The 56,704-nt window shown below is 71.9% G+C and carries 50 protein-coding genes and 1 pseudogene (2 of these 51 running past the window's edge); 11 read left to right on the forward strand and 40 right to left on the reverse strand.

Translation table 11 applies throughout. The annotated features are described in order from the left end of the window. The 3 genes in view from NOCJ54_RS0107805 to NOCJ54_RS24475 are tightly spaced (each overlapping or abutting the next) and all read left to right on the forward strand, a layout consistent with a single transcriptional unit that may run on beyond the window. Positions 1-943, forward strand: the 3' portion of a protein-coding gene (locus tag NOCJ54_RS0107805; RefSeq protein ID WP_028655059.1) for a glutamine synthetase family protein. The gene continues 350 nt to the left of window position 1, outside the view; only the last 943 of its 1,293 coding nucleotides appear in the window; its start codon lies beyond the left edge, outside the window; it ends in the stop codon at positions 941-943. Then, complete coding sequence (locus NOCJ54_RS0107810) at positions 933-2,090, forward strand: amidohydrolase family protein (protein ID WP_028655060.1); 1,158 nt, start codon at positions 933-935, stop codon at positions 2,088-2,090. The genes NOCJ54_RS0107805 and NOCJ54_RS0107810 overlap by 11 nt, the downstream gene beginning before the upstream one ends. Beyond that, positions 2,083-3,240: a M20 metallopeptidase family protein gene (locus NOCJ54_RS24475; RefSeq protein ID WP_036517229.1), complete on the forward strand. Its 1,158-nt coding sequence runs from the start codon at positions 2,083-2,085 to the stop codon at positions 3,238-3,240. The genes NOCJ54_RS0107810 and NOCJ54_RS24475 overlap by 8 nt, the downstream gene beginning before the upstream one ends. 144 nt (positions 3,241-3,384) lie before the next feature. On the opposite strand, the gene NOCJ54_RS0107820 is transcribed toward NOCJ54_RS24475, so the two are convergent. From NOCJ54_RS0107820 to NOCJ54_RS0107860, 9 genes are all read right to left on the reverse strand, one after another. After that, complete coding sequence (locus NOCJ54_RS0107820; RefSeq protein WP_028655061.1) at positions 3,385-4,878, reverse strand: CoA-acylating methylmalonate-semialdehyde dehydrogenase; 1,494 nt, start codon at positions 4,876-4,878, stop codon at positions 3,385-3,387. Between the two features lie 5 nt (positions 4,879-4,883). Further along, the gene (locus NOCJ54_RS0107825) at positions 4,884-6,212 is read right to left on the reverse strand and encodes an aspartate aminotransferase family protein (protein WP_028655062.1); all 1,329 of its coding nucleotides are present in this window, start codon (positions 6,210-6,212) and stop codon (positions 4,884-4,886) included. A gap of 105 nt (positions 6,213-6,317) precedes the next feature. Then, entirely contained in the window at positions 6,318-7,463 is a 1,146-nt protein-coding gene (locus NOCJ54_RS0107830; protein ID WP_028655063.1) for an ABC transporter substrate-binding protein, read from the reverse strand. Positions 7,464-7,542: 79 nt separating this feature from the next. Next, positions 7,543-8,325: an ABC transporter permease gene (locus NOCJ54_RS24480; protein WP_036517231.1), complete on the reverse strand. Its 783-nt coding sequence runs from the start codon at positions 8,323-8,325 to the stop codon at positions 7,543-7,545. Beyond that, positions 8,322-9,182, reverse strand: coding sequence for an ABC transporter ATP-binding protein (locus NOCJ54_RS0107840; RefSeq protein WP_028655064.1), 861 nt, complete (start codon positions 9,180-9,182; stop codon positions 8,322-8,324). The genes NOCJ54_RS24480 and NOCJ54_RS0107840 overlap by 4 nt, the downstream gene beginning before the upstream one ends. Continuing rightward, the gene (locus NOCJ54_RS0107845; RefSeq protein WP_232221710.1) at positions 9,179-10,147 is read right to left on the reverse strand and encodes an ABC transporter permease; all 969 of its coding nucleotides are present in this window, start codon (positions 10,145-10,147) and stop codon (positions 9,179-9,181) included. Before NOCJ54_RS0107845 ends, NOCJ54_RS0107840 begins: the two co-directional genes overlap by 4 nt. A gap of 7 nt (positions 10,148-10,154) precedes the next feature. Further along, positions 10,155-11,183: a TIGR03842 family LLM class F420-dependent oxidoreductase gene (locus tag NOCJ54_RS0107850; RefSeq protein ID WP_028655066.1), complete on the reverse strand. Its 1,029-nt coding sequence runs from the start codon at positions 11,181-11,183 to the stop codon at positions 10,155-10,157. A 30-nt stretch (positions 11,184-11,213) separates the two neighbouring features. Further along, positions 11,214-12,647 (reverse strand): dihydropyrimidinase, encoded by a 1,434-nt coding sequence (gene hydA / locus NOCJ54_RS0107855; RefSeq protein ID WP_028655067.1) that lies wholly within the window; start codon positions 12,645-12,647, stop codon positions 11,214-11,216. Between the two features lie 42 nt (positions 12,648-12,689). Then, positions 12,690-13,529, reverse strand: coding sequence for a nitrilase-related carbon-nitrogen hydrolase (locus NOCJ54_RS0107860; RefSeq protein ID WP_232221711.1), 840 nt, complete (start codon positions 13,527-13,529; stop codon positions 12,690-12,692). 142 nt (positions 13,530-13,671) lie between these two features. Here NOCJ54_RS0107860 and NOCJ54_RS0107865 point away from each other — a divergent pair, with 142 nt between their 5' ends. Then, positions 13,672-15,033, forward strand: coding sequence for an aminotransferase-like domain-containing protein (locus NOCJ54_RS0107865; RefSeq protein ID WP_028655069.1), 1,362 nt, complete (start codon positions 13,672-13,674; stop codon positions 15,031-15,033). A 93-nt stretch (positions 15,034-15,126) separates the two neighbouring features. Here NOCJ54_RS0107865 and NOCJ54_RS0107870 read toward each other — a convergent pair whose 3' ends face one another. After that, positions 15,127-17,337, reverse strand: coding sequence for a 3-hydroxyacyl-CoA dehydrogenase NAD-binding domain-containing protein (locus NOCJ54_RS0107870; protein WP_028655070.1), 2,211 nt, complete (start codon positions 17,335-17,337; stop codon positions 15,127-15,129). Between the two features lie 46 nt (positions 17,338-17,383). Further along, positions 17,384-18,595: an acetyl-CoA C-acetyltransferase gene (locus NOCJ54_RS0107875; protein WP_028655071.1), complete on the reverse strand. Its 1,212-nt coding sequence runs from the start codon at positions 18,593-18,595 to the stop codon at positions 17,384-17,386. Between the two features lie 104 nt (positions 18,596-18,699). Here NOCJ54_RS0107875 and NOCJ54_RS24485 point away from each other — a divergent pair, with 104 nt between their 5' ends. After that, positions 18,700-19,455, forward strand: coding sequence for a MerR family transcriptional regulator (locus tag NOCJ54_RS24485; protein ID WP_051485597.1), 756 nt, complete (start codon positions 18,700-18,702; stop codon positions 19,453-19,455). An 86-nt stretch (positions 19,456-19,541) separates the two neighbouring features. Here the strand turns inward: NOCJ54_RS24485 and NOCJ54_RS0107885 are convergent, their stop codons facing one another. The 13 genes from NOCJ54_RS0107885 to NOCJ54_RS24495 all read right to left on the reverse strand — a co-directional run bounded on the left by NOCJ54_RS0107885 (position 19,542) and on the right by NOCJ54_RS24495 (position 32,194). Then, positions 19,542-19,760 carry a hypothetical protein gene (locus tag NOCJ54_RS0107885; RefSeq protein WP_028655072.1) on the reverse strand — a complete coding sequence of 73 codons (219 nt, stop codon included), beginning with the start codon at positions 19,758-19,760 and terminating at the stop codon, positions 19,542-19,544. Positions 19,761-19,804: 44 nt separating this feature from the next. Further along, positions 19,805-20,215 (reverse strand): hypothetical protein, encoded by a 411-nt coding sequence (locus NOCJ54_RS0107890; RefSeq protein WP_028655073.1) that lies wholly within the window; start codon positions 20,213-20,215, stop codon positions 19,805-19,807. Between the two features lie 18 nt (positions 20,216-20,233). Then, complete coding sequence (locus NOCJ54_RS0107895; RefSeq protein WP_028655074.1) at positions 20,234-20,755, reverse strand: hypothetical protein; 522 nt, start codon at positions 20,753-20,755, stop codon at positions 20,234-20,236. 10 nt (positions 20,756-20,765) lie between these two features. Beyond that, positions 20,766-21,461 carry a WXG100-like domain-containing protein gene (locus NOCJ54_RS0107900; RefSeq protein WP_442937312.1) on the reverse strand — a complete coding sequence of 232 codons (696 nt, stop codon included), beginning with the start codon at positions 21,459-21,461 and terminating at the stop codon, positions 20,766-20,768. Positions 21,462-21,590: 129 nt separating this feature from the next. Further along, entirely contained in the window at positions 21,591-23,054 is a 1,464-nt protein-coding gene (locus NOCJ54_RS0107905; protein ID WP_028655076.1) for a DEAD/DEAH box helicase, read from the reverse strand. A 218-nt stretch (positions 23,055-23,272) separates the two neighbouring features. Beyond that, entirely contained in the window at positions 23,273-24,442 is a 1,170-nt protein-coding gene (locus NOCJ54_RS0107910; protein WP_028655077.1) for a CaiB/BaiF CoA transferase family protein, read from the reverse strand. Positions 24,443-24,843: 401 nt separating this feature from the next. Beyond that, entirely contained in the window at positions 24,844-26,079 is a 1,236-nt protein-coding gene (locus NOCJ54_RS0107915; protein ID WP_084254983.1) for a M15 family metallopeptidase, read from the reverse strand. Between the two features lie 101 nt (positions 26,080-26,180). Then, positions 26,181-26,795 (reverse strand): TetR/AcrR family transcriptional regulator, encoded by a 615-nt coding sequence (locus NOCJ54_RS0107920; RefSeq protein WP_232221712.1) that lies wholly within the window; start codon positions 26,793-26,795, stop codon positions 26,181-26,183. An 8-nt stretch (positions 26,796-26,803) separates the two neighbouring features. Then, on the reverse strand, positions 26,804-26,998 hold the full coding sequence (locus NOCJ54_RS0107925; RefSeq protein ID WP_028655080.1) for a ferredoxin: 195 nt from the start codon (positions 26,996-26,998) through the stop codon (positions 26,804-26,806). 3 nt (positions 26,999-27,001) lie between these two features. Further along, a complete protein-coding gene (locus tag NOCJ54_RS30505) occupies positions 27,002-28,504 on the reverse strand; it encodes a fatty acid desaturase (protein ID WP_028655081.1) in 1,503 nt (500 codons plus the stop codon). A 104-nt stretch (positions 28,505-28,608) separates the two neighbouring features. After that, positions 28,609-29,961 (reverse strand): cytochrome P450, encoded by a 1,353-nt coding sequence (locus NOCJ54_RS24490; protein ID WP_051485599.1) that lies wholly within the window; start codon positions 29,959-29,961, stop codon positions 28,609-28,611. Positions 29,962-30,123: 162 nt separating this feature from the next. Beyond that, positions 30,124-31,659, reverse strand: a complete 1,536-nt coding sequence (locus NOCJ54_RS0107940; RefSeq protein WP_036517235.1) for a flotillin family protein — start codon at positions 31,657-31,659, stop codon at positions 30,124-30,126. A gap of 22 nt (positions 31,660-31,681) precedes the next feature. Next, complete coding sequence (locus tag NOCJ54_RS24495) at positions 31,682-32,194, reverse strand: hypothetical protein (RefSeq protein WP_157514825.1); 513 nt, start codon at positions 32,192-32,194, stop codon at positions 31,682-31,684. Positions 32,195-32,440: 246 nt separating this feature from the next. Between NOCJ54_RS24495 and NOCJ54_RS28125 the strand changes: the two genes are divergently transcribed. Together NOCJ54_RS28125 and NOCJ54_RS24505 are read left to right on the forward strand one after the other, a co-directional pair. Next, on the forward strand, positions 32,441-32,983 hold the full coding sequence (locus NOCJ54_RS28125; RefSeq protein WP_157514826.1) for a TetR/AcrR family transcriptional regulator: 543 nt from the start codon (positions 32,441-32,443) through the stop codon (positions 32,981-32,983). Between the two features lie 71 nt (positions 32,984-33,054). Beyond that, on the forward strand, positions 33,055-35,415 hold the full coding sequence (locus tag NOCJ54_RS24505) for an MMPL family transporter (protein ID WP_036517238.1): 2,361 nt from the start codon (positions 33,055-33,057) through the stop codon (positions 35,413-35,415). A 31-nt stretch (positions 35,416-35,446) separates the two neighbouring features. Here the strand turns inward: NOCJ54_RS24505 and NOCJ54_RS0107960 are convergent, their stop codons facing one another. From NOCJ54_RS0107960 to NOCJ54_RS0107985, 6 genes are read right to left on the reverse strand one after another with little or no spacing between them, the layout of a single operon-like run. After that, entirely contained in the window at positions 35,447-35,935 is a 489-nt protein-coding gene (locus tag NOCJ54_RS0107960) for a glutathione peroxidase (RefSeq protein WP_028655083.1), read from the reverse strand. 12 nt (positions 35,936-35,947) lie between these two features. Next, positions 35,948-36,358, reverse strand: coding sequence for a hypothetical protein (locus tag NOCJ54_RS0107965; protein WP_036517240.1), 411 nt, complete (start codon positions 36,356-36,358; stop codon positions 35,948-35,950). Positions 36,359-36,398: 40 nt separating this feature from the next. Next, a complete protein-coding gene (locus NOCJ54_RS29390) occupies positions 36,399-36,869 on the reverse strand; it encodes a hypothetical protein (protein ID WP_157514827.1) in 471 nt (156 codons plus the stop codon). After that, the gene (locus NOCJ54_RS24510) at positions 36,866-37,492 is read right to left on the reverse strand and encodes a nitroreductase family protein (protein WP_051485602.1); all 627 of its coding nucleotides are present in this window, start codon (positions 37,490-37,492) and stop codon (positions 36,866-36,868) included. Before NOCJ54_RS24510 ends, NOCJ54_RS29390 begins: the two co-directional genes overlap by 4 nt. Positions 37,493-37,514: 22 nt before the next feature. Next, positions 37,515-38,165, reverse strand: a complete 651-nt coding sequence (locus tag NOCJ54_RS0107980) for a LuxR C-terminal-related transcriptional regulator (protein WP_198020146.1) — start codon at positions 38,163-38,165, stop codon at positions 37,515-37,517. Then, a complete protein-coding gene (locus NOCJ54_RS0107985) occupies positions 38,147-39,280 on the reverse strand; it encodes a sensor histidine kinase (protein WP_198020147.1) in 1,134 nt (377 codons plus the stop codon). The genes NOCJ54_RS0107980 and NOCJ54_RS0107985 overlap by 19 nt, the downstream gene beginning before the upstream one ends. A 139-nt stretch (positions 39,281-39,419) precedes the next feature. Between NOCJ54_RS0107985 and NOCJ54_RS24515 the strand changes: the two genes are divergently transcribed. Beyond that, the gene (locus NOCJ54_RS24515; RefSeq protein ID WP_051485603.1) at positions 39,420-41,612 is read left to right on the forward strand and encodes an MMPL family transporter; all 2,193 of its coding nucleotides are present in this window, start codon (positions 39,420-39,422) and stop codon (positions 41,610-41,612) included. Between the two features lie 278 nt (positions 41,613-41,890). Here the strand turns inward: NOCJ54_RS24515 and NOCJ54_RS30250 are convergent. The 5 genes and pseudogenes from NOCJ54_RS30250 to NOCJ54_RS0108015 all read right to left on the reverse strand — a co-directional run. Further along, a pseudogene (locus NOCJ54_RS30250) lies at positions 41,891-42,559 on the reverse strand (class I SAM-dependent methyltransferase); the annotation flags it as partial. After that, the gene (locus tag NOCJ54_RS29820) at positions 42,544-42,774 is read right to left on the reverse strand and encodes a hypothetical protein (RefSeq protein WP_198020148.1); all 231 of its coding nucleotides are present in this window, start codon (positions 42,772-42,774) and stop codon (positions 42,544-42,546) included. The gene NOCJ54_RS29820 and the pseudogene NOCJ54_RS30250, both read right to left, overlap by 16 nt. Before the next feature lie 139 nt (positions 42,775-42,913). Next, the gene (locus tag NOCJ54_RS24520) at positions 42,914-44,551 is read right to left on the reverse strand and encodes a LuxR family transcriptional regulator (RefSeq protein ID WP_051485604.1); all 1,638 of its coding nucleotides are present in this window, start codon (positions 44,549-44,551) and stop codon (positions 42,914-42,916) included. Positions 44,552-44,599: 48 nt separating this feature from the next. Continuing rightward, positions 44,600-45,358, reverse strand: a complete 759-nt coding sequence (locus NOCJ54_RS0108010) for a DeoR/GlpR family DNA-binding transcription regulator (protein ID WP_028655090.1) — start codon at positions 45,356-45,358, stop codon at positions 44,600-44,602. Positions 45,359-45,404: 46 nt separating this feature from the next. Further along, entirely contained in the window at positions 45,405-47,390 is a 1,986-nt protein-coding gene (locus NOCJ54_RS0108015) for a PTS mannitol transporter subunit IICBA (RefSeq protein WP_028655091.1), read from the reverse strand. A gap of 199 nt (positions 47,391-47,589) precedes the next feature. On the opposite strand from NOCJ54_RS0108015, the gene NOCJ54_RS0108020 reads away from it, so the two are divergent. Beyond that, entirely contained in the window at positions 47,590-48,648 is a 1,059-nt protein-coding gene (locus NOCJ54_RS0108020) for a zinc-dependent dehydrogenase (RefSeq protein WP_028655092.1), read from the forward strand. A 15-nt stretch (positions 48,649-48,663) separates the two neighbouring features. On the opposite strand, the gene NOCJ54_RS0108025 is transcribed toward NOCJ54_RS0108020, so the two are convergent. From NOCJ54_RS0108025 to NOCJ54_RS24530, 4 genes are all read right to left on the reverse strand, one after another. Next, positions 48,664-49,419: a hypothetical protein gene (locus NOCJ54_RS0108025; protein ID WP_028655093.1), complete on the reverse strand. Its 756-nt coding sequence runs from the start codon at positions 49,417-49,419 to the stop codon at positions 48,664-48,666. A gap of 134 nt (positions 49,420-49,553) precedes the next feature. Then, complete coding sequence (locus NOCJ54_RS0108030; RefSeq protein ID WP_028655094.1) at positions 49,554-51,827, reverse strand: catalase; 2,274 nt, start codon at positions 51,825-51,827, stop codon at positions 49,554-49,556. Between the two features lie 98 nt (positions 51,828-51,925). Continuing rightward, positions 51,926-53,707: a molybdopterin-dependent oxidoreductase gene (locus NOCJ54_RS24525; RefSeq protein ID WP_198020149.1), complete on the reverse strand. Its 1,782-nt coding sequence runs from the start codon at positions 53,705-53,707 to the stop codon at positions 51,926-51,928. A 199-nt stretch (positions 53,708-53,906) separates the two neighbouring features. Then, positions 53,907-54,119 carry a hypothetical protein gene (locus NOCJ54_RS24530; RefSeq protein WP_036517244.1) on the reverse strand — a complete coding sequence of 71 codons (213 nt, stop codon included), beginning with the start codon at positions 54,117-54,119 and terminating at the stop codon, positions 53,907-53,909. A gap of 332 nt (positions 54,120-54,451) precedes the next feature. Here NOCJ54_RS24530 and NOCJ54_RS0108050 point away from each other — a divergent pair, with 332 nt between their 5' ends. After that, positions 54,452-55,600 carry a zinc-dependent alcohol dehydrogenase gene (locus NOCJ54_RS0108050; RefSeq protein ID WP_028655095.1) on the forward strand — a complete coding sequence of 383 codons (1,149 nt, stop codon included), beginning with the start codon at positions 54,452-54,454 and terminating at the stop codon, positions 55,598-55,600. A gap of 279 nt (positions 55,601-55,879) precedes the next feature. Next, a complete protein-coding gene (locus NOCJ54_RS30255; protein WP_232221713.1) occupies positions 55,880-56,200 on the forward strand; it encodes a hypothetical protein in 321 nt (106 codons plus the stop codon). On the opposite strand, the gene NOCJ54_RS0108060 is transcribed toward NOCJ54_RS30255, so the two are convergent. Next, positions 56,187-56,704, reverse strand: partial view of a DUF2243 domain-containing protein gene (locus tag NOCJ54_RS0108060; protein ID WP_028655096.1) — the 3' portion only. The gene runs 10 nt beyond the window's last position; 518 of the gene's 528 nt are visible here — the last part of the coding sequence; its start codon lies off the right edge, out of view; its stop codon occupies positions 56,187-56,189. The genes NOCJ54_RS30255 and NOCJ54_RS0108060 overlap by 14 nt on opposite strands.

The raw sequence follows: 56,704 nt of genomic DNA on the forward strand, positions 1-56,704 counted from the left end.
CGGCCTGGAGGTGACCGCGTCCTTCGAGCACGAGTTCATGGTCCGCGACCTGCCCGCGACCGCGCCGTTCTCCTTCGAGCGGCACCGCAGCGTCGAGCCGTTCGGCTCCGAGCTGGTGGCCCTGCTGGAGTCCGCGGGCCTGCAGCCCGAGAACTGGCTGCCCGAGTACGGCGAGGACCAGTTCGAGATCACCCTGGAGCCCGCCCCCGGACTGGTCGCTGCCGACCGCGCGGTCCTGCTCAAGGAGCTGGTGCGCGACCACGCCCGCCGCCACGGCCACCGGGTGACCTTCGCCCCCCTCGCGCACCCCGACGGCAGCGGCAACGGCGTCCACGTGCACCTCTCGCTGCAGACCGCCGACGGCTCCCCCGCGCTCCACGACCCCTCGGCACCGGCCGGCCTCAGCGAGGTCGGACGACGTTTCTCCGCCGGGATCCTGGCGCACGCCCGAGCCCTGCTGGCGTTCACCGCCCCGAGCCCGGTGTCCTACCTCCGGCTCACGCCGCACCGCTGGAGCGCCGGCGGCGTCTTCCTCGCCGAGCGCAACCGCGAGGCGTTGCTGCGCATCTGCCCGACGAGCACGGTCGGCGGCGGCGACCCGTCGCGCCAGTACAACCTGGAGTTCCGCGCCTCCGACGCGACGGCGAACCCGTGGCTGACCCTCGGGCTCCTCGCCCGTGCCGGTCTCGCGGGCATCACCGGCGACCTGCCGGAGCCGGTGATCTGGCCGGAGACCGTGACCGAGGAGGAGCTCGCCGGCGTGCCGCTCCTTCCCACGGACCTCTCCGCCGCGCTGGACGACCTGCTCGCCGACGAGGTCGTCACCGGCTGGCTCGACCCGGCCCTGCTCGACACCCACGTGTCGGTCAAGCGGGCCGAGCTCGAGGCCGTCGCCGCGCTGGACCCGGTCGAGCGGTGCGCGAGGTTCGCCGATGTCTACTGACGTGTCCCCCGCCCTCGCCGAGGCGGTCGGCGCCCTGCGGTTGGTGGACCACCACGTCCACTCCTCGCTGGCGGCTCCGGTCGGGCTCGAGGAGCTCGGTGGCCTGCTGAGCGAGTCCGACCGACCCCCGGCGCCCGGCACCTCGCCGTTCGACAGCCAGGTGGCCTACGCCGTCCGCGCCCACTGTGCCCCGCTGCTGGACCTCGACCCCCACGTCCCCATGGAGGACTACGTCGCCGCCCGTGCGGCACTGCCGGTCGAGGAGGTCGACCGCCGGCTGCTCGGCGCCGCGGGCGTGGACCGCTGGCTGATCGACACCGGCTTCCGCGGTGACGCCCTGCTCGACCTGCCCACCTTCGGGTCCCGGGTGCCCGGCGCGTCGGTGGAGGAGGTGGTGCGGTTGGAATCCGTCCTGGAGGGCATCGCCCGCGACGGCGACGCCGCGAGCCTGGAGCTGCGCTTCGTCGAGGCCCTCGCCACGGCGAGCGCCGGCGCGATCGGGCTCAAGTCGGTCATCGCCTACCGCCACGGCTTCGACTTCGACCCGGCCCGCCCGACCACCGACGAGGTCCGTGAGGCCGCCTCGCACTGGCTGGCCGAAGTCGAGCGCAGCGACGCCGAGCCCCGGGTGGACCACCCGGTCCTGCTCCGGATGGCGCTGTGGCACGGCATCGACACCGGCCTGCCGCTCCAGCTGCACGTGGGCTTCGGCGACCCCGACCTCGACCTGCACCGGTGCGACCCGTTGCTGCTCACCGAGTGGCTGCGCCTGGTCGAGCCCACCGGGACGCCGGTGATGCTGCTCCACTGCTACCCGTTCCAGCGGCAGGCGGGCTTCCTGGCCCACGCCTTCCCGCACGTCTACCTCGACGTCGGGCTCGCCGTGAACTACGTCGGCGCCGCCGCGCCGACCGTGATCGCGGAGTCCCTCGAGCTGGCGCCGTTCACCAAGGTGCTGTACTCCTCCGACGCCTGGGGTCCCAGCGAGCTCCACCTGCTCGGGGCGCAGCTGTGGCGCCGGGGCATGACCACCGTCCTCTCCCGCTGGGTCGAGGACGGCGAGTGGTCCGTCGCGGACGCCGTGCGCGTCGCCACCCTGGTCGGCCGCGAGAACGCCGAGCGTGCCTACGGAGGTCGGCGTGGCTGACATCTGGGACGTGCTCGAGAGCCACCTCGCCGAGGCCGCCGAGCTGCGTCGTACCCTGCACCGGCAGCCGGAGCTGTCCGGCAACGAGGCGCTCACGCGTGACCTCGTGCTCGCAGCCCTCCCGGCGACCAGCACGCCGACCAAGGTCGCCGAGACCGGCGCCGTGCTCCGGATCGGCGGAGCGGGTCGCTGCGTCGGGATGCGCGGGGAGATGGACGCGCTGCCGGTCAGCGAGTCGACCGGCGTCGACTGGGCCTCGCAGAACCCCGGCGTCATGCACGCCTGCGGCCACGACGTGCACCTGGCTGCGCTCGTCGCCGTCGCGCGCACGATCCACGAGGTCGGCTCCGACGTACCGCTGCTCGTGGTGCTGCAGCCGCGGGAGGAGACCTACCCGTCGGGCGCCCGGGACATCGCCGAGGACGGCATCCTCGATCGCGAGCAGTGCGCCGTCATGATCGGCGCGCACATCCAGCCGGCGCTGCCCGCGGGTGTCGTCGCCTGCGTCGCCGGGGGCGTCAACGCCTCGTCCGACGAGTTTGAGATCGAGGTCCGTGGCGAGGCCGGACACGCGGCCTACCCGCACCTCGCCGACGACCCGCTGCTGGCACTGGCCGAGACGGTCGTCGCGCTGCAGTCGGTGGTGAGCCGTTCGATCGACCCGATGCGCTCCGCCGTGGTCGGTGTCTCGTCCTTCCAGGCGGGCCAGGCGGCCAACGTGGTGCCCGACGTGGCCCGGGCGACCGGCACGATCCGCGCCCTCGCCTCGGAGACCCGGGACCTGATCCACAAGCGGATCGTGTCGGTGGCCGAGAACATCGCCCGGGCGCACGACTGCGAGGCGTTCGTGAGGATCACCGTCGGCGAGCCCGTCCTCGAGAACGACCCGACGCTGGTCGAGGTCGTCACGGCCGAGCTCACGGCCCAGGACACCCCGGTCTCCACGGACCTCCGCTCGCTCGGTGCCGACGACTTCTCCTACTTCTCCGAGCGGGTGCCGGCCACCATGATGTTCGTGGGGACGGAGTCGGACGAGTCGCTGCACACCGCGAGCCTGCTGCCCACCGACGCGGACCTGCGTGCCGTCGCCCGGGCGATGTTGGCCGGCTACCTCGGCGGCGCAGCGATGATCCGGGCGGGCTCCGCCTGACCGTCCGCCCGGGGCGGTTCCGCTGGCCCGGTGGCTGCGGTTCCCCATCCAGATCGGTCGTCCTGACGGCGATTCGCGACCGATCTGGATGGGGCGCGGCCGACCCATGACCGGGATGGATGGGGAACCGCTCCCCGCGCCGGCTCAGCTGTTCTGCGGGAAGCCCAGGTTGATGCCACCGTGGGAGGGGTCGAGCCAGCGGGACGTGACGGCCTTCTCGCGGGTGAAGAAGTCGACCCCCTGCGGTCCGTAGGCCTTGGCGTCACCGAAGAGCGAGGCCTTCCAGCCGCCGAAGGAGTGGTAGGCGACCGGCACCGGGATGGGCACGTTGATGCCCACCATGCCGACCTCGACCTCCCGCTGGAAGCGGCGCGCCGCACCGCCGTCGTTGGTGAAGATCGCGGTGCCGTTGCCGTAGGGGCCGGCGTTGATGAGCTCGACACCGTCGGCGTACGACGCCACGCGGACCACCGACAGCACGGGACCGAAGATCTCGTCGGTGTAGACCGTCGAGCTCGTCGGGACCTTGTCGATGAGCGTCGGCCCGAGCCAGAAGCCGTCGGCCGCACCGTCGGGCTGGACGTCGCGCCCGTCGACGACGACGGTCGCACCGTCCTGGGTGGCGACGTCGATGTAGCCGGCGACCTTGTCGCGGTGCTCGCGGGTGATCAGCGGCCCCATGTCGCAGGACCGGCGGCCGTCGCCGGTGACCAGCTTGCCCATCCGGTCGCGGATCTTCTCGATGAGCTCGTCGGCGACGGGCTCGACGGCGACCACCACGGAGATGGCCATGCAGCGCTCACCAGCGGAGCCGAAGCCCGCGTTGACGGCGGAGTCGGCGACCAGGTCGAGGTCGGCGTCGGGCAGCACCAGCATGTGGTTCTTGGCACCGCCGAGGGCCTGCACCCGCTTGCCGTGGGCGGTGCCCGTCTCGTAGACGTAGCGCGCGATCGGGGTCGAGCCGACGAAGGAGACGGACGCGACGTCGGGGTTGACGAGCAGCGCGTCGACGGCCTCCTTGTCGCCGTGCACGACGTTGAAGACGCCGTCGGGCAGGCCGGACTCCTTGAGCAGCGCGGCCATCCAGTTGGCGACGCTCGGGTCCTTCTCGCTCGGCTTGAGGACCACGGTGTTGCCGGTGGCGAGCGCGATCGGGAAGAACCACATGGGCACCATCGCCGGGAAGTTGAACGGGCTGATGATGCCGACGACGCCGAGCGGCTCCTTGACGGAGTAGACGTCGACGTCGGTCGAGACGTTCTGCGAGAACGCACCCTTCGCCAGGTGCGGCATGGCGCAGGCGAACTCCACGACCTCGAGGCCGCGCGCGACCTCGCCGGCGGCGTCGGAGAGCACCTTGCCGTGCTCGGAGGTGAGGATCGCGGCGAGCTCGTCCTTGCGGGCGTTGAGCCGCTCGCGGAAGCCGAAGAGCACCTGCTGGCGCCGCGCGATCGAGGTCCGGCCCCAGCTCGCGAACGCCTCCTTCGCGACGGCGACGGCGCGGTCGACGTCCGCGGCGCTGCCGTAGCGCACCTCGCGGGCGACCTCGCCCAGGGCGGGGTCGTAGACGGGACCGGTCCGGTCCGACGATCCGGCGTCGGGACGGCCGGCGATCCAGTGGTCGAGTACTTCGGTCATGGGGGTCAGAGCTCCTCGTCGAGCAGGGTCAGGACTTCGTCGTACGTCGCCAGCGCCTCGGCCGCCTCGTCGGCGGTCACGACGCAGGGCGGGACGACATGGATGCGGTTGTCCGCGGTGAAGGGGATGAGGCCGCGCGCCACCAGCTCCGACTTGGCGCGGCCCATGGTGGCGGCGGGGACGGGGGCCCGGGTGGCGGCGTCGGCGACGAGCTCGACGGCCCAGAAGACGCCGAGGCCGCGCACCTCCCCCACCACCGGGTGCTTGTCGGCGAGCTCGGCGAGGCCCGGTCCGAGGACCTCGGCCCCGATCCGTTTGGCGTTGTGGACGATCCCTTCCTCCTCCATCGCGTCGATGGAGGCGACGATCGACGCCGCCGCGAGCGGGTGGCCGCTGTAGGTGAGGCCGCCGGGGAAGACCCGCTCGTCGAAGGTCGCGGCGATCGCGTCGCTGATGATGACGCCGCCGACCGGGACGTAGCCGGAGTTCACGCCCTTCGCGAACACGATCAGGTCCGGCACGACGTCGTGCGCGTCGAGCGCGAACCACTCGCCGGTGCGCCCGAAGCCGGCCATCACCTCGTCGAGGATGAGCACGATGCCGTGCTGGTCGGCCAGCTCGCGGACGCCGGCGAGGTAGCCCGGCGGCGGGACCAGGACGCCGGCGGTGCCGGGCACGGTCTCGAGCAGGATCGCGGCCACCGTGTCGGGGCCCTCGCACTCGATGATCCGGCGCAGGTGGTGCAGCGCGCGCTCGCACTCCTCCTCCGGCGTGGTGGCCCAGAACTCCGAGCGGTAGAGGTACGGCCCGAACACGTGGACGTGGCCGCGGGCGTACTCGTTGGGCAGGCGGCGCCAGTCGCCGGTGGAGACGATCGCCGCGCCGGTGTTGCCGTGGTAGGAGCGGTAGGTCGAGACCACCTTGTCGCGGCCGGTGTGCAGCCGCGCCATCCGGATGGCGTTCTCGTTGGCGTCCGCGCCGCCGTTGGTGAAGAAGACCTTGTCGAGGCCCTCGGGGGCGCGGGCGGCGATCCGGCGGGCGGCCTCACCACGGGTGAGGTTCGCGGTCGCCGGGCCGATGGTGGCGAGCGTCGCCGCCTGCTCCTGGATCGCGGCCACCACCTTCGGGTGCTGGTGGCCGATGTTGACGTTGACCAGCTGGCTGGAGAAGTCGAGCCAGCTCCGGCCGGAGTGGTCCCACACCCGGGTGCCCTGGCCGCCGGCGACGACGATCGGCGCCAGCGAGGCCTGGGCGCTCCAGGAGTGGAAGACGTGGCTGCGGTCGAGCTGCACGGCCCGATCGTCGAGTTCGCTGCTGTTCTGGACCGTCACCATCGTCGGCTCCTTCTCCTCGGTGCTGCGGTGCTGCAGCCATGCTGCAGGTCGTCCTGGTGGGGGTGGGTCCCGGGACGCCCCTGCGGGCGTCCCGGGACCTGGTGGCTAGTTGCCGCCCTCGGCGAGCTCCACCTCGATCGGCTGGAACGACTCACCGGTCGTGTCGACCTCGTCGCCGAGCTCCTCGATGGCCTGCTCGATCCAGGTGTTGTCGTACGCCGTGGCCGGCGGCTCCTGGGTGATGAGCTGCTGGCCCTGCTCGTTGACGGCGGCGAGCGCCCCGTCGACGGTGCGCTTCCACGCCCCCTCGTCGATCACGCCGATGCCGTTCTCGGCCGGCCAGATCAGCTTGTTCGTCTCGTTGGTCATCCACAGCTCGTGGCTCGGGCCCCAGCTGGAGCCTGCGTCGACCGTGATCTGCGCGGCCTCCTCGGCGTTGTCCCGGGCGTAGGCCCAGCCCTTGATGACGGCCTTGAGGAACTTGACCGTGCGCTCCTGGAACTCCTCGTCGTCGAGGCACTCGGTCTGCGCCCAGATCGCGTCCTGCAGCATGGCGCCCTCGGTGTCCTCGTAGGAGATGACGTTGAAGTCCTCGGGCGTGTAGAGCTTGCCGGTGTCGGGGTTCCTGGTCTCGAGCAGCTGGGCGTACTCGTTGTAGGTCATCGCCTGCGCCGCGTCGATGTCGCCCTGCAGGAAGGCGTTCATGTTGAAGTCCTGGGTGACGATCGAGACCGACGTGGAGTCGAGGTCCTCGGCGGCCATGGCCGCGAAGATCTCCCACTCGTTGCCGAAGCCCCAGGAGCCGATCTTCTTGCCCTCGAAGTCGGCCACCGACTCGATGCCCGAGTCGGCCCACGAGACCTGCAGGGTGCCGGAGCGCTGGAAGATCTGGGCGATGTTGGTCAGCTCGGCGCCCTGCTCGATGGAGCCGAGGACCTTCGGCACCCAGGCGATCGCGTAGTCGACGTCGCCGGAGGCGAGCGCGTCCTGCGGGACGATGTCGCCGCCCGACGGGATGATCTCGACCTCGAGCCCCTCCTCCTCGAAGAAGCCCTGGTCGACCGCGGCGTAGTAGCCGGCGAACTGGGCCTGCGGCAGCCACTGCAGCTGCAGCTTCACGTCCGAGCCGACGTTGCAGCCGCTCGCTCCGGTGCTGCCTCCGTCATCGTCGTCGCCGCAGGCGGCGAGCAGGCTGGAGCTGGCGAGCACGACCGCAGCGGCAGCCAGCCCGCGGCGCAAGGTGTTCTTCATGGCAGTTCCTTTCGGGCGGGGGGTGGAGCCGTCGTACGCCGCGCGACGCTGCCGGCGAGGACGGGCCGATCGGGGCGGCTCACGTCGCCGCTCCGGTCGGTAGGCGGTGCTGGACCAGGCGTTCGACCAGCACGGTCACGACGTACGCGACCAACCCGAGAACGATGGCGGCGCCGACGTAGGCCCACGCGCGGGCGTAGGCACTCGTCGCGGCGCTGGTGGAGATGAAGCTGCCGAGGCCGCCGCGCGGTCCGCCGAAGTACTCCGCGACGAGCGCGGAGATCACGGCGAGCGAGCTGGCGACGCGGATGCCGGTCAGCACGAACGGGGTCGCGGACGGCAACGTGAGGACGCGGAAGCGCTGCCAGCCGTTGGCGGCGGTCGCGTGCAGCAGGTCGCGGTGCAGCTGGGTGGTCTGGTGCAGGCCCCGGGCGCTGTTCACGTAGACCGGGACGAAGGCGGCGATCGCGGCGACCACCCGTCGGCCGTACTGGCTGTCCGCGCCGTACATGGAGTTCAGCACGGGCGCGAGCGCGACGATCGGGACGACGGCGAGGCCGGCGACGATCGGCCCGACCATGCCCTCGGCCCAGCCCAGCCAGGACGCGACCGCCGCGAGCAGCACGCCCACGATCGTGCCGGCGAGCAGCCCGATCGCGGCGTTGGTGCCGGTGATGGCGAACGCCTCGCGGATGACCGTGCTGTTCTCCGACCACTCCTCGCCGATCTCGGCCGGGCCGGGCAGGAGGTACGGCGACACCCCGACCACCGACACCAGGAACTGCCACACGGCCAGCACCAGCGCACCGACCACGAGCGGGGCGGCGACCCGGCCGACGAGGGTGAGCCCGGAGCGGTTCATCGCAGCTCCCGGCCGTCGCTGGAGACCGGCGACCCGTGCAGCACCTCGCGCACCTCGGTCACCCGGGCGAAGAACGCGGGGTCCTGGCGCAGCGCGTCGTCGCGGGGGACGTCGCGGGCGATGCCGGTGACCACCTCGCCGACGATCCGGCCCGGTCGCGGCGACATCACCACGACCCGGTCGGCGAGGAAGACGCCCTCGGGGATCGAGTGGGTCACGAAGACCACGGCGGCGCCGGTCTCGACGCTGAGCCGGGCGAGCTCGGCCTGCATCCGCTCGCGGGTCATCTCGTCGAGGGCGCCGAACGGCTCGTCCATGAGCAGCAGCCGCGGCTGCTCGGCCAGCGCGCGGGCGATCGCCACGCGCTGCTGCATGCCGCCGGAGAGCTGGTCGGGGTGGTGCCCGGCGAAGTCGCTGAGCCCGACCAGGTCGAGGAGGTACTCCACCCGCTCCTTGCGCTCGGGCCGCGAGAGCCCGTGCAGCTCCAGCGGCAGGGCGACGTTGCGCGCGACCGTGCGCCACGGCAGCAGGCCCGCCTGCTGGAAGGCGATGCCGTAGTCCTGGTCGCGCCGGGCCCGGGCAGGCGACTTGCCGAACACCTCGACGCTGCCCGACGTCGGCCGCTCGAGGTCGGCGACGACCCGCATCAGCGTGGACTTCCCGCACCCCGACGGGCCGAGCAGCGCGACGAACTCGCCGGCGGCGACCTCCAGGTCGACGTTGCTCAACGCCTCGACGACGCCCTGGCGGGTCTTGAAGGTCTTGGTCACCCCGCGTGCGGAGACCGCAGCGCTGCTGCCGGCGCCGTCGGCGGGCCCGGTGCCGGCCGGGGTGGAGGTCGTGGTCAGCTCGCTCATCGCGCCTCTCCTCGTCGGTACGGGCGCAGCAGCACCCCGATGACTGTGACGATCCCGCCGGCCACCAGGCCGAGGGCGACGGCGCCGAAGATCGGCGCCCAGGCCTTGGCCGGGTCGCCGGACGCCTGCCCGGCCAGGGAGACGAGCATCCGGCCGATGCCGTCCAGGTAGCCGGTCGAGACCTCCGCGACCACGGTGCCGACCACCGCGCTGGCCGCGCCGAGCCGCAGCGCGGGCAGCAGGTACGGCACCGCCGACGGGATGCGCACCCGCCGCAGTGTCGACCACCAGCCGGCCGCGTACACGTGGAACAGGTCGGCGTGGATCCGGCTGTGCGCCTGCAGCCCCCGCAGCGCACCGACGGCGACCGGGAAGAACGCCAGGTAGCTGGCGATCACGGCCACCGACAGCCACGGTGGCCAGTCCCAGCCGCCGATCTCGATGCGCGAGCCCCACGAGCGCACGACCGGGGCGAAGGCGATCAGCGGGATCGTCTGGCTGAGGATGATCCACGGCAGGAGCCCCCACTCGAGCACCCGCAGCCGGGCCATCGCCACCGCCAGCAGCAGGCCCACCGTCGTACCGACGAACCAGCTGACGCCCGCGATGCCGAGCGAGACCAGCGCGGCGTCGGCGACCGAGCGCCACAGCGGGTCGGCACCCGCCATGCTCGTGGTCGGCTCGCCGAGGCGCTGCACCATGTCCCACACGTGCGGCATCGCCAGGTCGGTGGTGCGCGGCAGCACCCGCTGCTCCCCGATGACCACGCCGTCCTCGGGGGCGAGCGCCTTGTAGCCCTCCCACACCCCCACGAGGGCGACCAGCCCGAGGACCGCGAGCACCACGGCGCGCGCCCAGCCGAGCACCCCGGGCAGCCGGGGCACCCGGACGTCGACCGACGCGGCGACCGCGGTGGCGTCGGTCGGGGCGGGGTCGAGCACGGCCTGGGTCTGGGTCTGGGTCACGTGCCGGTCACGCCTTCGCGACGACGTGCTCGCGCAGCGCCGGCATGATCGACTCGCCGTAGACCCGCAGCGTCTCCTCCTTGTTGTCGTGCTGGAGGTAGACGGCGAACTGGTCGACGCCGATGTCCTTGAGCTGCTTGAGCTTCTCGACGTGCGCCTCCGGCGGGCCGAGGATGCAGAACCGGTCGACGATCTCGTCGGGGACGAAGTCGACGTGGTCGTTGTCGGCCTTGCCGTGGGTGTTGTAGTCGTAGCCGGTGCGGCCCCGGATGTAGTCGATCAGCACCTGCGGGAAGTCCGCGCCCTCGCCGTACTTGTCGACGATGTCGGCGATGTGGTTGCCGACCATCCCGCCGAACCAGCGGGTCTGTGCCCGCATGTGGGTCCAGGACTCCTCGGTGTCCGGGCCGACGTAGGCCGGGGCGGCGACGCAGAAGGTGAGCGAGTCGGGGTCGCGGCCGGCGTCGGCCGCGGCCTTGCGGACCTGCTCGATCATCCACCTGGTCACGTCGACGTCGCCGAGCTGGAGGATGAAGCCGTCACCGACCTCGCCGGCCGTCTTCAGCGCGAGCGGGCCGTACGCCGCCACCCACACCTCGAGCGCGGAGGTGCGCGCCCACGGGAACTGCAGGGTCGCGCCGTTGTGCTCGACCGGCCGGCAGTTGCCCAGCTCGCGGATGACGTGGGTGGCCTCGCGGACCTCCTTGAGGGTGCACGGCCGGCCGTTGAGCACCCGCACCGCGGAGTCACCGCGGCCGATGCCGACGACCGTGCGGTTGCCGTACATCTCGTTGAGCGTGGCGAAGACCGACGCGGTCACCGTCCAGTCGCGGGTTGCCGGGTTGGTGACCATCGGGCCCACGATGACGCGGTTGGTGGCCCCGAGGATGGCCGAGTAGATGACGTACGGCTCCTGCCACAGCAGGTGGGAGTCGAACGTCCACACGTAGTCGAAGCCGTGCTCCTCGGCCTGCTTCGCGAGGCCGACGGTGCGCCAGGCGGGCGGATTGGTCTGCAGGACGACGCCGAAATCCATCGTTCTTCCCTTTCGTCGGTGCCTGCCGAGTCAGACGAGGTACTGGGTGAGGTCGCGCTTGAGGAACTGCCCGTGGCCCTTGGTGCCCTTGAACTCGCCGTCCTCGACGAGGACCCGTCCGCGGGAGATGGTCACGTCGACGTGGCCGTCGATCTCGAAGCCCTCCCAGGCCGAGTGGTCCATGTTCATGTGGTGGGTGCGGCCCTCGCCGATGCCGATCGAGGTGTGCCCGTTCGGGTCGTAGACGACGATGTCCGCGTCCGCTCCGGGCTGGACCACGCCCTTGCGCCCGTACAGGCCGAACATCCGCGCCGGCGTGGTCGAGATCAGCTCCACCCAGCGCGACAGCGAGATCCGCCCGTCGACGACGCCCTGGTAGAGCAGGTCGACGCGGTGCTCGATCGAGCCGATGCCGTTGGGGATCGCGCGGAAGTCGTCCTTGCCGAGCTCCTTCTGGTCCTTCATGCAGAAGGGGCAGTGGTCGGTCGAGACCATCTGCAGGTCGTTGGTGCGCAGGCCCTGCCACATCGCCTCGAGGTGGCCCTCCTCCTCCGAGCGCAGCGGCGTCGAGCAGACCCACTTGGCGCCCTCGAAGTCGCCCCACTCCTCGCTGCTGGCGCCGAGCTGCTTCTCCAGCGACAGGTAGAGATACTGCGGGCAGGTCTCGCCGAAGACGTTCTTGCCCTTGTCGCGGGCCCAGGCGACCTGCTCCACCGCCTGCTTCGCACTCATGTGCACGATGTAGAGCGGAGCCTCCGTCAGGTCGCTGAGCATGATCGCCCGGTGGGTGGCCTCCTCCTCCATCTGCCAGGCGCGGGCGATGCCGTGGTAGTACGGCGACGTCTTTCCGGACTCCGCGAGCTGGGCGGCGAGGACGTCGATGGCCGGCCCGTTCTCGGCGTGCATCATCGTCAGGAGCCCCAGTTCACGGGCCTTCTGCATCGCTCGCAGGATCTGCGCGTCGTCGCTGTAGAACACGCCCGGGTAGGCCATGAACAACTTGTAGGACGTGATCCCCTCGTCGACGAGGTTCTCCATGGCCTTGAGCGACTCGTCGTCGACGCCACCGATGATCTGGTGGAAGCCGTAGTCCACCGCGCAGTTGCCGTCGGCGAGCTCGTGCCAGTGCGCGAGCCCGTCCTCGACCCGCTCGCCGTACTTCTGCACCGCGAAGTCGATGATCGACGTCGTGCCGCCCCACGCGGCCGCCGTCGTCCCGGTCTCGAAGGTGTCGCTGGCGTAGGTCCCGCCGAACGGCAGCTGCATGTGCGTGTGGGCGTCGATCCCGCCCGGGATGACGTACTTCCCGGTCGCGTCGATCACCTTGTCGGCCGCCACCGGCCCCAGCGACTGGTCCCCCGGTGCCAGCAGCGCCACGATCCGCTCGCCGTCGACGAGGACGTCCGCCTCGACGGTGCCGGTGGCGTTCACGACCGTGCCGCCCTTGATCAGGATGGTGCTCACGTCAGACCTCCAACTCGTTGTCCTGCGTCGGGCCGGCGGGCGTCACGGCTGTGCGATCGCCGTGTAGGAGTCCGGCCGGCGGTCGCGGTAGAACTGCCAGTCGTCGCGCATCTGCTGGACCATGTCCATGTCGAGGTCGCGCACCAGGAGCTCCTCCTTCTCCGAGGAGCCGCGCTCGCCGACGAAGTTGCCGCGCGGGTCGATCACCTGGCTGGTGCCGTAGAAGTCGACCGCCTCGTCGCCGTACTCGTTGTCCTCGCGGCCGACGCGGTTCGGCTGGAGCACGAAGTAGCCGTTGGCGACCGCGGCGCACGGGCCCTCGACCTCCCACAGCCGGTTGCTGAGCCCGGGCTTGGTGGCGTTGGGGTTGAACACGATGTGCGCCCCGTTGAGGCCGAGCTCGCGCCACCCCTCGGGGAAGTGGCGGTCGTAGCAGATGTAGGTGCCGACCCGACCGACCGCGGTCTCGAAGACCGGGTAGCCCAGGTTGCCGGGGCGGAAGTAGAACTTCTCCCAGAACTTGTCGAGGTGCGGGATGTGGTTCTTGCGGTACTTGCCGAGGATCGTGCCGTCGGCGTCCACCACGACGGTGGTGTTGTAGTAGACGCCGGTCTGCTCCTCCTCGTAGATCGGGAGCACCATGACCATGCCGAGCTCCTTCGCCAGCGCGGCGAAGCGCTGCACGATCGGGCCGTCGGCCGGCTCGGCGTAGCGGTAGTACTTCTGGTCCTGGGTGATGCCGAAGTAGGGGCCGTAGAAGAGCTCCTGGAAGCACATCACCTGGGCGTCCTGGGCGGCTGCGTCACGGGCGAACTGCTCGTGCCGGTCGAGCATCGACTCCTTGTCGCCGGTCCAGGTGGTCTGGCTGATGGCTGCTCGCACGATGGTCAACGTGCACCTCCATGGTTCGGACGGGGGGATGGGCGGTGCCGAGATTCGTTATCCTTGGGGTTGAACATTTCGCTCCGATTTCTCGTCTGTCAAGGGTTTCGTCATTTCCCATCTCCGGGCAGGAGGTCCGACGGTGTCCCTGGGCCCCGACCTGTCCGCCCTCGACGACCGCTCCCCGTCGGGCATCGCCGGCGCCTTCAGCCGCGCGATCCGGGCCGGTGAGCTCGCCCCCGGCGACCGGCTGCCGACGGTGCGCGAGGTGGCCGCCGACCTCGGCGTCTCCCCGGCCACGGTGTCCGCGGCGTGGCAGGCCCTTCGTCGTACGGGCGTCGTGGTGTCGCGCGGCCGGGCCGGCACCTTCGTGCTCGACTCCCCGCTGCCCTGGCTGTCCCCGCGCCAACGCGGCCTCGTCGGCGCCGGGCCGGACGGCTTGCGCCTGGACCTCTCGCGCGGGACGCCCGACCCGCAGCTGCTGCCCTCGCTGGGCCCGGCGCTGCACCGGGTCTCCCAGCGCGCCGGCACGCTGGCCTACCAGGAGGAACCGGTCCTCCCGGAGCTGCGCGCGGTGCTGGAGGCGTCCTGGCCCTACGTCCCGGACGCGCTCACGGTCGTCGACGGCGCCACCGACGGCGTGGCCCGCACCCTCGAGCAGGTCGTCGGGTACGGCGACCGGGTGGTCCTCGAGTCGCCCGGGTTCCCGCCGTTCTTCGACCTCGTCGAGGCACTCGGCGGGGAGGTCGTCCCGGTCGAGCTCGACGAGCGCGGGGTCCGCCCCGACTCGCTGCGCCGCGCGCTCGACGCGAAGCCGTGCGCCGTCGTCCTGCAGCCGCGCGCGCAGAACCCGACCGGGGTCGCGCTCGACCCGGACCGTGCCGCGCAGCTGGTGCGCGTGCTGCGGCGGCACGCCCACGAGCTGCCGTGGGTGGTCGAGGACGACCACTCCTCCGGGATCAGCACGGCCAGCGACGTCACCCTGGCGACCCGGCTGCCGGAGCGGGTCGTGCACATCCGCTCGTACTCCAAGTCGCACGGGCCCGACCTGCGCATCGCCGCGATGTCCGGACCCTCGGAGATCATCGACCGGGTGGTCGCGCGGCGCATGCTGGGCCCGGCATGGACGTCACGCATGCTGCAGACGATCCTGCTCGACCTGCTGACCTCGGCCCAGGCGCTCGACGAGGTCGGCGAGGCCCGGCGGCAGTACTTCGCCCGCCAGCGCACCCTCGTGGCCTGCCTCGCCGAGCAGGGCCTGGTCCTGCCGCCGCCCGACGGCATCAACCTGTGGCTGCCGGTGCGCGACGAGCGCGCCGCGCTCGTCCACCTCTCCGCCTCCGGCATCCGCGTCGCCGGAGGTGCCCCCTTCCTCGCCGGGGAGAACGGCGCCGCCGACGGCTCCCCCGGCGCGGCGTTCGTCCGGGTCACCTCCGGCCTGGTCTCCCCCGACGACGCGGCCGAGGTCGCGGCGGCGCTGGCCGAGGCCGCGCGGGCCGGGTAGCCGGGTAGTCGGGTAGTCGGGTAGTCGGGTAGTCGGGAAAACGACACCGACCCGCCGCTGTGACAGCGACGGGTCGGTGCGTGGAGCGGTGCGTCAGGCGGGGAAGCCCTCGCCGGACTCGGCGAGCTTGCGCAGCCACGGGGTGGCCTCGAAGCGCTCGCCGTACCTGGCGGCCAGCTCGTCGGCCCGCGCGAGGAACGCGTTGAGGCCGACCTCGCCGGTCGCCTTGTCCTCGTAGCCGACCATGAACTGCACGGCGCCACCGGTCTGCGGCGGGAAGCCGATGCCCATGATGGAGCCGATGTTCGCGGCGGCGGCGGAGGTGATGACGCCCTCCTCGAAGCACTTCGCGGTCTCGAGCGCCTCGGCGAACAGCATCCGGTCGCGCACGTCCTGGATGTCGGGCTGCTCCTCGGCGACCGGGAACACCTCGGAGAGGCCCTCCCAGATCGACAGGCGCTTGCCGGTCTCCTGGTCGTAGTCGTAGAAGCCGGCCTTCTTGAGGCGGCCCGGACGACCCAGCTCGAGCATCTTCTCGACGACCTTGATGCCCGGGTGCTCCGTGGTCATCGTGCCGTCACCCTTCTCGGCAGCCTCGCGGGTGGCCTTGGCGATCTTGCCCATGAGCTCGAGGTTGAGCTCGTCGGACAGCTGCAGCACCGGGGCCGGGTAGCCGGCCGACGAGGTGGCGCGCTCGATCGTCCACGGCGCGACGCCCTCGGCGAGCATCGCCATGCCCTCGTTGACCATGAAGCCGATGACGCGCGAGGTGTAGAAGCCACGGCTGTCGTTGACCGTGATCGGCGTCTTGCGGATCTGCTGCACGACGTCGATCGCGCGGGCGAGGCTCTCCTCGGAGGTCTCCTTGCCGGAGATGATCTCCACCAGCGGCATCTTGTCGACCGGCGAGAAGAAGTGCAGGCCGATGAAGCGCGGGCGGTCGGCCTCGTTCTCCAGGCCGGCCGCGAGCTCGGTGATCGGCAGGGTCGAGGTGTTCGAGCACAGCAGCGCGTCGGGCGCGAGGTGCGGCAGGATCTCGGCGAACACCTTGGCCTTGAGGGCCGGGTCCTCGAAGACGGCCTCGACCACGAGGTCCGCGCCCGCGGCGGCGGACGGGTCGTCGGTCGCGGTGATCCGGCCGAGCAGCTCGGCCTTCTTCTCCTCGGTCGACTTGCCGCGGCTGATCGCCTTGTCGAGCAGGCCCTCGGAGTAGGACTTGCCGCGCTCGGCAGCCTCGACCGAGACGTCCTTGAGGACGACCTCGACGCCGGCCCGGGCGAGGACGTAGGCGATGCCCGCACCCATCATGCCGGCGCCCAGGACGACGGCCTTCTTCGCCTGGTAGGGCTCGATGCCCTTGGGGCGCAGCGAGCCGGAGTTGATCGCCTGCAGGTCGAAGAAGAACGCCTGGATCATGTTCTTCGAGTTCTGGTTGACGATCAGGTTCGCGAGGTAGCGAGACTCGATCCGCGAGGCGGTGTCGAAGTCGACCTGCGCACCCTCGACCGCGGCCGAGAGGATCGCCCGCGGGGCCGGGTAGTCGGCGCCCTTGAGCTGCTTGCGGAGCAGGGCCGGGAAGGCGGGCAGGAAGCCGGCCAGCGCCGGGGACTTCGGGGTGCCGCCGGGCATCTTGTAGCCGGGCGCGTCCCACGGGTTGAGGGCGGCCTCGGGGTTGGCCTTGATCCACGCCTTCGCGGCGGGGACGAGCTCCTCCTGGGTCTCGACGACCTCGTCGACGACGCCCTTCTTCAGCGCCGCCTGCGGGTTGAACTGCGTGCCCTGGAGCAGCACGTCCATCAGCGCGGTCTGCAGGCCCCACTTGCGCACGGCGCGGGTGACGCCGCCACCGCCGGGCAGCAGGCCGAGGGTCGCCTCGGGCAGGCCGAGCTTGATCTTCGAGTCGTTGACGACGATCCGGTGCTGGGCGGCGAGGGTGATCTCGTAGCCACCACCGAGCGCGGCGCCGTTGATCGCGGCGACGACCGGCCTGGGGAACAGCTCGAGGCGGCGCAGCGCCTTCTTGACGTTCTCCGCCATCTCGAAGACGTCCTGGGCGTCGTCCTTGGTGGCGGTGACCATCCGCTTGAGGTTGCCGCCGGCGAAGAAGGTCTTCTTGGCCGAGGCGATGACGACGCCGGTGACGTCGTCCTGCTCCTCGTACAGGCGCTCGACGGCCTCGGCCATCGAGGTGATGTACAGCTCGTTCATCGTGTTCGCGCTCGCGGTCGGGTCGTCGAGCGTGAGGGTGACGATGCCGTCGGCGTCGCGGTCGTACCGGACCGCGGTCTGCGTGTCAGTGCTCATGTCTTCTTTCGGTTCCGTGAAAGTTCGAGAGGTCGGGACGAGACGCTCAGACGCGCTCGACGATGGTCGCGATGCCCATGCCGCCGCCGACGCAGAGCGTGGCGAGGCCGCGGCGCAGGTCGCGCCGCTCGAGCTCGTCGATCAGGGTGCCGAGGATGATCGCGCCGGTCGCACCCAGCGGGTGGCCCATGGCGATCGCGCCGCCGTTGACGTTGGTGATGTCGTGGCTGATGCCCATGTCGCGCATGAACCGCATGGCGACGGCGGCGAACGCCTCGTTGATCTCGAACAGGTCGATGTCGCCGACCTCGAGGCCGGCCTTGGCCAGCGCCTTGCGGGCGGCCGGGGCCGGACCGGTGAGCATGATGATCGGGTCCGCACCGGAGACCGCGGTGGCGATGATGCGCGCCCGCGGGGTCAGGCCCAGGTCCTTGCCGACCTGCTCGTTGCCGATCAGGGTCAGCGACGCGCCGTCGACGATGCCGGAGGAGTTGCCGGCGTGGTGGACGTGGTTGATCTTCTCGAGCCAGTGGTACTTCTCGAGCGCCACGTCGTCGAAGCCGGCGTCCGCGCCGAGCTGGGCGAAGGACGGCTTGAGGCCGGCGAGGCCCTCGACGGAGGTGTCGGGGCGGACGGTCTCGTCGCGGTCGAGGATGGTCAGGCCGCTGACGTCCTTGACCGGGATGACCGCGTTGTCGAAGTAGCCGTTGGCCCACGCCTTGGCGGCGCGGTGGTGCGACTCGGCGGCGAACGCGTCGACGTCCTCGCGGCTCCAGCCCTCGATCGTCGCGATCAGGTCGGCGCCGATGCCCTGCGGCACGAAGCCCGCCTTGAACGCGGTGGCCGGGTCGGACGCCCAGGCGCCGCCGTCGGAGCCCATCGGGACGCGGCTCATCGACTCGACGCCGCCGGCGAGGATCAGGTCCTCGAAGCCACCGCGGATGCGGCTGGCGGCCTGGTTGACGGCCTCGAGGCCGGAGGCGCAGAAGCGGTTGAGCTGGACGCCCGCGACGGTGTCCGGCAGGCCGGCCGCGATGGCGGCGGTCTTGGCGATGTCGCCACCCTGGTCACCGATCGGCGACACGACGCCGAGGACGACGTCGTCGATCCGGTTCGGGTCGAGACCGGGGTTGCGCTCCTGCACGGCGTCGATCAGTCCGACGGCGAGGTCGACCGGCTTCACCTCGTGGAGGGAGCCGTTGGCCTTGCCCCGACCGCGCGGCGTGCGGAGGTGGTCGTACACGAATGCTTCTGCCATGACCGTCCTTGTGTCCTGGTTCCAGTGGCGGTGTGGCGGCGTCGCGAGGCGCGCCGCGCACGGGATGGATCTCCCTTGGGAACGATTGTGACACTATTACTGTCATGGTCAAGAGCGAGGGCCCGGCAGGTGATGCGACGCACACCACTCCCGGGGGGCAGGGCGACGAGGACCTGCTGACCCTGGAGGAGCTCACCCGGCGCACCGGGCTGAGCGTGCGCACGGTGCGCTTCTACACCTCCCGCGGCCTGGTGCCGCCGCCGATCCGTCGTGGTCGGTCGGGCTACTACAGCGCCGAGCACGTCGCCCGGATCGAGCTCGTCCTCGAGCTGCAGAGCCACGGCTTCACGCTCTCGGCCATCGAGCGGTACGTCGCCGGCATCCCCGACGACGCGACGCCCGAGGACATCGCACTGGCGCGCACCATGCTCGCGCCCTGGCAGTCCGACCTGCCGGTCGAGATGGACCGGGCCCAGCTCGAGCAGAAGGCGGGACGCGAGCTCTCCGACGACGACGTCGCGACCCTGCAGGCCCTCGGCGTGATCCGGATCCGCGGCTCGAAGTACCTCGTCGCCACGAACCAGCTCGCCATCGGCGTGCGCCTCATCGAGCTCGGTTTCCCGCGCGAGGTGGCGGTCGCCGCGGCCGCGGTCTACCAGGAGCACGGCGAGCAGATGGCCAAGGAGCTCTACGACGTCGTCAACGACAAGCTCGCGCCCCTGTACGACGACGCGGCCACCTCGGAGCACTACCGCGAGATCATGGAGCGCCTCAAGCCGCTGTCCGTCGGCGGCCTGGTCACCGCCTACGAGGCCGCCGTCGCCCGCGCGGCCCGGCTCCCCCGCCGCCGCGGCGATTGACCGCACGAGGGAGAGCGGCAGGGGACTCCTCCTGCCTGCCTGCCTGTCAGGAGGGCGCGACGCCGGTCAGCCGGAAGCTGCCGTCCTCAGCGGAGCGTCCGGCAAGACGGGCGAAGCTCGTCGAGGACGCGATCCCCGCTCGTCGTCAGGTGCGGCAGGTCGACCACCTGCCGGGCGAGCTCGGGCACGTCGAGCAGCAGCGACCACGTCAGGTCGGTCATGAACCTGTGGGTGCCGGCGTGCCCGCTCTCGTCGCGCATCGCGCGCAGGTAGGCCTCGTCACACCGGACGTCCCTCATCCTCACGCGAGCAGGTCCTTCGCCATGACCGCCACCATCAGTCGGTGGCGTCAGACTTCTTCGACGTCGCAGTTCTGGAGGCTCGTCCGACTGACGAGCTCGTAGGCCCGGTCACTCAGCCTCAGCCGGAAGTCCTCAGCCAGGCTCACGTCGTCGTCAGCACTGCCCGTGACCTGGAGCCAGCGGAACGTCGGCAGCTCGAGCGAGGGGTCGATGAGTGCTTCCTCGTCAACCGTCACGTCGGCCTCGGCAAGCGCATATCCGCTCAGGTCGGACTCCTCCAGGATCGACGCGAGGCGCTCGGTCACGAGGTAAACGGGAAACACCTCGAGGAGGTCGTCGCCGAGCCACCCCGTGAGGGTGATGTGGAAGCGCACCACTCGCGGAGGGTGTACGGAGGTGTCGAGCTCACCGCGTTCCCCGATCTCTCCGGGGACCTCGGGTTCCAAGATGAAGGACATGGAGAGGATCCTTCCTCATCAGACCGGCGGGTTGAACAGGTGGCCGAACTTCTTGTCGATCTCTGTCGCGAAGTCCAGGAGCTCCTGCTGGGTTGCGGCAGGATGGGTCCGGTAGAAGCGGTTCCACTCCTTGCGGATGGCACTCAGGTGCACGGTGTTGTTGACGTCCCGAGGGATTCCTCGCAGGTTCTCGATCGAGTGGAGCTCGTCCTGTGAGACCACACCCGGGTACCTGCGGCTCACCTGTCGCTCGACCGCGTGGTGGACGACCGTCTCGCTCATGTCGACATCCGGGTTCGCCGACGAGAACGTGTTTCGGTAGTTGTGGTCGCTCGTGTTGCCGAACGTCGCCCTGTAGTCCGGAGCCCGTCCCGGGTTGCCGGTCAGGGCGGACGCGGCCCTGTCCGTCGCGTCGATGTCGTCCGCGTTGCGCGCCGTCCGACGACCCTGTCGACGCAGCTGGCCGCCGACGCCGTCGCCCATGTTGCGGAAGCCCTTGACGAAGGCCTCCATGATGTCGTCCCACACCTTGCGGTTCACGTCGTCTCCCTCAGCCGCCGGTGACGTTCAGGCTCATCAGGTCGGCGAGGAGCTGCTCGGTGCGGTCCTCGATGTCAGCCGCGTTGACCTCCAGCTCGGCCGATGCCTGGTCGAGCGCGGCGAGGTCCGCCATGAAGCGCCCGGGGTCGGCACCCGTGGCCTCGACGATCGGCGAGTCCAGGACGGCCATCACGATCGCCGGCACCTGCTCGGCCAGCGGCTCGATGACCATCGGCAGGACGATGCCCATCGCCTCCTCCATCGCGATGTCCATGGCGGCGTTGAGGAGCGCCTTCTTCGCGAGGATCACGGCCACGGCGCCCGGTGCGGTGAACGGGTTGGTCAGCATCGCCGCCACCGTGACGGCCGTGGAGGTGACGTCAATGATCACCTTGGTCTTGAGCGCGGTGACGACCCCGGCCGCGATGTCGACGCCGGTCGCGGCGGGGTCGATGACGCCGACCAGCTTCTGCAGGTTCTGCGACCGGTTGGCGTTCCACGCCGCGACGTACGCGAGTCCCGCCTCACCCTCGAGGGAAGCGGCGAGCTCGCCGTTGATCTTGTTGTCGGTGCGCTGGATGACGTCCTCGAGGTCGCCGCCGTAGGCGCGCAGCATCTCTGCACCCCGGCGCATCTCGTCCTCGTCGAGGTCGGGCCACTCGAAGCCCAGCTTGTCCATGATCCAGACCAGGCCGTCCGGCAGCATGATCCCCACGGCAGCGTTTCCCTTCGGTCAGACGGGTGTGCCCGACGACTCCTTCCCGAGGTGCGTCGTGGCAAACCCGGGGGCGACGAGCCGCGGCCGCCCTGGCCGCCGGACCGAAGGGTCCGTGGCTCAACGAGCGCGGGAGCTGAACCCCGCCGCGCTGTGGCCACCACCGGATCCGGTGCCACGCGAGCGCGAGCGGCCGCGGCCGCCACCCGAGCGCTGACCGGCCGGCTTGCCGCCCTGGCCCCCGGTGCGGGCCTGGCCCGAGCGCTGCCCGCCCTGGCGCGAGCCGCCCCCGGCGGTCGGGCCGGACTGCTTCGCGGCCGGCTTGCGACCGGAGCGGCGTCGGCCGCCGCCACCGTTGCCGCCCTTGCCGCCGCCCTGGGGGGCGGCCGGCGTCAGGTCGATCCCACCGGGGCGGGAGCGCTCGCCGGGGGCGAGGTCCTGCAGCAGCGGGTGGTCCGGCGCGGTGATCCGGGTGGTGGTCGGCTTGATCCCGGCGGCCCGGGTGAGCGCGCGTACGTCGCCGCGCTGCTCGCTGGTCATCAGCGTCACCACGGTGCCGGCGGCACCGGCGCGGGCCGTGCGGCCGGACCGGTGCAGGTAGGCCTTGTGCTCGGCGGGCGGGTCGGCGTGGACGACCAGCGACACGTCGTCGACGTGGATGCCGCGGGCCGCGATGTCGGTGGCGACGAGCGTGGTCGCCGTGCCGCTGTGGAAGGCCTCGAGGTTGCGGGTGCGCGCACCCTGGCTCAGGTTGCCGTGCAGGTCGACGGCCGGCACGCCGTTCTTGTTGAGCTGGCGGGCCAGCGCCTTCGCACCGTGCTTGGTGCGGGTGAAGACGACGGTGCGGCCGGGCGCACTGACCAGGTCGAGGAGCACCGGCAGGCGCTGCTCGCGCTCGACGTGGAGCACGTGGTGGTCCATCTTCGCCACGGGCGACTGGGCCGAGTCGGCCTCGTGCACGGCCGGCTCGTCGAGGTAGCGCTTGACCAGGACGTCGATCGCGTTGTCGAGCGTGGCGGAGAACAGCATCCGCTGGCCCGACTTCGGCGTCTGGTCGAGGAGGCGGCGCACGGCCGGCAGGAAACCGAGGTCGGCCATGTGGTCGGCCTCGTCGAGCACGGTCACCTGCACGTCGGCGAGGCTGCAGTGGCCCTGGCCGATGAGGTCCTCGAGCCGGCCGGGGCAGGCGATGAGGACGTCGACGCCGTTGCGCAGGGCGGTGACCTGCGGGCCCTGGCCGACGCCGCCGAAGACGGTCGTCGTGCGGAGGCCGGCGGCCTCGGCGAGCGGGGCGACGGTGGCCGAGATCTGGGTGGCGAGCTCGCGGGTGGGGGCGAGCACGAGGGCACGCGGCCGCTTCGGGGCCGGCCGGCGCGTCGTACCGGACGCGAGGCGGGCGACGAGCGGCAGCCCGAAGGCGTAGGTCTTGCCCGACCCGGTGCGGCCGCGGCCGAGCACGTCGCGGCCGGCGAGCGAGTCGGGCAGCGTCGCTGCCTGGATCGGGGTGGGAACGGAGATCTGGGCGGCGTCGAGGACGGCGAGCAGGTCAGTGGGTACGCCGAGGTCGGCGAACGTGGACGTCACAGGTGGTTCTCTCCGGGGAGCGCAGCGCAGAGCGCGGCGATTCCCCTCAGCTGGGCGTCTCGCCGTGCTGCCCGTCTGGTGACGGGGCGGTGAAGCGGTGCCTCTGTCGAGGGGCGCTGCGCGTGAGCGGTGCGCCGGGACCCGGGGCAAGACTGGCCGGGTCGGTGCGACCAGCCTAGGGCCCCGGGGTCCGCGGCGGTGAATCGGCGGCGGTGGCGTCAGCCCTCGTCGGTGACCTGGACGGCGGCGCCGCGCTCGATCAGGCCGTCGACGTCCTCGACGCCCCACGCCGCGAGCGCGTCGCGGGTGTGCGCACCGGCGACCGGGGCCGGCGGCAGCGAGAGCGAGGCCTTCGTCCGCGAGAACCGCGGGGCCGGCTGCGGCTGCAGCACGCCCTCGTGCTCGACGAAGACCTCACGCGCCTTGATGTGCGGGTGGTCCCTGGCCTCGCTGATCCGCAGGATCGGCGCGACGCACGCGTCGGTGCCGTCGAAGACCGCGCACCACTCGTCGCGGGTCTTCTGCTTGAACGTCGAGGCGATGAGCTCGCGCAGCTCGTCGGTCTTCTCGAGGTCCCAGCGGTCGGGGGCGACGTCGGCGATGCCGAGCAGCTTGAGGAACTCGTCGTAGAACTGCGGCTCGAGCGCGCCGACGGACATGTGCTCGCCGTCCGCGGTCTCGTAGATGTCGTAGTAGGGGGCACCACCGTCGAGCAGGTTGGACGCCCGCTCCTCCTTGAAGCCGCCGCCGGCGAGGAAGGCGGCCGTCATCGCGTTGAGGTTGGCGGTGCCGTCGACGATGGCCGCGTCGACGACCTGGCCCTTGCCGGAGGCCTTCGCCTCGAGGACCGCGGCGAGGATGCCGATGACGAGGTAGGTCGACCCGCCCCCGAAGTCACCGACCAGGTTGCCCGGGAACTGCGGCTTCTCCTTGACCTGGCCCAGGCCGTGCAGCGTGCCGGTGATCGCGATGTAGTTCATGTCGTGGCCGGCGGCGTGCGCCCACGGGCCGTCCTGGCCCCAGCCGGTCATCCGCCCGTAGACCAGGCGCGGGTTGCGCTCGTGGCAGGCCTCCGGACCGAAGCCGAGCCGCTCGGCCACCCCCGGGCGCATGCCCTCGACCAGCACGTCGGCCTGCTCGACCAGGTCGAGCACGGTCCTGACCGCCTCGGGGTCCTTGAGGTTGAGCGCCACGCTGGGCCGGCCGCGGTTGAGGAGGTCGTGCGACCCTCCGGTCAGCATCTGCCCACCGGGCCGCTCCACGCGGATCACGTCGGCGCCGAGGTCCGCGAGGATCATGCAGGCGTGCGGGCTGGGCCCGATGCCCGCGATCTCGACGACCTTCAGGCCCTTGAGCGGACCGGTTCCCTGACCAAGCTCGAACGTCATGGGCAGATCATGACACGGATCGTGACAGTGTTGGTGTCACGGTCGGCTGTTGTCCACTCCTCGGCACGAGCCACCGCCGCTGGTTGAGGTACGAGGCGCGCTAGCGCCGAGCCTCGAAACCAGCGGCCCCGATGCACCGGACCGTGCCCGCCCCAGCCCGCCACGCAGGCCCGGAGGTTTCGAGGCTCGGCCGCGGGCGGCCTCGCACCTCAACCACCGGGAGTTGCGCTCGGACCACCTACGTCAGTCTCGCCGCCAGGCGGACTGTGCCACCCACCGGAGCCAACTGCGCGCGCGGCAGCGTGGCGCCCGCGCCGGAGGCGCGTCGAGGGCCAGTGCGGGCCGAGCTTGCGAGTGCCTGCGCGCCGCCCTCGACAGGCGACACGCTCGCGCTGGCGCAATCAGCCAGGGCTGACGATTCTCTCCAGCTCGAAGTGCATGGGGTCGGTCCAGGCCCAGTCGCCGCCCCAGGCAAAACCCCAGTACTTGAAGATCGCGACGACCTCGCGGTTCATCTGGCCGACGGTGCCGCGCTGGTTGCCGGGGACGTTGAAGTCGAGGGCCAGGCCGAAGGAGTGGTTGGAGAGCTTGGTGGAGCCGGCGATGAAGCGGGGGTAGTAGCAGCCGGCGTACTCGTCGGCGTGGATCTCCTTGGCGAGGCCGCGCTTGACGACCTCGATCAGGGCGGCGCGCAGCTGGGGCATCATGTGCTTGTTGCAGGTGACGCGGCCCAGGATCGGGACCTGCTCGGTGACGATGTAGCTGCGCACCCAGGCCGGGTCGGGGGCGATCCGGCCACCGCCGATCGGGGTGTAGCGGTAGGTGCCGACGGCGTCGCGGAACGCGCCGACGGGCACGACGTTCTGGAAGGTGCCGAGGTCGAGGCCCTCGCTGGCGACGATGTCGAGCGCGGTGATGGAGAACCGCTCCTTTCCGAAGGCCTTCTCGATCCGCTCGCGGACGGCCTGCGGGGAGGCGATGCCGGTGTTGATCAGGACGGCGTTGTTCTCCGGCAGGCCGAGCTCCTCGCCCCACCGGGAGTTGATCATGACGTCGACGCTCTCGACCTCGGCCGGGGACCAGGCGCCGACGTGGAGGCGCTGCTTGCCGATCTGGAGGTAGCCCTCCCCGTCGATGGGCAGCTCCTTCTGGAGGTGGTCCATGACGGCCACCTCGCCGCCGGCGATGCGGTCCCACTGCTCCTGGAACTCGGCGCTGCGACTGCCGGTGAAGCCGCGGTAGGCGGCGCCGTCGACCGCGGCGACGTTGTAGACCTTGCCGTCGACGGTGAAGCTTCCGTACGACAGCAGGGTGTGCGCGGCGACGCCCTTGTTCTTCTTGACCTTGACCCCGAGGAGCTTGTCGACGTCCTCGTCGGGGATGGTCTCGTCGCTCACGAGCAGCAGGTCGTCGCCGTACTGGGTGCCGGTGAACTCGCCGGGCGCCGCGACGGCGTGCGCGGGGTCGAGGGCGTCCTCGGGGACCGGCTCGGTCGAGGCCGCGGCCTTGCTCGGCTCACCGCCGTCGGCCTGGCCCTGGTCGGCGTCGGCGCACCCGGCGAGCAGGGCGGCGACGAGCACGGCCGACACCGCGGCCGCCCGTGCAGCACCCGTCCTCGCGCGTCGCGCCAGCCCCATGGCCCCTTCCCCGCCACCGGTCCTCCCGGCAGTCCTCCCGGAACGAGGGTAACGCCTGCCCACCACCGCAGGTGCCGGAACCGGCTCGCCCCGGACCAGCGTCAGCCGAGGACGCGCATCGCGATCCACGCGATGTCGTCGGCGGTGCGCGCCGGGTCGGCCGAGGGCTGCATGACGTGGCTGAGCACGACCCGGACGACCATGTCGATGCTCGCGTCGAGCCGCTGGGGCGGCAGCTGGACGTCGTAGGCCGCCACCCGCTCGCGGATGACGAGCTTGGCGCCCTCGAGGAGGTACTCCGAGTGCGTGGTCAGCAGCGGGAGGAGCTCGGTGTCGGCGCCGTGGGTCGCGGAGACGACGGCGTGCAGGAGCGCGTTGTCCTCGGCGTACTCCAGGACCCGCTGCGCGGAGTCCCGAATGGCCGCAATGAGGTCGTCGGGGTGGGCGTCGAAGGACTGGGCCACCCCGTCGAGGAAGCGGTCGAGCTCGCGCATGACCATCGCCTCGGCGAGGTCGTTCTTGGTGCCGATCTCGTTGTAGACGGTCTGGCGGCTGACCCCGGCGTGGTCGGCGAGGCGGGCCATGGTGACCCGCCCCCACCCGTCGGTGGTCATGACCTGCACGGCCGCCTCGAGGAGCCGGTCCCGCAGCGACGGGGGCGCGGCCGCGAAGGCCCCCGCCACCCCGTCACCGGGACGTCCGGCCACGACGGACACCAGCTCCCTCAGCCCTCGAGCGACAGGGCCAGCACGGGGCAGGCCTGCACGGCGGCGTAGACGTGGGCGCGGTCGGACTCCTCGGGCGAGTCGTCGAGGACGTTGACCTTGTCCTCGTCCTCGTCCACCTCGAAGTAGTCGTTGGCCATGGCCTCGCACATGCCGAGGCCCTCACACTTGTCCAGGTCGGCGATGATCTTCATGTCTCAGGCCTGCACCTTCTCGGGGTCGAACGGGATGAAGTCGATCTTCTCGCGAACCCCGCAGTCAGGACAGAACCAGTCGTCCGGGATCTCGCTCCACGCCGTGCCGGCGGGGAAGCCCTCGTGCTCGTCACCGGCCGCGACCTCGTAGGTGTAGGAGCAGCCGGGGCACTTGGCCGCGAGCACCTCGCCCTCGAACTTCTGCGCGAAGAGGTCCTCGGTCTTGACGTTGTGCTGCGACGGCGGCGGGAACTTGGCGAGGTACTTCGCCTCCTTGCCCGGCTTGATGTTGGCGAGGGTGACGTCGCCGTCGAGGTGGTCGACGACCCGCTTGTCCATGACCTTGCGCCACAGCGGCGGGATGAGCGCCAGGTCGATCATGCCGGCGTACCCGGTCGGCAGCGCCGGCGACTCCTTGAAGTCGCGCAGCGTCTGGTAGCGCCGGGTCGGGTTGGCGTGGTGGTCGCTGTGGCGCTGCAGGTGGTAGAGGAAGACGTTGGTGACGATGTTGTTCGAGTTCCACGAGTGCATCGGAAGGACCCGCTCGTAGCGCTGGCGCTCGCCGACCTTCTGCCGCTTCATGCCGTAGTGCTCGAGGTAGTTGACGATCTCGAGCAGGGAGAAGCCGACGACCATCTGCAGCAGGAGGAACGGGATGGTGCCCGGTCCCCACAGCGCGATCACGGTGCCGAAGAGGACGACCGACATCAGCCAGGCGTTGAGGACGTCGTTGCCCCAGTGGAAGGGGTGGGTCTTCTTGCGGGCGTAGCGCCTGGACTCCAGCGACCACGCGCTCTTCAGCGACCCGGAGACGGTGCGGAACCAGAAGGTGTAGAAGTTCTCACCCAGCCGGCTCGAGGCGGGGTCCTCCGGGGTGGCGACGCGCACGTGGTGGCCGCGGTTGTGCTCGATGTAGAAGTGGCCGTAGAAGGACGGCGCCAGCGCGATCTTGGACAGCCAGCGCTCGACGGACTCCTTCTTGTGGCCGAGCTCGTGGGCGGTGTTGATGCCGATGCCGCTGATCATGCCCAGCGACAGGGTGATGCCGATCTTGTCGACCACGGAGAGGTCGAAGTCGCGGACCAGGTCGGCGCTGACGTTGGTGGCCACCCAGTCGGTGAGGCCGAGCAGGTCGGCGACGCCGGCGACCGGGTTGCCGCCCGCGACCATGTACATCACGCCGAAGAAGGCGAGGTACTGCAGCGGGAGGTACATGAAGACCACCCAGCGGTAGTACTTGTCGTTCTCCAGCTCCTCGATGACGTCGTCCGGCGGGTTCGTCGGGTCGAGGCCGGCCAGCAGGTCGAGCACGGGGATAACGCCGAAGACGAGGATCGGGCCGATCCAGAGCACCCAGGCCCAGCCGAGCTCGGCGTAGGTGAGGAACGCGATCACGGCGAACCCGGGGATGAGCAGCCCGAGCAGCCAGAGGTAGCGCTTCTTGTCCTTCCACTTCTCGGTGGAGCCCTCGGGGACGGTCTGTCCGATGTCGGTCGGTCCGGTCATGTGTCTGCCTTCCATCCGGGCGACGGCCGTTGTCGCTTGACAAGAAGGTACGAGTTGTAAAGACGTTTGACAAGAGGGCGGCAGTTGTAAAGTTGGGTCACGGGTCAGCGGACCGCGGCGCCCACCCGGACCGGGAGGTGCTCGAACCCGCGGAGCACCCGGGTGCGTCGCGGCTGCGGGGTCCCGCTGAGCCGCAGGTCCGGGAAGCGCTCGTACAGCGCACGCAGGGCGACGGCGGCCTCCAGGCGGGCGAGGCTGGCGCCGAGGCAGTAGTGCACGCCGGCGGAGAAGGCGACGTGCTGGTCGGCGTTCGCCCGGGTGACGTCGAAGGTCGCGGGGTCGTCGAACACGGCGGGGTCGCGGTTGGCGCCGCCGAGGTAGAGCAGGATGCCGTGGCCCGGCTGGTACGGGCGGCCGGCGACCTCGGTCTCGCGGAGCGCGACCCGCATCGTCAGCTGCACCGGCGACTGGTGCCGGAGCACCTCGTCGACGGCATTGGGCCAGCCCTCGGGGTGGTCCAGCAGCCAGCGCAGCTGGTCGGGGTGCCGGTCGAGGAGCACGACGGCGTTGCCGATCAGGTTGACGGTGGTCTCGAAGCCGGCCGCGAGCACCAGCAGGCCGACCTGGTGCAGCTCGGTGCGGTCGAGGCGGTCCGGCCCGTCGAGCCGCGCGAGCTGGCTGATCAGGTCGTCGCCGGGGTCGGCCGTGATCCGCTCGACGTGGCCGGCGAACCAGGTGTGCAGCTCGCGCAGCGCCGTCTCCGCGCGGCGGTACTGCCCCCACGACAGGCCGGGGTCGAGGGTGACCGCGGCCTCGTTGCCCAGTTGCAGCAGGCGGCCGCGGTCGTCGGCAGGGACGCCGAGCAGGTCCGCGATGACGGTCACGGGCAGCTGCGCGGCGTAGTCCTCCACGAGGTCCAGCTCGTCGTCGGCACGGTCGGCGATCGCGTCCAGCAGCTCCGTCGCGACGTCGGCGACCCGGTCGCCGAGCCGGCCCACCTTGCGCGCGGTGAACGCCCGCGCGACCTGCTTGCGGTAGCGGGTGTGCAGCGGCGGGTCGACGGCCAGCATCGACGGCGGGTCGACCGGGCCGAGCGCCTCCGGGTCGATCACCTTGTGGTGCAGCCACTGCAGCGGGCGCGGGAGCTCGCCCTGGCCGCCGGCGGTGCCGAAGGCGTCGCTGCGCAGCACCTCGTTGCACACGGCGTGGTCGACGCTGGCCGAGATCACCTCGTTGGCGCTGACCGGCCCGCGTGCGCGGAGCTCCTCGTAGGCAGGGAAGGGGTCCTCGCGCAGCGCCGGGTCGACGACCATCCGGCTGATCAGGTCGCCGCGGCGGGCACCGCGGTGGATCAGCGCGCACTGGAGGCCGTGCGCCAGCCCCCACGCGACGAAGGACCGGGGCGTGTCCAGCGCCCGTCGTGCCGTGCTGCGCCCGGGCGCCTGGCTCGTCGTCATCGTCCCCACCGACCTCTCCTCACCTTCGACCAGTCCCCCACGCGGGGCTCCTCCGACGGTACGACGACGGGCTGGCCACGCCGTGGCGCGACCAGCCCGTCGTCGTACCTGCTGGATCTGCTGGACCTGCTGGGCCCGCTGGGGCCGCTGGGGCCGTCCGGCTCAGGAGCCGGCCGACGTCCCGTCCGCTGCACCGCTGCCCGCGCCGACGGCGTCGAGGCCGCCCGCGGCCTTGTCCACCGACCGGTGGATGAGCCCCTCGAGGTCGATGCCGGTCGACGTCTTGAGCATCTGCAGGGTCTGCGTGACGTTGTCGGTGACCTGCTTCGGCAGCGCGCCCGCGCCGTCGGTCGACAGCACGGTGAGCGTGTCGATCGCGCTGATCGGCGAGGCGACCTCGCGGGCGATCTGGGGCAGCACCTCGATGAGCATCTGCAGCACCGCGGCGTCGTTGTAGTGCGCGAACGCCTCGGCGCGCTTGTCCATCGCCTCCGCCTCGGCCTGGCCGATGGCGAGGGTCGCGGCGGCCTGCGCCTCACCCTCGGCGCGGGTGGCGTCGGCCTCGGCCAGACGGCGGCCCTTCTCCGCCTCACCACGCTTGAGGCCCTCGATGGCCTCGGCCTCGGCGAGCGCGGCACGACGGGCCTTCTCGGCCTCACCGCTGAGCTTGGTCTCCTCCGCCTTCGCCTGCGCGGCGGCGATGGTGGCGGCCTTGCGGGCGTCGGCCGCCGCGATCTCCGCAGTGCGACGGGCCTCGGCCTCCTGCTCGACGCGGTAGCGCTCGGCGTCCGCAGGCTTGCGGACCTGGGTTTCGAGCTGACGCTCGGTCAGTGCGGCCTGCTGGACGGCGACCTTCTCCTGCTCGGCGAGGATGGCCTGGTCCCGCTCGGCCTGGGCCAGCGGGCCGGACGCGGAGGCCTGCGCGGCCGCGGCGTCGGTCTCGGCCTTGATCTCGGCCTGCTTGAGCGCCAGTGTCCGCTGGGCGATGGCGATCTCCTGCTCGGCGGCGATCTGCGCCTGCTCGGCGGCCCGGCGGGCGTTGGCCTCGGCGATCCGCGCCTCCTGGCTGGCACGTGCGGCCTCGGGGCGGCCGAGGTCGGCGAGGTAGCTGCCGTCGTCGGTGACGTCCTGGATCTGGAAGGCGTCGAGGATCAGGCCCTGGCCGGTCAGCGAGCTCTCGGACTCGTCAGCCACGCGCTGCGCGAACGCGGCGCGGTCGCGGATGATCTGCTCGACGGTCAGGCCACCGACGATCGAGCGGAGCGCACCGGCGAGCACCTCCTGGGTGAACGGCTCGATGTCGGCCTGCTGCGACAGGAAGCGCTGCGCGGCGAGCCGGATCTGGTCGGCGTTGCCGCCGACCTTCACGATCGCGACGCCGTCGAGGTTGAGCTTGATGCCCTGGCCGGAGACCGCGCCGCGGATCTGCACCGAGATCCGGCGGCTGGAGAGGTCCATCGTGGCGAGCTTCTGCACGAACGGGATGACGAAGACGCCCCCGCCGAGGACGACCTTCTGCCCGGACAGGTCGGTGGTGAGCTCACCGGTCTCCGGGTTGATGACCGCCTTGCCCTTGCGGCCGGTGACGATGAAGGCCTGGTTGGGACCGGCGACCTTGTAGCGGCTGGTGACCAGCAGCACCAGCAGGACGAGTACTCCGACGATGCCGATGATCGGCACCCAGACAGCGGTGTTCATGGTCTCTCTTTCGCTTCGGCCGTTACTCGGCGAGGGTGGGGGGTTGCCAGGTCGCAGCGACGCTGACGGCGGTCGGGGAGAGCACACCGGTGACGTTGACCTGCGCCCCGGCCTCGATCGGGGCGGCAGCGCTGGCGTTGAGCTGCAGGGCGTGGCCGCCGACGACGACCCGCACCACGCCGTACCCGCCGACGGGGATTGCGGTGATCACCTGGCCGACCTGGCCGACGCTGTCGCTGATCGACACGGTGCCGTCGCTCGGCCCGTCCTTGACCAGGCGGGTGATCCACCACGCGAACCAGCCCACGACGAGCCCGGCACCGGCACCGACGGCGAGCGACACCGGCAGCGGGGCGCCGGCGCCATCGGCGGCCGCGCCGCCGAAGCCGAACGCGCCGATGAACCCGCCGAGCACCGCGGTCGAGAGCCAGCCGGCCTCGAGCGCCTCCAGCGCCCCGTCGAGGAGGTCGCCGGCGACGAGCGAGAGCAGCAGCAGGGCCGTCCCGACGACACCCAGGACGAGGAAGACGGTCACGAACACTCCGATGGGGTGAGGGGGCCGGGACCCACACCCTAGTGGGGGTTCCCCGGACGCAGGGACCTGTTTCCCCGCCCGGCAGCGACGGAAACCCGACCTCCGCCGCGCCCCGCGGCCTCGGGCCGCCGCCGACCGGGGCAGTGACCGCCGTCACATTTCTTGCACTCTGATGGGATCGGGTGCAAAGATGCACTCGTGATCGAGGCGTGCACGAACAGGCGCGAGGCCAAGCGCCTCCAGACGATGCTGCGTCTGCAGCACTGCGCGATCCGGCTCACCCTCGACCAGGGCTTCGACGGCTGGACCATCGAGGACCTCGCCGCGGCCGCTGACGTCTCGCGCCGCACCGTGTTCAACTACTTCGAGGGCAAGGCCGAGGTCGTGCTCGGCCCCGAGCCCGAGATCAGCGACGAACTGCTGGAGGCCTTCGTCGGCGGCGGACCGAGCGGGCGGCTCTTCGACGACCTGGTCGTCGTCGCCCACGAGGCGACCCGGGAGCACGAGCTCACCGAGCTGGACCTCACCGAGGTCCGCGACGCCATCATCAACGACCCGCACCTGCTGCGGTTCGTGCACGAGCGGTTCGAGCTCGCCGCGGAGCGGCTCGGCGACCTCGTCCGGCAGCGCGAGGGCGCGGACTTCCCGGCCGACCGCTGCCGCACCATCCTCCGCCTGCTGATGGCGTGCTTCGACGACGCCCTCGAACGCACCACCGCCGACCCGGACCGCACCTTCCACGAGCACTTCGACGCCTCCGTGGCGGACATCCGCTCGGCCCTCACCTGACCCCTTCCGCCCACCCCGGCACCGGCGACCCCGGCGCCCACCGACAGCAACCGACACCAGGAGACCCACCCATGGCCCGCCTGCTCTACAAGCTCGGCTCCACCGCCTACCGGCGCTGGCCGCTCTTCATCGCCGGATGGCTGGTGCTCGCCGTCGCGATCGGCGCCACCGCGGCCGTCGCGTCCAAACCCTTCTCCGACGAGTTCACCATCCCCGGGATCCCGTCCGAGAAGGCCGCCGACATCCAGCAGGAGCTCTTCCCCGACGCCGGCAGCGCGTTCGACGACGCGACCGTCAACGTCGTCGTCGCCGCGCCCGAGGGCCACACCCTCGACGAGCCGGAGTACGCCGACGCCATCGCCGACCTGGTCGCGGCGATCCCCGAGCTGCCGCAGATGGACGCCGACACGCCGCAGCCCGGCCTCGTCGACCCGACCGTCGCGGACGCGGGCCTCGAGAAGCAGTACGTCGACGCGGCCGAGGCCGCCGGTGGCGACATCGACGCGGCAAGGGCCGACGCGGCCGCGCTCTCCCCGCTCTCGCGCGACGGCCGGATCGGCACGCTCTCCTTCGAGTGGGACGTCGACACGGTGGCGGACCTGGAGCCGGCCTCGGTCGAGGCGCTCCAGGAGCTGATGCACGACACCACCGAGGAGACCGGCCTCGTCGTCGAGGCGAACGGCCAGGGCATGACCGTCATGGAGGCCCCCGGCGGCACTGCCGAGCTGATCGGCCTCGGCGTCGCCCTGGTCGTCCTGCTGCTCACCTTCGGCTCGTTCATGGCCGCCGGCATGCCGCTGGTCAACGCGATCTTCGGCGTCGGCCTGAGCATGGGCGGTGTCACGGCGATGACCGCGGTGATGGACCTCAACTCCTCCACCACGGCGCTGTCGACGATGATCGGACTGGCCGTCGGCATCGACTACACGCTGTTCATCCTCGCCCGCTACCGCACCGAGCTGCACCACACCGACGACCGCCGCCACGCCGCCGGCATCGCGGTGGGTACGGCGGGCTCCGCGGTCGTCTTCGCCGGCCTGACCGTGCTGATCGCGCTCAGCGCGCTGGCCGTTGTGGGCATCCCGTTCCTCACCGCGATGGGCCTCGCGGCCGCGGCCACCGTGCTGATCGCCGTCCTGGTCGCGCTGACTCTGCTGCCGGCACTGCTGGGCATGACGAAGTCGAAGGCGTTCGGTGGCCGGGTCCGCACCTACGCCCCGAAGCGCGACGACCACGGCCGCGTGCACAACAACGGCGTGCGCTGGGCGCAGCTGGTCGCGAAGCGCCCGGTCGCCTGGGCCCTGGGCGTCGTGGTCCTGCTGGGCGCGATCGCCACCCCGATCACCCAGATGTACCTCGCCTTCCCGAGCGACAGCACCGCCTCCAGCGACACCACCCAGCGCAAGGCTGCGGACCTCGCCGAGGAGGCCTTCGGCCCCGGCCGCCAGGGTCCGTTCGTGGTGGTCGTCGACGGCCGCGAGGTCGCGGACGACGACCAGCGCGCCAAGGCGTTCGAGCAGGTCGTCGACTGGGCAGCCGGCCAGGACGACGTGCAGAACGCACAGCTGGTGCTCACCAACGCGCCGGTCGACGACAAGGGTGCCCCGACCGGTCCCGCCACCGGCGCGATCATCCAGCTGACGCCGTCCTCCGGCCCGGACGACCCGGCGACGCTCGACCTGCTCGACGCCCTGCGCGCGGGCCAGGACGGCATCGAGCGGCGGACCGGGACGACGGTCGGCGTCACCGGCCTGACCGCCATCACCACCGACGTCTCCGACCAGCTCAACGGCGCGCTGCCCGTCTACCTGGCCGTCGTCATCGGCCTGGCGTTCATCCTGCTGGTGCTGGTGTTCCGCTCGATCCTGATCCCGCTGACCGCGACGCTCGGCTTCCTGCTCTCCGTGCTGGCGACCCTGGGCGCGACGGTCGCGATCTTCCAGGAGGGCTGGTTCGGGATCTTCGAGGGCCAGCCGATCGTGTCGTTCATCCCGATCTTCGTGATCGGCGTGGTGTTCGGCCTCGCGATGGACTACCAGGTCTTCCTGGTCACCCGGATGCGCGAGGCCCACGTGCACGGGCTGTCGACCCACGAGGCCGTCGTCGACGGGTTCCGGAACTCCGCCCGCGTGGTCACCGCCGCCGCGGCGATCATGATCGCGGTGTTCTCCGGCTTCATCCTCGAGGACGACGCGATCATCAAGTCGATGGGCTTCGCGCTGGCGCTGGCGATCGTGTTCGACGCCTTCATCGTCCGGATGGTCCTGATCCCCGCGCTGCTCTACGTGATGGGCGACAAGGCCTGGTGGCTGCCGGCGTGGCTGGACCGGGTCCTGCCGAACGTCGACGTCGAGGGCGAGTCCCTCGAGCGGGACTCCGCACCGGTCGCCGTGGCCGGTCGCGACGACGACCGCGAGCTGGCCGGCGTCTGACCGGCGGGACCGACGGGACCGGCGAGAACGGTCAGGCCGGCTGGTCGAGTGCCTGCTCGATGTCGCCGGCGATCTTCGACGGCTCGGTGTTCGGGGCGTAGCGCCCGAGCACCGAGCCGTCGCGTCCGAGGAGGAACTTCGTGAAGTTCCACTTGATCGCGCCGCCGAGCAGTCCGCTGCGCTGCTCCTTGAGCCACTGGAACAGCGGGTGCGCCTCCCGGCCGTTGACGTCGACCTTGGCGAACATCGGGAAGCTGACGCCGTAGTTGCGCTGGCAGAACTCGGCGATCTCCTCCTCCGTCCCGGGCTCCTGGTGGAGGAACTGGTCGCACGGGAAGCCGAGGACGGTGAAGCCGCGGTCGGCGTACTTCTCGTAGAGGCCCTGGAGGCCCTCGAGCTGGGGGGTGAAGCCGCACTTCGACGCGGTGTTGACGACGAGCACCACGGAGCCGTCGTACGACGACAGGTCGACCGCGTTGCCGTCGATCGAGATGGCGGAGAAGTCACTGAGGCTGGTCACGGCGCCAGTGTGTCACCGGGCACGAAGGGCCCTCGCCTGCAGGACGGCCAGGTCGGCCACGACGAGCGCCTGGACCACGACCCACGCGCGGCCGGGGCCGTCGAGGCCGAGCGCGCCGGTGAGGGCGACCTCGAGGGAGGCGACAACCCACACGGCGTTGGCGGCGACGATCGCCCAGCCGGGCCCGGTGGCGAGGCGGCTGCGGGTGTAGAGCGCGACGAGGAGCGCGTAGCCGACCAGGACGGCACCGATCGCGCGGACCGTGCCGGCGTCCCCGCCGAGCAGGTCGGTGATCGGCCCGGCGGCCACGAGGTAGGCCAGCGCGTTGGCGCCGGTGACGAGGGCGTCGGCGCCGAACCAGAGCCGGATCCGGCCGAGTGCGCTGCGGGTGCCGGTCGCGGTGGGGGTGCTGAGGATGGTCATCGGGTCCTCCTGGGGTCCGGGGGTTGCTGTCCCCCGAGGTTCACCCGTGGGAGGTGTCCCTGGCGATGACCTCGGAGGTCATGCCGGTGCGACGGATCCGCCACAGCAGCAGGGCGAGCAGCAGGACGATCACGTCGACCACGCCGATCACGACCCAGCCGAGGACGCTCGGCTGCTCGCCGTCGACGTGGTGGGCGCCCGGCTCCCCGGGCAGCACGCGCACGCCGACCTCGCCGGTCTCCTCCGCGCGCTGCCAGGTCTCCGGGTCCACCTGGGCGGGCCAGGTCCGCCCCGAGGGATCGACGTCCTCCGGCAGCCGGAAGCGCACGACGTGGTGGGGGTCGGACTCCTCGCGCAGCACGTCGGTGTCGGTGACCTCGGCGGTGACGTCGACGCCGTCGCGGTCGATGCGCCACTGCTGCCAGGTGTGGTGGAGGAGCGGCAGGTTCACCAGCACGGCGACGAGGAGCAGGGCGGCGTAGGCGCCGCGGCCGGGACGCACCGTGCTCACGCCCGCTCGGCGGGGGCGGTGGTGGGCCCCGACGGGCGCAGGCCCGGCCACGGCCGGCCCCACTGGTCGTCGTACGCGGTCTCGGCGAGGGGGCGGCGCTCCCGCACCCGGTGGTCGCGCTCGGCGTCGCGCTCCGGCACGTCGTCGGGGTTGCCCCGCACGCCGACCGCGATGCCGGCGACGATCCGGGTGCCGTCCGGCAGCCCGAGGCCGGCGGCGACGCCGTCGTGGTCGAAACCCCCGAACTGGTGGGCGCGCAGCCCCATCGCGTGCGCCTGCAGGGTGAGGTGGGCGGAGGCCTGGCCCACGTCGTGGACGGGGATGACCAGGTCCTTGAGCTCGTCACCGTCGGTGCCGAGGACGACCACGGAGAGGAAGACGACGGAGGCGCGCGGCACCCAGCCGGCGTTGCCGCGGCGCAGGTGGGGCACGAGGACCCGGTGCGCCGCGCTGCCGCGGGGGGCCACGACGTAGCGCCACGGCTGGCGGTTGCCCGAGCTGGGCGCCCACTGTGCCGCCTCCAGCAGCCGGGTGACCTCCTCGTCGGTGAGCTCGTGCCGGTCGTCGAACACGCTCGGGCTCCAGCGCGAGTGCATCGGCTCGGCGATCTCGACCGGGTTCATGGGGTCGAGTATCGCGAACCCCTCAGACCTGCAGGTAGGCGAGGACCGCCCGGACGCGCCGGTGGTCGTCGGTGTCGGCGGGCAGGTCGAGCTTCGCGAAGATGTTGTTGATGTGCTTGGCGACGGCCTTCTCGGTCACGACGAGGGCGCGGGCGATCCCGGCGTTGGCCCGGCCCTCGGCCATCAGCGCGAGCACCTCGCGCTCACGCTCGGTGAGCCGGGCCAGCGGCGAGTCGCGCCGTCGGTCGAGGACGGCGGCCACCACCGAGGGGTCGAGCACGGTGCCGCCGGCGGCGACCCGGTGGAGGGCGTCGACGAACTCGGCGACGTCGGAGACCCGGTCCTTGAGGAGGTAGCCGACCGAGCCGTCGCCGCTGGCGAGCAGCTCACGGGCGTAGAGCTGCTCGACGTACTGCGACAGCACGAGCACCGGGAAGCCCGGCCGCTGCTCGCGTGCAGCGATCGCCGCACGCAGGCCCTCGTCGGTGAACGTCGGCGGCATCCGCACGTCGACGACCGCTGCGTCGGCGGCCGGGTCGGCGAGCGCGCGCTCCAGCTCGGGCAGGTTGTCCACGGCAGCCACGACCTCGAAGCCCTTCGCGACCAGCAGCTGGGTGAGCCCGGCGCGGAGCAGGGCGTGGTCCTCGGCGAGGACTACGCGGAGGCCGGGCACGGCACCTCCCAGGTGACGACGGTGGGCCCACCCACGGGGCTGGACACCGCCATCGTGCCGTCGAACGCAGCCAGCCGCACGGCGATCCCGTGCAGCCCGCTGCCGGAGGTCGGGTCCGCGCCGCCGCGGCCGTCGTCGCCGACCTCGCCGTGCAGCACGCCGTCGCGGTGCTGCAGCGTGATCCACGCCTGCTCGGCCGCGGCGTGCTTGCCGGCGTTGGCGAGGCACTCGGCGACGGTGAAGTAGACGGCCGACTCGACCGGCGCCGGGAGGCGGGGCACGTCCACGGCGAGCTCGACGGGCACGGCCATGTCGAGCGCGAGGGCGGAGACCGCGCCGGCCAGGCCGCGGTCGGCCAGCACCGGTGGGTGGATCCCGCGGACCACGCTGCGCAGCTCGCCGAGCGCGGTCGACGACGACGAGCGCGCATCGGCCACCAGCCGGCGCGCGGCCTCCGGGTCGGACTCGAAGAGGTCCTCCGCGAGCCCGAGGCTCAGCGACATGGCAGCCAGCCGGGCCTGCGGCCCGTCGTGCAGGTCGCGCTCGATGCGGCGCAGCTCGGCGGCGGAGTGGTCGACCACGACCGCCCGCGACTCGGCCAGGGCCCGGACCCGCTTCTCCAGCCGCTCGGTGCGCCCGATCGTCAGCATCGACCGGTCGACCGCCGACCGGGCCCGCATCAGCGGCTGCACGCCGAACCACCAGACCGGCCAGGTCACCACGCACAGGAAGAGCAGCAGGGCGAGCAGGGACACCACGAACCCGAGGGACATCGCCCACACCATCCACAGCAGGTCCCGCCAGGTCGACGGGTCGCCCGCGCGGGTCTGCAGGCGGGCGAGCGCGCCCCCGTGCAGCGGGAGGTACGGCGAGGGCAGGGGTGTGCCGAGGGTGTGGCCGGCCATGTCCCGGTGCCAGTCGACGAGCACCCGAGAGGCGGGCAGCAGGAACGCGAGCAGCAGCACGCCGGCCCACACCACGACCAGCGCGGCGCTGACCACGACCAGCACGAACATCATCACGACGGGGGTGAACAGCAGCACGTGCAGGAAGGCGTACCAGGTGACGACCAGGCGGCCGGCGGCCACGTCGTCGTACGTCCTGGGGATGCTCACCTGCCCATCTTCGCGTGACGGGCCAGCCGGCGGCAGTGGTGCTGGCACCACCACGGGGCGGGACGCACCACCCCTGACGGGCGGCGCCCGCGGCGGGAGCCTCGGAAGCAGCTCCCAACCACCCCCCGAGGAGATCGAGATGCCCCACCTGTCCGCCTTGCCCCGCCGGGCCGCCCGGTGGAGCGCCACCCACCCGTGGCGCGCCATCGGCGGCTGGCTGCTGCTCGTCGTCGTGGCCGTCGGCCTGGCCGTGGTCGTGCCGACCGACACCGCCGACGATGCCGACTACCGCACCGGTGAGTCCGGCCGCGCCGAGGCGCTGCTCGACGACGCCGGCCTCGAGGACCCGCCGTCCGAGAACGTCCTGGTCGCGGCGCGCGACGGTGTGATCGACCAGGCCGAGGGACGCGCCGCGGCTGCCGAGGTCGCCACCGCCCTGTCCGCGGTCGACGGCGTGATCCGCGTCGGCGACCCCCTGCCCAGCGAGGACGGCACCGCCCTGCTGGTGCCGGTGGAGCTGGAGTCCGAGGACCTCGAGGCCGCGCCCATGCTGGCCGCGACCGCCGCCGTCCAGGCCGACCACCCCGACCTGGTCGTCGAGCAGGCCGGGGAGGTCACCATCGACGAGGCGATCAACGACCGCGTCGGCGAGGACCTGCACTCCGCCGAGCTGTTCAGCCTGCCGGTCACGCTGCTGCTGATGCTGCTGGCCTTCGGCGCGCTCATCGCCGCGGGCCTGCCGGTGCTGCTCGCCGCGACCAGCGTGGCCGCGACCATCGGCATCACCGCGCCGATCTCGCTGCTCGTCCCGGCCGAGCCGACCGTCTACAGCATGATCGTGCTGATCGGCATGGCCGTCGGCGTCGACTACTCGCTGTTCTACCTCAAGCGGGAGCGCCAGGAGCGGGCCGCGGGACGGACGACGCTGGACGCGGTCGCGATCGCGGCGGAGACGTCGGGCCACGCGATCCTCGTGTCGGGTGCGGCCGTGGTCGCCGCGCTGTCCGGGCTGTTCGTGCTCACCGACGTCACCTTCAACTCGCTCGCCACCGGTTCGATCCTCGTCGTCGCGGTCGCCGTGCTCGGGTCGGTCACCGTGCTCCCGGCGCTGCTGGTCAAGCTGGGCCGCTGGGTGGACCGGCCGCGGGTCCCGCTGCTGTGGCGGCTCACCTCCCGGGTGCAGCAGGGCGCGATCAGCGGTCGCCTGCTCGGCCCGGTGGTCCGCCACCCCGTCGCCGCACTGGTGGTGGCCACGGTCGGGATCCTCGCCCTCGCCGTACCGGCGCTCGGGATGAAGACCCACCAGGCCGGCCCGGAGACGCTCCCCCGTGACATCCCCGCGGTGCAGACACTGCGCGCCATCACCGCGGCCTTCCCCGACGAGGGCGCGACCGCGCGGGTCGTGGTGACCGGCGTCGAGCCCGCCGCGGCGGCGAGCGCCCTCGAGCGCCTGGCCGAGGAGGCCGGTCGCGGCGAGGACTTCGTCACCGCCGGCGCCGAGCTGCGCGCGTCGGCGGACGGCCGGACGTCGGTGGTCGACCTCGCCCTGCCGTACGACGAGTCGGACGACCGTGCGGCGGAGGCGGTCGAGCGCCTGCGCGCCGACCTCGTGCCTGCCGTGCTGGGCGACGTCGTCGATGACGCCGGCGGGGACGCCGAGGCCGTGGTCGGCGGCGGCGCGGCCGCCTCGCTGGACTGGACCGACAAGCAGGCGGAGCGGATGCCCTGGCTGCTCGGGTTCGTGCTGCTGCTGACGATGGTGATGATGGTCGCCGCGTTCCGCAGCGTGCTGCTCGGGCTGGTCTCGACGGTGCTCAACCTCGCGTCGGTCGGGGTCGCCTTCGGCATCCTCGCCGTGGTCTTCCAGCACGGCGTCGGCGAGTCGCTGCTCGACTTCACCAGCCCCGGCTTCGTGGTCGACTGGATCCCGGTGTTCGTCCTGGTGGTGCTGGTCGGGCTGTCGATGGACTACCACGTGTTCGTGCTGAGCCGGGTCCGTGAGCTGGTCGACCGCGGGCTGCCGGTGCGCGACGCGGTGCACCGAGGGATCGCCGACACCGCCGGCGTGATCACCAGCGCCGCCGCGGTGATGGTGTCGGTGTTCGCGATCTTCGCGACGCTGTCGATGCTGGAGATGAAGATGATGGGCGTCGGCCTCGCCGCGGCGATCCTCGTGGACGCCACGGTCATCCGCCTCGTCGTGCTCCCGGCCGTGCTGGTGCTGCTCGGCGAGCGGGCCTGGCCGCGCCGCCGCCCGCCGACCCCACCGGTCGCCCCGCCCCCGGCGAGCGCATGGGTGTCGGAGGACGGGCGGCTCGTGCCGGCGCGCTGACCGCCGGATCGTCCCGGTCGAGCGCCGGTGGCTCGCCGCCACGGGGAACACTCCCGCGGCGGCGGGCCCTCACTTGCGGCAGGCCAGGTAGGCGTTGACCGGGTCCGCGGCGACGTCGACTTTCGGACGTCGCCGAAGCCGGCGTCGTGGAGCATCGACGTGGCCAGCTGGAGGCCCCACGCCGTGCCCAGCCCGTCGCCGCCCAGCCCGAGCGAGACGCTCATGCAGTGCATGGTCGAGACCGTGTAGAGGAACGGCCCGAACGGGTGGTCGATGTTCTCGTGCACGTGGCTGGACGCCTCGATGTCGACGAGCAGGAAGACCCCGTCGTCGCGCACGGCGCGGGCGATGTTGCCCAGCACCCGGGCGGGGTGCGCCTGGTCGTGGATGCTGTCGAACGCGGTGACGAAGTCATAGGCCGCCACCTCGTCGAGGGTCGCCACGTCCAGCGCCTCGAAGCGGGCGTTGGCCAGTCCCCACGCGGCGGCCTCGCCGCGGGCGGCGTCCAGCGCCTCGGGCGAGAAGTCGTAGCCGACGAAGTGGCTGGCGGGGAACGCCCGCGCCAGGACGTTGACCGCGTGGCCGCTGCCGCACCCGACGTCGGCCACCTGCGCCCCCGCCTCGAGCTGGTCGCGCAGGCCGTCGATGGCCGGCACCACGCTCTCGAGGAGCGTGGTGTCCACGAGGGCCCGGCTGTCCTCGGCCTGGAGCTGGTGGAAGCGGGCGTAGTCGCTGTACGACAGCCCGCCGCCCTCGCGGAAGCAGCGCACGATGCCCTGCTCCACCTCGGCGATCATCGGCACCAGCGTCGTCAGGCGGGCGAAGTTGTCCGGACCGGCGGCCTCCGTGAGCAGCGCGGCGTGCTCCGGCGGCAGCGCGTAGGTGACGGCCTCCGGGTCGTGGACGACGATGCGGGCCGTCGTCATCGCGTTCAGCCACTCCCGCACGTAGCGCTCGTCGAGGCCGGCACGGCCTGCCAGCTCCGCACTCGTCTCTGCGGCGGCTGGCCGGCGAGGGCCTCGAAGAGGCCGGTCTGGTGGCCGATGCTGGTCATCAGCGCGGTCGCCGCTCCGTTGACGACGCCGATCCTCCGGTCGGCGAACGCCTCGACGGCGGCGGGGTCGGGCGCGACCTGCGCCCTGGTCTCGGTGGTGGCGGTCATCCCCGTCTCCCTTCCTGCGGGCGCCCGGCCGGCGCCGTTGCGACGACGCTAGGAGCGCCGGTCGGCTCCCGGCATCGACCGAGTGGTGCGGAGACGTGCCGCCGCGTGGTCCGAATGGTGCAGGCGCGGCGCCGCCCGCTCAGCGCTGGAGGGGTACGTCGAGGTGGTGCTCGTGCGCCCAGGCCGCGGCCGCCGTCCGGGACGACACCCCGAGCTTGACGTAGACGTTCGCGAGGTGGCGCCGCACCGTGGCCTCGCTGATCGTCAGCGACGCGGCGACCTCGCGGTTCGTCGCGCCGGTCGCGACCCTCGCCAGCACCTCGGCCTCCCGGGCGGTGAGGCCCCCGGGGAGGGAGGCTGGGCCACCGGTGGACGGGACCGGGACCCCGAGCGCGTCGAGGTCGTCGGCGGCGCTGCGCCGCAGCAGCCGCGCGGCGTCGTCGTCGCCGGTCGCTGCGAGGACATCGGCCAGCAGCAGCGAGGCTCGCGCGGCGTCGTACCGCAGGCCGAGGCGGGTCAGCCGCGCCGCGGCCGACGAGAGCAGCGGCGCCGCCTCGGCCGGGCGGTCCTGAGCGAGCAGGACGGCACCGCGGCCCTCCTCGGCCCAGGCCGTGAAGCCCGGCGTCGGGTAGCGGTCCGCCAGGCCCTCCAGCGCGTCGGCGGCGCCCGCCGCGGTCGCCGGGTGGTCCGAGGCGAGCGCGACCTGGACCTGGGCGCGGAGCAGCCGGGCCCGGAGGAACGGCGATGGTGCGGCGACGACCGCGGCGGTGATCGAGGCACAGGCACCGTCGGCGTCACCACGCGCGAGCTGGAGCAGGCTGGCTCCCGGCTGCGGGTCGCGCCCCAGGCCGGCAGCCCGCCGGTAGTGCGCGGTCGCACGGTCGAGCTGGCCGCGGACCCGGCAGCTCTCACCGAGCTGGTAGGCCGCCTCCGCCACGGCCTCGACGTTGAGGTCGGCGAGGTCGCGCTCGACCTCGGCCGCCTCCCGCTCCACGTCGGGCCACGCCCCCTCGAGCACGTGCAGCTGCAGCCGGTGCGCCCGGCACACGCCGAGGAACATCACGGCGTCCGAGAAGCCCTCGACCCAGCGCTCCGTCACGCGGGTCCACTCCCTGGCCCGGTCGAGGTCCATCAGGTCGTGGCAGGCCGAGATCATCGTGCAGTAGATGTTGCCGGTGAACTCGCGCTCGACACGGTCCGCGAGGACGGGGAGCATCGCCTCGTCGAGCACGGCGAAGCCCTCCCGCAGCCGGCCGTCCCACAACCGGACCACGCCCTGGAGCACCAGCCCGAGCGCGACGAGGGTGTCGTCGGCCAGGTCGCGGCCGAGCCGCTCCAGCTGCTCCCCCTGCTGGGTTGCGTCGTCGACCCGCCCCGCCTCGAGGGCCTGCCACCCGTCGGCCCAGAGCAGGACCCCGTGCCAGTGCCCGGGCGGCACGCCCTCGAGGAGCCGCCGGCCCCGGCTGAGCCAGCCCGAGCCCAGCGCCGGCTCGCCGCGCATCAGCCAGGTGACCCCGACGTCCAGCGCCCGCGCGGCGGCGCGGTCGACCCTGCCCTCGTCGAGGTAGCGCCGGTGGAGCACCTCGCACAGGTCGAGGTACTCGGAGATCCGGCCCAGCCACCAGGTCGCCTCGGTGAGCATCGACAAGGCGTCGGCGTCGAGGCACTGCTGGTCCGCGAGCGGGCGGAGGGCGGCGTAGGCCGTCGCGTAGTCCTTGCGCTCGAGGGCGAGGCCGACCGGCCCGAGGGTGTCGTGCGGGTCGACCGGACCGGCCACGGCCTCAGGCTACTCGCGCGAGCGGTCCTCGTGGAGGCCCGGAAGCGCTCAGACGCGCAGCACCTCGGGGCCGAGCGCGTGGTAGCGGTCGGCCTCCGCGCGGTCGAGCTCGGTGCCGGTCACGATCGTCTCGAAGTCGGCCACGTCGGCGAACCTGCAGAAGCTGGTGATCCCGAACTTGCTGTGGGCGGCGATGAGCACTCGACGCCGCGAGCGGCGGACCGCCTCGCCCTTGATGGCGGCGACCGCCGGGTCGGGAGTGGTCAGGCCGTCGTCGACGGAGACGGCGTTCGTGCCGAGGTAGGCGAGGTCGATCGTCAGCCCGCGCAGCACGCTGGCGTTCCACTCCCCCACGGTGGCGAGGGTGCGCCCCCGCATCCGGCCGCCCAGCAGCATCACGGTGACGGTGGTGCTGTCGGCGAGGGCCTCCGCCGCGAGCAGGGACGAGGTCACCACGGTCAGCTCCCGGCGCGCGAGCTTCTCGGCGACCAGGCGGGGGCTGAACCCCTCGTCGATGTAGACGGTCTCGGCGCCGTGCAGCAGGTCGGCGGCTGCGGCGGCGATGCGGCGCTTCTGGGCGATGTCGACGCGGCTGCGGTACTCGACGCCGGACTCGAAGGCCGCGCTCTCGAGCGGGATCGCGCCGCCGTGGGTGCGCTTGACGAGGCGACGGTCCGCCAGCACCCGGAGGTCCCGACGGATCGTCTCCGTCGCCACGCCGAGCTCGTCGGCCATCGCGATCACCTCGACCCGGCCCTCGGTCCGGGCCCGCTCGAGGATCAGCGCCTGCCTGGTCTCCGAATCCACGGCGCCATTGTGCTGCACCGTCGCTACGGCCACGGGGCGGTCCCCGTCAGGCGCGGACGCCGTCCAGGACGGCGCGGACCTCTTCCTCGCTGCCGGCCGCCCGGAGCCGGGCGACCTGCTCCTCGTCGAGGAACACCTGCGCGATCCGGCTCAGCAGGCCGAGGTGCTCGTTGCCCTGCCCTGCGATCCCGACGACGAACTCGGCGGGCTTGCCGTTCCAGTCGATCGGCTCGGCGTAGCGGACGAACGAGATGCCGGTGCGGCGCACGGCCGCCTTCGCCTCGTTGGTGCCGTGCGGGATCGCCAGGCCGTTGCCCATGTGGGTCGAGACCGACTTCTCCCGCTCGTGCATGGCCGCGACGTACGACGGCTCGACGACCCCGGCGGCGACCAGCAGCTCACCGGCCTCGGTGATCGCGTCGTCGCGGGTGCGGGCGGTGCCGGCCAGCACGATCGCGGACGAAGCGAGCACGCTGCCGTCGTCCTTTCCGGCTGCCGGCTCGGGCTCGGGCGCTGTCGCCGCGTGCGCCCCGCCCTGCGGCGCACTTCCCTGCGGTGCACCGCTCTGTCCCAGCAGCTCGACGATCTCGTCGTAGCGCGGCGTGCCCATGAAGTCGTCGACGGAGACGTGCACCGCCGAGGGCGTCCTCTGCTTCGCGCGGTCGGTGAGGTCGCGGTGGGTGACCACGAGGTCGACGTCGTCCGCCAGGTTGGCGATCGCCTGGTTGGTGACGGTGACGTTCGAGAAGCCGGCTGCCTGGATCTTGCGGCGCAGGACCGAGGCGCCCATCGCGGAGGAGCCCATGCCCGCGTCGCAGGCGAAGACGATCCGCTCGATGGTGCCGCGGGCGCCGCCCAGCGCGCTGGACGCGATGGACCGCTTCCCCTTCATCGCCTCCATGCTGGCGGTCGCGGCGGCGAGGTCGTCCTCACCGTCGCCGCGCTCGGCGCGGAGCAGGACGCCCGCGACCAGGAAGGTGACGCCGGCCGCGGCCAGCATCGACAGGGTGACGCCGATGTAGCTGTCGCTGGCGGTCTGCGCGTAGACCGCGAACACCGAGCCGGGCGCGGCCGGTGCGCGCAGGCCGACGTCGAAGATGACGTTGACGAAGACGCCGGTCATGCCGCCCGCGATCATCGCGACGATCAGCTTCGGCTTCATCAGCACGTAGGGGAAGTAGATCTCGTGGATGCCGCCGAGGAAGTGGATGATCGCGGCGCCCGGGGCCGACGCCTTCGCCATCCCCTTGCCGAACACCATGAAGGCGAGCAGCAGGCCCAGGCCGGGACCCGGGTTGGCCTCGAGCAGGAAGAGCACCGACTTGCCGTCCTCCAGCACCTCGCTGCTGCCGAGCGGGGTCAGCACGCCGTGGTTGATGGCGTTGTTGAGGAAGAGCACCTTCGCGGGCTCGATGATGAGCGAGGTCAGCGGGAGCAGGCTGTTGTCGACGAGGAAGTCGACGCCGTCACCGAGCCGGTCGCTGAGGAAGGTGACGATCGGGCTCATCACGAAGAAGCCGAAGGTGGCGACGATCGCGCCCCAGATGCCGGCGGAGAAGTTGTTGACGAGCATCTCGAAGCCGGGGCGGATCTTGCCGTCCCACAGGGCGTCGATGTGCTTCATGGTCCAGCCGCCGAGCGGGCCCATGATCATCGCGCCGAGGAACATCGGGATCTCGGTGCCGGCAACGACGCCCATGGTGGCGATCGCGCCGACCACGCCGCCGCGGGTGTCGTAGAGCATCCGCCCGCCGGTGTAGCCGATGAGGATCGGCAGCAGGTAGGTGATCATCGGGCCGACGATGCCGCCACCGGCGTACTCGCCCCAGCCGCCGATCTCGGCGACCCACCCGTCCGGGTCGTCGCCGATCCCGAGCTCGGCCAGCCAGCCGACCTCGATGAACAGGGCCGTGATCAGGCCCCAGGCGATGAAGGCGCCGATGTTCGGCATGACCATGTTCGACAGGCTCGTGCCGAACTTCTGTACGTGGACGCGGACGCCGGTCCGCTGGGCCGGGGAGGTGGTCGACATCGCGGGATCTCCGTTCGTGCTCGCCCTGGGTCGGGACACCGGCGAACGTGACGCCGGTCACAGGGACACCAGCAGTAGACCCCAGATTCGGGCCCAAAGCAACACCTTTCGGGCATATTCGGGCATCAGATGTGTGGTTTCCTGCCCGAAATGGCGTTACCGTGGGGACGGCGAGACCCCGACCCGAAAGGTTCCGACCATGCTGGCCCTGCGCTTCTACGCCCCCGAGGACGTCCACCTCGAGGAGGTCCCCGAGCCGGACTGCGGACCCGACGAGGTCAAGATCCGCGTCCGCAACTGCTCCACCTGCGGCACGGACGTGAAGATCCTCCACAACGGCCACCAGAACCTGACGCCCCCGCGGATCACCGGCCACGAGGTCGCCGGCGAGGTCGTCGAGGTCGGCGCCGACGTCAACACGACGTACGGCAGCGACTGGCAGGTCGGCGACCGGGTCCAGGTCATCGCCGCCGTGCCGTGCGGTGAGTGCCACGAGTGCCGCAAGGGCTGGATGGCGGTCTGCCAGAACCAGACGTCGGTCGGCTACCAGTACGACGGCGGGTTCGCCGAGTACATGGTCGTCCCCCGCCAGGTGCTGAAGGTCGACGGGCTGAACCGCATCCCCGACAACGTGGGCTTCGACGAGGCGTCCGCCGCCGAGCCGTTCGCCTGCGCGATCAACGCCCAGGAGCTGCTGGGTATCGAGGAGGGCGACACCGTCGTCGTCTTCGGCGCCGGCCCGATCGGCTGCATGCACATCCGGATCGCCCGCGGCGTGCACAAGGCCGGCCCGGTCTACCTGGTCGACGTCAACGCCGACCGCCTGAAGATGTCCGCCGACGCCGTCGACCCCGACGAGGTCATCGACGCCAGCCAGGTCGACGTCGTGGAGCGGGTCATGGAGCTCACCGGCGGCCGCGGTGCGGACGTCATCATCACGGCCACCGCCGCCAACATCACCCAGGAGCAGGCCATCGCGATGGCCGCCCGCAACGGCCGGATCTCCTTCTTCGGCGGCCTGCCGAAGACGAACCCGACCATCACCTGCGACTCCAACGTCGTGCACTACCGCCAGCTGCACATCCACGGCGCCAACGGCTCGGCCCCTGAGCACAACAAGCGGGCGCTGGAGTACATCTCCACCGGGCAGGTGCCGGTCAAGGACCTGATCACCCGCCACATCCCGCTCACCGACGTGATGGAGGCCTTCGGCATCGTCGAGCGCGGCGAGGCCATCAAGGTCACCGTCGAGCCGTAGTCGCGGTGGTCCGGCTCAGGCGGGCAGCGTGAGCGCGACCCGGCCGCGCAGCCGGACCGCGCAGACCGCGGACTGCAGCGGCAGGTCGAGGACGAGCCCGTCGGGCGCGACCTCCACCCAGGCCTCGCCGGCGTCGCCGGACAGGTCGGGGTACCAGGTGGTGTCGTCGGCCTCGGGGCCCGGCGCGAGGTAGGTGTCGAGGACCTCCCACCACTCGATCTCGCCGGCCTCGCCGCGACGCATCAGGTCGACGAGGTCGTAGCGGCCCGGTCCGGTGAAGGCGGGCACGGCGACCGACAGCTCGGTCAGGGTCGTGGTGCCGAGGGGGACCGGCTCGGCCGACTCGACGCGGACGACCAGCCAGTCCAGCGGGGCCGGGCCGTCGTCGTACGGCTCACCGCCGCGGCGGACCTCGACCTGGACCGGGAGGTCGCCCGCCAGAGTGCCCTGCTCGCCGCCGGTCAGGGTGAGCTCGACGGCGTCGGTCGCGGCGCCGGCCAGCCGCTCGCGACGGGCCTGCTGCTCCTGGCGCTCCGCGGCCTCGCGGCGCGCGGCCACGTTCTCGGGGCGGGTGTCGGTGACCCGCTGCGCCCACTTCTCGGGGAGCACCGCCTCGAGGAGGGAGGTGCCCATCTCCTGCTGGGTGCGGCGGTCAAGGTCCTCCTGCGCGGCGCGGGCGTCGTCGCGCTCGCGGTTGTCGGTCGTCAGCAGCTCGGTCTTCTTCGCCTCGGCCCACTCCTTGCCGAGCTTCGCGATGTCCTTCCAGCCCATCGGGGCAGCGTAGGACGGTGCGGCACCCCGCAGGGCCCGAATCGGCGAAGCCGGCCGCCCCCGACCGAGGTCGGAGGGTCCGGCCCGACCGCCCCCGGGGCGGACCGGACCCTCCTGGTCTCGGGCGGGTCGGGTCAGACGGTCGCCTCGACCGGTGCGAACCGCTCCCAGGCCCGGTGGCTGCGCATCAGAACCTGGACCTCGTCGAGCACCTCGCCCGGCGCGGCACCCGTGACGATGCCCGCCGCGTCGGCGGGCAGCCCGGCGGCGGCGAGTGCGTCGGCACCGGCACCCCAGACACCGATCGCCTTGGCGTGGCGGAAGCACTCCTCCAGCATCAGCCGGACGCGGGGGTCCAGCGGCTGGGTCGGGTCGTCGACCTTGTGGTCCCGCACCGGGATCGCGTCCGGGGCAGGAGCCGGGCAGCCGGCGACCAGCAGGGCGTCGTACTCCACGGAGCGGCCGGTGCCGAAGGTGCGCTGCACGACCGTGCCGTCGGAGAGCTTGCCGCCGTGCGGACCGACCACCAGTGCGACCATGCCGCGGTCGCCGATCGTCTCGACCAGGTCCTGCACGCCGTCGAGGTCACCCTCGTCGGCGACGACGATCCCGATGAGACGGCCGTCCGTCGGCCACTCCTGGCCGAGCTGCGACAGCGCCGGGCTGGGCACGACGTCGGGCAGCGGACCGTCGGCGACGGGCGCCGGGAGGCCGAGCCCGGCGGCGACCTCGAAGCACAGCTCGGGGTCGATCTGCGCGAGCGCGAGCAGCTGCCGCTCCCGGATCGCCTGCTCGTAGCAGCGGCCCAGCTCGAAGGTGTAGGCGAGGATGATGTGCTGCTTCTCGACCGGCGTCATGCTCTGCCAGAACAGCCGGGCCTGGCTGTAGTGGTCGGCGAAGGACACCGGGACGTCGCGCTCCTTGACCGACTCCGCGACCCGGACCGGCACGTCGACGAAGGCGCCGTCGCGCGCGGCGCCGGCGAAGAACGGGCAGCCGCCGTCGAGCGAGTTCGGCTTGTACGGCGCGACGCCGGAGTGCACGGCGTGCTGGTGGAAGCCGTCGCGGAGCATGTCGTTGACCGGCGCGTGCGGCCGGTTGATCGGGATCTGGTTGAAGTTCGGCCCGCCGAGCCGGGTGAGCTGGGTGTCGACGTACGAGAACAGCCGGGTCTGCAGCAGCGGGTCGTTGGTGACGTCGATGCCCGGCACCAGGTTGCCGACGTGGAAGGCGACCTGCTCGGTCTCGGCGAAGAAGTTCGTCGGGTTGCCGGTCAGCGTCAGCAGGCCGATGGGCTGCACCGGCGCGAGCTCCTCGGGCACGATCTTGGTCGGGTCGAGCAGGTCGATGCCCTCGAAGGTCTCGTCCGCGGTGTCCTCGAACACCTGGACACCCAGCTCCCACTGGGGGTACGCGCCGGACTCGATGGCGTCGTACAGGTCGCGGCGGTGGAAGTCGGGGTCGATGCCGCCGATCATCTGCGCCTCCTCCCAGGTCAGGGAGTGCACGCCGAGCCTGGGCTTCCAGTGGAACTTCACCAGCGCCGTCTCGCCCTGGGCGTTGACGGTGCGGAAGGTGTGGACGCCGAAGCCCTCCATCGTCCGGTAGGACCGCGGGATCCCGCGGTCGGACATGTTCCAGATCGTGTGGTGCTGCGCCTCGGTGTGCAGCGAGACGAAGTCCCAGAAGGTGTCGTGCGCGCTCTGCGCCTGCGGGATCTCCCGGTCGGGGTGGGGCTTCCCGGCGTGGATGACGTCGGGGAACTTGATGCCGTCCTGGATGAAGAAGACCGGGATGTTGTTGGCCACCAGGTCGAAGACGCCCTCGCTGGTGTAGAACTTCGTCGCGAAGCCGCGGGTGTCGCGCACCGTGTCGGCCGAGCCGCGCGAGCCGAGCACCGTCGAGAACCGCACGAACACGGGGGTCTCGACGCCGCGGCCGAGGAACTTCGACTGGCAGATCGGCTTCGCGTTGCCGTAGCCGACGAAGACGCCGTGCGCGCCGGCACCGCGGGCGTGCACCACCCGCTCGGGGATCCGCTCGTGGTCGAAGTGCGTGATCTTCTCGCGCAGGTGGTGGTCCTGCAGCAGCGTCGGTCCCCGGCTCCCCGCCTTCAGCGAGTGGTCGCTGTCGCGCAGCCGCGCGCCGGTCGAGGTGGTGAGGAACTTGCCCTGCTGCGCCATGTCCTCGCGCGGCACGATCGTCTCCGCCCCCGTGGGGGTACGACGCTCCGGCGCGGCCTGGTCCGGCTTCGGCGGGAGCGGCTCGACCGGCTTGGTCGGCTCCTTCACCGTCGGCGGCTTCGCGCCGGGGACCCCCGGCGCCCGCTGGGCCTCGAGGCCCGCGACCTTCTCCAGCGCGGTCTCCGCCGCCTGGCTCACCGCACTGCGCACGGCCTTCCGGACCACGCGCGCTGCCTTGCCACTGTCAACCATGGGGGGGCTCCCTCTCGTCGAGACGTCCCCGCGCCGTACCCGTGCGGAGAGGGTTTGATCCGGTCGCCGGCTCAGCCGGTCACCATCACCTGGGCAGCGGTCTCCTTCACCTTCGCGTTGGCCCACCGCATCTGGCGCAGGGTCTGGGGGTGGCAGTCCTCCGCGACGGCCAGCAGCCGCTCGTCCTTCATCGCCTGCGCCGTCTGGGCCAGGACCTCCCAGTCGAGGGACACGCCGGCGGCCGTGCGGTGGAGGTGGCGCAGGTCGAGCCGGCGCGACAGGTCGACGAGGATGTCGAGGTCCGGCCGTGCCTCCCCGGGCGGTTCGACCGCCTTCTCGGAGAGGTGGACCGTGCGGTCGACGTTGGTGAAGGTCCCGGTCTTCTCCCCCCAGGTCGCCGCAGGGAGCACCACGTCGGCGAGCTGCGCGGTCTCGGTCAGGAAGAGGTCCTGCACGACGAGGAAGAGCCGGTCCTGCGACAGCAGGGACCGGATCCGCCCCAGCTCGGGGAGCGACACCGCCGGGTTGGTCCCCGACACGTGCAGGAACCTGATGGAGCCGTCCTCGACGTACCGCATGATCTGCATGAGGTGGGTCGGGGCCGTGTAGTGCGGGATCTCCATCGGGTCGATGTTCCAGACCCGGGCGAGGTCCTGGACGTGGGCGTCGTTGGACCAGTTGCGGAAGCCGGCGAGGTCCCCGTCCGCGCCGCACTCACGGGTGTTCTGCGCCGTCGGCTGCCCGTTCATCTGCAGCAGGCCGCAACCCGGGCGGCCGAGCATCCCGCGCACGATGTGCACGTTGTTCACCTGCACGGCGGCCGCCGTGGCCTGGTGGGACTGGTAGAAGCCCTGCAGCACGGTCGACACGAGTCGGTCCGCCGAGCCGATCAGGCGTGCCGCCTCACGCAGGTCGCCTGCAGGGACACCGCACACCTCGGCTGCTCGCTCGACGGTCGTGCCCGCGACCATCTTCTGCAGCTCCGCGAAGCCCACGGCGTGGGCGTCGACGTACTCGTGGTCGACCCAGTCGTTCTCCAGCAGCTCGTGCAGGAGGGCGTTCATCAGCATCACGTTCGTGCCGGGCCGCGGCGCGAGGTGGACGGTGGCGTGCTCGGCGACCGGGGTGCGGCGGGGGTCGACGCAGACGAGGGCGGGCGGCTCGGGACCCTCCAGCCGGTCGAGGATCCTGCTCCACAGCACCGTCTGCGTCTCGGCCATGTTGTGCCCGTAGAGGCAGAGGACGTCGGCGTGGTCGATGTCGCTGTAGGACCCCGGCTGGCCGTCGCAGGCGAAGGACTCCTTGAGCGCCGCGGCCGCCGTCGCCGTGCACAGGCGGGTGTTGCCGTCGACGTGGTTGGTGCCGATGCCACCGTGCGCGATCAGGCCGAGGGTGTAGTACTCCTCGAGGAAGAGCTGGCCAGAGGTGTAGAAGCCGATGGAGGACGGTCCGCGCTCGTCGAGCAGCTGCCTGGCCCGGCCCGCGACGGCGTCCATCGCGGTGTCCCAGTCGGTCTCGACCAGCTCACCACCGCGCCTGATGAGCGGCCTGGCCAGCCGGTCCTCGGACGCGTTGGCCTGCCAGCCGAAGAGGTCCTTGGGACCGAGTCGGCCGTGGTTGATCCGGTCGGTGGCCCGACCGCGCACCCCGACGATCCGCCCGTCCCTCACGGCGATGTCCATCGCGTCGCCGTTGGAGTGCAGGATCGAGGCCGACTGCACCCACCGGTCGACGTCGTCGGGCTGGAGCCCGTCGGCGAGGTGGGTGTCGACGCGCACCGGCCACTCCTCGCCCGGTCCGTACGGCGTCCGGGACCCCCACGGCTCGGCGATCCGGTCCACACGCTTGCCCATCCGTCCCCCTTGCTCGTCGGCATGTCCGTCGGCGGGCGGGAGGGCAGGAACAGGTCGCCTCGCGGCGGGCACCCCCGCGCCGTACCCCCTGCCCGGCAGGGCATCCGGTGCCGGGCACGACGACGCCCCGGACCGGTGGTCCGGGGCGTCGTGGTGTCGAGCTGTTGCGCCCGCTGATCAGTGGCTGATCAGTGGCTGATCAGTACACGCGGCGGTCGTCGCGGTGGACGACCTCCTCGCGGCGGCGCCACGGCGGCGCGTAGAGCAGCGAGAGCACGATGGCGACGATGCCGGCGACGATCAGGATCGTGCCGAGCGCGCCGTCGTTGATGAACTCCAGGTCCACGGTGATGACGTCGAGCGCCAGGATCGCACCGAGGACCAGCAGGACGATGCCGAGTCCGATGTACATGTCTTCCCCTAGTTTTCTTTCCGGCTCAGGTCAGGGCCATCACGAGCACGGCGGCCATGGCCAGGACGGACAGGACCAGGACGAGTCCCGAGAACTCATCGACCTCGGTCGTGTCGGTGTGGTGCTGCTGGACGGTCATCTCTTCCCCCCTGGTGTCGAGCCATCCACGACTGGACGACTGGTACCCCGGGGTGGCTGGTCCAGACCGGTCCAGCGTTTTCGAGGACAGCCGTCCCCCTTGCGTCGGCGCTCGACCGGCCGTGCCCTGCTGGGCGGCTAGGGAGGGGCGCCAGGGGTACGGCCCGGGCTGATCGGCCACTCGAGGAGGAACGATGAAGGCGATGGTCTACCGCGGCCCCTACCGCGTCCGGGTCGAGGAGAAGCCGCGGCCACGGATCGAGCACCCGGGCGACGCGATCGTGCGGGTGGAGCTGGCCGCGATCTGCGGCTCGGACCTGCACCTCTACCACGGGATGATGCCGGACACCCGCGTCGGGACGACGTTCGGCCACGAGTTCATCGGCGTGGTCGACGAGGTCGGCCCGGAGGTGCGGCACCTGCAGGTCGGCGACCGGGTGATGGTGCCGTTCAACGTCTTCTGCGGGACCTGCTGGTTCTGCTCGCGCGGCCTCTACTCCAACTGCCACAACGTCAACCCCAACGCCACGGCGGTGGGCGGGATCTACGGCTACTCCCACACGACCGGCGGGTACGACGGCGGGCAGGCCGAGCTGGTGCGGGTGCCCTTCGCCGACGTCGGTCCCACGGTGATCCCGGACTGGATGAGCGACGAGGACGCGCTGATGTGCACCGACGCGCTGCCGACCGGCTACTTCGGCGCCCAGCTCGGCGGCATCGCCGAGGGTGACGTCGTCGTGGTGCTCGGCGCCGGCCCGGTCGGGCTCTACGCGGCGAGGAGCGCGTGGCTCATGGGCGCCGGGCGCGTCATCGTGGTCGACCACCTCGACTACCGGCTGCAGAAGGCCGCGGACTTCGCGCACGCCGAGACGCTCGACTTCGGGCAGGTGCGCGACGTCGTGGTGGAGCTGAAGAAGCAGACCGACCACCTGGGCGCGGACGTCGTCATCGACGCCGTCGGCGCGGAGGCCGACGGCAACCTGCTCCAGCACGTCTCGTCGGCGAAGCTCAAGCTGCAGGGCGGGTCGCCGATCGCGCTGAACTGGGCGATCGACTCGGCGCGCAAGGGCGGCACGGTCGCCGTGGTCGGTGCCTACGGCCCGATGTTCAGCCTCGTGAAGTTCGGCGACGCGCTCAACAAGGGGCTGACGATGCGGATGAACCAGTGCCCGGTCAAGCGCCAGTGGCCGCGTCTCTTCGAACACATCCGGGCCGGTCACCTGCGCCCCAGCGAGCTGGTCACCCACCGCATCCCGCTGGAGCACGTCGCGGAGGGCTACCACATGTTCTCGGCCAAGCTCGACGACTGCATCAAGCCCGTCATCACGCCGAGCGCCGCCTGAACCCGAAGGGACCGATGATGAGCGACACGCCCTACGCCGCCACCGCCCGACGCGGCATCCCGTCCGCGGACGAGCTGCGCGCCCGGATCCCCGGCTGGGGAGCCGACCTCGACCCGGCCGACCGTCCGTCGTACCCGCGCGAGGTCGACGGGCGGTCCACCCGCGTCCCGTGGGACCTCCCCGAGCAGCAACCGGAACCCCAGCCGCGGGAGCGGTCGATCGAGCACGCCCGGCTCACCCCGGTCTTCGGCACCAGCGTCCCGCTGCGCGGCCTGTCCGGTGCCGTCCGACGGCTCGCCTACCGCCGGTTCAGCGAGGCCCGGCCCGCACTGGCTGCTCCTGCTGGGCGCGGACCGGATCGACGTCGTCGAGCAGACCGCCGTCGCGCTGGTCCGCGGCCGGCCGGACGACCCGGTCACCGAGACCGGCATCCGGGCCGAGCTCACCCGCGACGGCTTGGCCTCCCGGGTGGGGCGCGGTCGTTTGGACGTGCGCCACCAGGCGCTGGACCCGGTCGTCGTCGCACTGCCGTGGGCACTCGGCGCGTGGGCGGCGGTCCGAGGCGCCCGCGCCGTCCGCCGGGCCGTCAGGTCGAGCTGACCCCGTCCCGGTCGGCGCCGACCCGGTCGGCGCCGGCCCGGTGCAGCAGCCAGCCGCCCACGACGAGGACGGCACCGAGGGCGAGGAACCCGAGGTCCCACGCGAGCGGTGCGGACAGGTCGTCGCGGACGTGGTGGACCCCGAGCAGGTGGTGGTCGACGACGCCCTCGACCACGTTGAACAGGCCCCACCCGGCGAGGGCGAGGCCGACGTGGAAGGACCAGCGCGGCGACAGTCGCCCGGCGCGCCACGCGCGGAACGTGCAGATCGTGGCTGCGAGCAGGCACACCCAGGCGGCCGCGTGGAACAGCCCGTCGGCGAGCGTGTTCGCCTCCAGCCCGGCCACGGTGGTCGTCGGGTAGTCGTCCACGTGGCTGACCATGTGGTGCCACTGCAGCACCTGGTGCAGCACGATCCCGTCGACGAAGGCACCGAAGCCGATCCCGTAGAGGAGACCGACTGCCCGCGTCGGCCGGGCGCCCTGGGGGAGGTGTGCGGGGCTGG

Source organism: Nocardioides sp. J54 (genome assembly GCF_000519005.1).
In the GTDB taxonomy this organism is placed as follows: Bacteria; Actinomycetota; Actinomycetes; order Propionibacteriales; family Nocardioidaceae; genus Nocardioides.

Excerpts from the sequence above, each read along its gene's own strand:
- NOCJ54_RS28125 (WP_157514826.1), top strand. The coding sequence starts at position 32,441 with ATGCTGCGTCTGCAGCACTGCGCGATCCGGCTCACCCTCGACCAGGGC.
- NOCJ54_RS0107925 (WP_028655080.1), bottom strand. The coding sequence starts at position 26,998 with ATGAAGATCATCGCCGACCTGGACAAGTGTGAGGGCCTCGGCATGTGC.
- NOCJ54_RS0107850 (WP_028655066.1), bottom strand. The coding sequence starts at position 11,183 with ATGGATTTCGGCGTCGTCCTGCAGACCAATCCGCCCGCCTGGCGCACC.
- NOCJ54_RS0107870 (WP_028655070.1), bottom strand. The coding sequence starts at position 17,337 with ATGAGCACTGACACGCAGACCGCGGTCCGGTACGACCGCGACGCCGAC.
- NOCJ54_RS0107890 (WP_028655073.1), bottom strand. The coding sequence starts at position 20,215 with ATGTCCTTCATCTTGGAACCCGAGGTCCCCGGAGAGATCGGGGAACGC.
- NOCJ54_RS0107875 (WP_028655071.1), bottom strand. The coding sequence starts at position 18,595 with ATGGCAGAAGCATTCGTGTACGACCACCTCCGCACGCCGCGCGGTCGG.
- NOCJ54_RS0107965 (WP_036517240.1), bottom strand. The coding sequence starts at position 36,358 with ATGACCATCCTCAGCACCCCCACCGCGACCGGCACCCGCAGCGCACTC.
- NOCJ54_RS0108015 (WP_028655091.1), bottom strand. The coding sequence starts at position 47,390 with ATGTCGACCACCTCCCCGGCCCAGCGGACCGGCGTCCGCGTCCACGTA.
- NOCJ54_RS0107830 (WP_028655063.1), bottom strand. The coding sequence starts at position 7,463 with ATGAAGAACACCTTGCGCCGCGGGCTGGCTGCCGCTGCGGTCGTGCTC.
- NOCJ54_RS30505 (WP_028655081.1), bottom strand. The coding sequence starts at position 28,504 with ATGACCGGACCGACCGACATCGGACAGACCGTCCCCGAGGGCTCCACC.
- NOCJ54_RS24525 (WP_198020149.1), bottom strand. The coding sequence starts at position 53,707 with ATGGGCAAGCGTGTGGACCGGATCGCCGAGCCGTGGGGGTCCCGGACG.
- NOCJ54_RS24480 (WP_036517231.1), bottom strand. The coding sequence starts at position 8,325 with ATGAACCGCTCCGGGCTCACCCTCGTCGGCCGGGTCGCCGCCCCGCTC.
- NOCJ54_RS0107825 (WP_028655062.1), bottom strand. The coding sequence starts at position 6,212 with ATGGTGACGGTCCAGAACAGCAGCGAACTCGACGATCGGGCCGTGCAG.
- NOCJ54_RS0107915 (WP_084254983.1), bottom strand. The coding sequence starts at position 26,079 with ATGGGGCTGGCGCGACGCGCGAGGACGGGTGCTGCACGGGCGGCCGCG.
- NOCJ54_RS24510 (WP_051485602.1), bottom strand. The coding sequence starts at position 37,492 with ATGAACCCGGTCGAGATCGCCGAGCCGATGCACTCGCGCTGGAGCCCG.
- NOCJ54_RS0108025 (WP_028655093.1), bottom strand. The coding sequence starts at position 49,419 with ATGGGCTGGAAGGACATCGCGAAGCTCGGCAAGGAGTGGGCCGAGGCG.
- NOCJ54_RS0108020 (WP_028655092.1), top strand. The coding sequence starts at position 47,590 with ATGCTGGCCCTGCGCTTCTACGCCCCCGAGGACGTCCACCTCGAGGAG.
- NOCJ54_RS24485 (WP_051485597.1), top strand. The coding sequence starts at position 18,700 with ATGGTCAAGAGCGAGGGCCCGGCAGGTGATGCGACGCACACCACTCCC.
- NOCJ54_RS0108050 (WP_028655095.1), top strand. The coding sequence starts at position 54,452 with ATGAAGGCGATGGTCTACCGCGGCCCCTACCGCGTCCGGGTCGAGGAG.
- NOCJ54_RS24490 (WP_051485599.1), bottom strand. The coding sequence starts at position 29,961 with ATGACGACGAGCCAGGCGCCCGGGCGCAGCACGGCACGACGGGCGCTG.
- NOCJ54_RS0107840 (WP_028655064.1), bottom strand. The coding sequence starts at position 9,182 with ATGAGCGAGCTGACCACGACCTCCACCCCGGCCGGCACCGGGCCCGCC.
- NOCJ54_RS0107900 (WP_442937312.1), bottom strand. The coding sequence starts at position 21,461 with ATGCTGCCGGACGGCCTGGTCTGGATCATGGACAAGCTGGGCTTCGAG.
- NOCJ54_RS0107910 (WP_028655077.1), bottom strand. The coding sequence starts at position 24,442 with ATGACGTTCGAGCTTGGTCAGGGAACCGGTCCGCTCAAGGGCCTGAAG.
- NOCJ54_RS24515 (WP_051485603.1), top strand. The coding sequence starts at position 39,420 with ATGCCCCACCTGTCCGCCTTGCCCCGCCGGGCCGCCCGGTGGAGCGCC.
- NOCJ54_RS0107940 (WP_036517235.1), bottom strand. The coding sequence starts at position 31,659 with ATGAACACCGCTGTCTGGGTGCCGATCATCGGCATCGTCGGAGTACTC.
- NOCJ54_RS24530 (WP_036517244.1), bottom strand. The coding sequence starts at position 54,119 with ATGTACATCGGACTCGGCATCGTCCTGCTGGTCCTCGGTGCGATCCTG.
- NOCJ54_RS29820 (WP_198020148.1), bottom strand. The coding sequence starts at position 42,774 with ATGACCGCCACCACCGAGACCAGGGCGCAGGTCGCGCCCGACCCCGCC.
- NOCJ54_RS24505 (WP_036517238.1), top strand. The coding sequence starts at position 33,055 with ATGGCCCGCCTGCTCTACAAGCTCGGCTCCACCGCCTACCGGCGCTGG.
- NOCJ54_RS0107820 (WP_028655061.1), bottom strand. The coding sequence starts at position 4,878 with ATGACCGAAGTACTCGACCACTGGATCGCCGGCCGTCCCGACGCCGGA.
- NOCJ54_RS0107810 (WP_028655060.1), top strand. The coding sequence starts at position 933 with ATGTCTACTGACGTGTCCCCCGCCCTCGCCGAGGCGGTCGGCGCCCTG.